We start from the raw sequence: 56970 nt of genomic DNA, 5'->3' as shown, positions 1-56970 counted from the left end.
ATTCTGGCCAGCCTCAAGAACCTGGGCCTGAGCATCGCGGTGGACGATTTCGGGACCGGCTATTCCTCGCTCAACTACCTCAAGCAGTTCCCGATCGATGTGTTGAAGATCGACCGCACCTTCGTCGACGGCCTGCCCGAAGGTGAGCAGGATGCGCAGATCGCCAGGGCGATCATCGCCATGGCCCACAGCCTGAACCTGGCGGTCATCGCCGAAGGCGTCGAGACCCATGAACAACTTGAGTTTCTGCGTGAACACGGGTGCGACGAAGTACAGGGCTACCTGTTCGGGCGACCGATGCCGGCGCATCAGTTCGAGGCGCAATTCGCCAATGAGACGTTGTTCATGTTCAATTGAGTCGCCCCTGGCCCTGCCCTCATGCTGCTGCCGAAACGCCAGCGGGGCCCGTCACGCCCGGCCCGCCACCACGCGCAGGCAACGCCAGAAACCGGACCTGAAAGTCAACTCGGATGCCCGCCCAGCCCAGCAACGGCGCGGGATGCAACATGAACCCCACTGGTCCGCGACTTGATGCCACTTCATATGCCAGCGGCGGATCAATGGGGTAGAATGCCCACCCACTTCACCCCCGATCCTTGAGGACCGCCATGTTCAGCCGTGATTTGACCATTGCCAAGTACGACGCCGAGCTCTTCGAAGCCATGCAGCAAGAAGCTCTGCGCCAGGAAGAGCATATCGAGCTGATCGCCTCGGAAAACTACACCAGCCCGGCCGTCATGGAAGCCCAGGGTTCGGTACTGACCAACAAGTACGCCGAAGGCTATCCAGGCAAGCGCTACTACGGTGGCTGCGAATACGTCGACGTCGTCGAGCAGCTGGCCATCGACCGCGCCAAGCAACTGTTCGGTGCCGACTACGCCAACGTCCAGCCGCACGCCGGCTCCCAGGCCAACGCCGCTGTCTACCTGGCCCTGCTGTCGGCCGGTGACACCATCCTGGGCATGAGCCTGGCCCATGGTGGTCACCTGACCCACGGTGCCTCCGTTAGCTCGTCGGGCAAGCTGTACAACGCCGTGCAGTACGGCATCGATGGCAACGGCCTGATCGATTACGACGAAGTCGAGCGCCTGGCGGTCGAGCACAAGCCGAAAATGATCGTCGCCGGTTTCTCGGCCTACTCGCAGGTGCTGGACTTCGCCCGCTTCCGCGCCATCGCCGACAAGGTGGGTGCCTACCTGTTCGTCGACATGGCGCACGTGGCTGGCCTGGTCGCCGCCGGTGTCTACCCTAACCCGGTTCCTTTCGCCGACGTCGTCACCACCACCACGCACAAGACCCTGCGCGGTCCGCGCGGCGGCCTGATCCTGGCTCGCAAGAACGAAGAGATCGAGAAGAAGCTCAATTCCGCTGTCTTCCCAGGCGCCCAGGGCGGCCCACTGGAGCACGTGATCGCGGCCAAGGCCATCTGCTTCAAGGAAGCCCTGCAGCCGGAGTTCAAGGCTTACCAGCAGCAAGTGGTGAAAAACGCCCAGGCCATGGCCAGCGTCTTCATCGAGCGCGGTTTCGACGTGGTTTCCGGTGGCACCGAAAACCACCTGTTCCTGCTGTCGCTGATCAAGCAGGACATCTCGGGCAAAGACGCTGACGCGGCGCTGGGCAAGGCGTTCATCACCGTCAACAAGAACTCGGTTCCTAACGACCCGCGCTCTCCGTTCGTCACCTCGGGCCTGCGTTTCGGCACCCCGGCCGTGACCACCCGCGGTTTCAAGGAAGCCGAGTGCCGTGAGCTGGCTGGCTGGATCTGCGACATCCTTGCCGACCTGAACAACGAAGCGGTGATCGACGCCGTGCGCGAGAAGGTCAAAGCCATCTGCAAGAAGCTGCCGGTCTACGGCAACTGATCGCTGATCGCCCACTGGAAAGCCCGGCCAAGTGCCGGGCTTTTTGCATCCTGCGTCTGGAACCCGTTCCGGTTAGTCCCCTCGCGCGTGTCGGCATAGCCTCCTGAGTGTATTCATGAACACTGGAGGTATACGATGAATCACAAAGCGCACTCTTTTCTCGCGACACTGCATGCAGCTGATTGCCCGTTGAACACCTTCGACAGCATGACGAACGACAATGTGGTACTGGCAAGCCCCCTGACCACGCCCGGATATGCCGTGGACGGCGCCGCTACGCTGGGTGCACTGAATTGTTCCGAAGACGATTGGCACCACGGTCAAGAACTGGGGCTGGTCAATTTCGAGAAATCCTCTGCTGTCCTACCCCTGTTGCTGTATTTCCGGCACAGTGAGGACGGCTACCGCCTCTACGTTCGCAGCGGAGCACATCTTCGTAAGGGGATTTTCGCGACAACGCATGGTCTGGTGGAAGTGAAGCGCATCGAGCAGCAAGACCCTACCGCTTGGAAAATCACCGAGGCGTCGAGCGGTAACGCGTTTGATCTGACAACCAGCGAAGGTGACCAGGTCGATATCAAACTGGAAAGCAAGGCAGGGCCGTGGGGACGTCATGCGCTCTACCCTGTTGGCGACTATTCGGTATGTCACGCCAATGCAGTTGGCCGCTCGCTCAAATTGGTCATTCAGGAGCGGAATGTAGATTGGCTCAAGCCAGCGTAGCGCTTTGAATGATGATCGTCGGCTGAAGACCGATAGATTGCCCAGCGAGTAGCTGGGCTTTTTGCGCTGCGGGTCCAATCGTCTGTACGCGTGTCATCAGGGCCACGCACCGGCTGGGCAACGCCCCGCCAGGCACAGAACCTCGTTACTGAAACTGCCTGGATTCGATACAGTAAGTCAGCAAGTCCTGGTCACTGTCGACGTTGAGCTTGCGCATCGCCGACACCTTCTGAGCGCTGACTGTCTTGTTGCTGCGCGACAGTTGCCGCGCGATATCACCTACGGTCATGCCAGTGACAAAGAGCCGGACGACTTCGAGCTCCCTGGGGGACAGCTGATTGAAGCGGGCCTCGACCTTCACTGCTTCGCGTACCACGGATGTAGGTGGCGGCAACGGGCTTCGGTACCGACGCCGCTTGCGGATGGCACTCAGCGCTTTTTCGATTTCATCATGCAGGTGGTTTTTTTGAATGACCCCTGCCACACCCAGTTCCTGAAGCCGGGAAAGAATCAACCCATTGGAAATCATGGTCAGAATGAGGACCTGGGTGTCCGGGAAGTGACGCAGAATGTACTCGATGAGCTTGAAGCCATCTCCGTAGGTACAATCCCCCGGCATATTGAAGTCGGTGATCAGGGTGCGGGGGTTGTGTAGGCGCAGTTGATCGATCAATTCCGATGAGTTGGTGGCTTGACCGACGACTTTATAGCGCCCGATGCGTTGAACGACTTCACGCACCCCCAGCAGGACGATGGGATGATCGTCAGCGATGACAACCTTGTGATGAGGCATGCAGAATTACTCCATTAGGGGACAAGGCTCATCCGGGAATCTCGTCTGACAAGCGCTGCGCGACCTTGGCAAGCCGCCTGCACAGAGCACGGACTTGCCCGCCCAGGCGTGCGTCGAGCGGCAGCTCCTGCAACATGTTTTCCAGCCGTTGACATGCGCCGTACAACGCCGTGGCATTGATGCTGGCCAGTGCACCGCTCAAGCTGTGCAACCGTTGTTCGACCAGAACCGCATCGTGCTCGATCACCCCCTTCTCCAACTGCTCAATATCGCTGGCCAACGTCTGGGCAAGCAATTGGCGCATGGGCTGGGACAGTTGAATCCAGCCTGAAAAATCATCCCTGCCCGGGTCGGGTGCAACGTGAGTGTCAACCGTTCCAGGGCAGTGGTTCATCAGTACCTGCCGAAGGGTGCCAAGGCTCAGAGGCTTGACTATCCACGCGGTCATACCCGCTTGCAGGCAGCGCTCACCTTCTTCGCGCAGTGCATTGGCGGTGATGCCGATGATAGGTGCTTCGACACCTGCCTCTCGCAGCGCCCGGGTCAGCTCGTAGCCGTTCATCCTGGGCATGTTGATGTCGGTGATGACCATGTCGAAACGCTTGGATTGCCAAAGTTGAAGTGCCTGGTGGCCATCAGCCGCGACGGTTGGGTAAGCCCCGATGGCTTCGAGCTGCTCACGCATGACCGCCTGGCTGACTGGGTTATCCTCTGCCACCAACACGCTCAATTTCAACGGCGCAGACGGCGCCTGCGAACCCTCTTTCGGCACAGGCACCAAGACCGGCGAGGAGGCCACAATGGGCAAGCGTATGAACAGGGAAAAGCTGCTCCCCAGACCGGGCTCACTGACCACGCGCATGGTACCGCCCATCGACTCACTCAAGCGTGAACAGATGGAAAGCCCGAGCCCTGCACCCCCACCTTCCTGCCCTGCGGACACCTGATAGAACGGTTTGAACAGATGCTCCAGGGCTTTTTCAGGGATACCTTTTCCGGTGTCCGTCACTTGCCATTGCAACAACACATCCTGGTCGCTTCGCTCTTGAACGATCAGGCGCAGACGTACGCGTCCGGAGGGGGTGAACTTGATCGCGTTGCCCAGCAAGTTGTGCAGGATCTGCCTGATTCGCCCGGCATCTCCTTCCACCCGTGCAGGCACTTGTGCGTCGATTTCAGCCTCAAGTTGCAGCCCTTTACTTTGCGCTGTGGCCTCGAAACTGGCATGCGCATCGTCGACCAGCTGACGCGGATCGAATGCGGCATGCTCGAAGGCCATCTGCCCAGACTCGATCTTGGTCACATCCAGAACATTACTGATCAGCTGGAACAGGACTGTCGACGAGGTTTCGATGATTTGCAGGTAATGCCTCTGGCGTTCGCTGAGTTCGGTCAGCGACAGCAGCTCAAGGTTGCCCAGCACACCATAGAGCGGGGTTCTTATCTCATGGCTCATGGTGGCCAGGAAAACGGTCTTGGCTTCATTGGCAGCCGTTGCACGCTGGTGGGCCTGATTGAGCTGCAATTGCTCGCCAACGTGGCGGGTGATGTCGTTGCAGCCGCATAGAAACACGTCTTCTCCGTCATAACGGGTAGCGACCGCCACCACCTGGACGTAACGCCCATCCACCAGCAGGCACAGTTCGCCCGGCGCCTGGTCACCGTGGTTATCACGCAGCAGTTGCAGCACCGCTGCGGTAACGCCTAGGTGTACCGCGCATTCGTTTTCCAACAACACCCGGTGATCGTGGCGCCTCACGACGCACAGCCCGACCGGCACGTTGTGTAGGATGATGCGGCTGAAGGCCTCGCTTTCTGCAAGCCGGACTTGTGCTCGTTGGGCGGGCCGAACAATGCGCGACTTGTACCAGTGATTGACCCAGAGCCCTAGCAGGATCGCAGCGATGATTGTCAACGCCAGGCCAAGCAGCGGCCATTTGGCGTAGCGCAGAAAGTCCCCGTAACTGATGGCATACAGCCCAGTCCACGCGTCTCCCGACGACGACATCATCTTGAAACGCAAGCCGCTACGGTTGAAGCTCAGGCCAAGCGGCGCCAGATCACCCTTGCTGCGCTCTCCCATCAAGACCTTGCCATCCGGAGAAATCAGGGTGAACTGGTTGTAGACCGATAACCTGAGCACACGCTCGAATTCGTCGATCTGCTCCGTATCCATTACGGCAGCCAAGACCATTGTCCGGTCGCCCGTCGTACTCGGCTTGAGGGTGTGCTCAAACCCCAACTTCAGAAGCGCCACCATGCGCAGGTTGTCGTTGTAAAGGCGTGCTGGCGCTCGCACCCAGTGGACATGCTGATCGGGTAGCAGGTCGGGTTGAGCCAGTAAGTGCACCAAGCGATCAACCACGGTCACATAATGGTGAGGCAACAGCGGCTGATGCTGACGTTGGTCGCCAGCCGCGGGGACGGCAATGCTCGCGCCGGTTCCCCGTTCGAGCACGAACAGCTGAGGCGATGCGTAGAACGAGCGGGCCCAGAACCCCCCGTAGTAGTCGGTCAGACGCAACCCCAACCCCAAGGCGCCGCGTATCTCCTGAGCCCGAAAGTCGCCGGTGTAGGCCAGGGTGAAGGGTAAGGAGAGTTCGAAGCCTTTTGCCTTGACCAGTGTCTTGCCATCGACGCTCGTCGAATCGAGCATCATGACGCCCTGCTCCACCGGCGCAGGAAGCGCGCGACCGGCTGGCATGCTGTTGGCGAGATTGCGCAAGAAGATCTCATGCTCATGGATGATTTCGATCACCCGGGCAAAATGGAGCTCCAACCGCTGCTGTTCCGATTCCAGAAGGCGCGATACTGCCCAATAACAGGTACTGGACAACAGCAGCATGAGTCCGCTGAGCAGCAAGATGGCTTTGTTCAGGCGCTGAGAGCTGCGCGCAAGTTTATCCATGCGCAGGCTGGCATTTTTCATGGTGTTGATCGTCGACATCACGTTATGAAGATGAGAGTGCTCAAACAGACACAAAATTCATGCCATATGACAGCACATTGCAGATGCTGAAACGTTTCTTCGATAACTTACCCCTCATTCGGAGAGCTGTCCGTTCAGCAATGGGAGCATGCCGTCTCGGTCCACAGCCGGGGAGATGATGAACCCCTGCACCTGATGACACTGAGCCTTGCGGACAACTTCCAGCTCATCACGCGTTTCAACGCCTTCTGCTACTGTCACAAGCCCCAGTGCGCGCCCGAGGTGGACGGCACTGGCCAAGGCAATGGCCATGTCAGGATTGCTCGCACAACCACTAACCAGAGAGCGATCAATCTTCATTTCGGTGAAGGGCGTGGATACCAGGTTGGAATAGGAACTGTACCCCTTGCCGAAATCATCCTGGGCCAGGCCGAAGCCCATCATGCGCAGCCGGCACGTCCCTGCAAAGTAATCACTGGACCGTCGGGTGGTCGACGTTTCGGTCAGCTCGAAGGTGATGGTCCTGGGGTCGGCACCTCGCTCTCGGACCGTTCGGTGCAACGTGTCGACCAGATCAGGACGGTCCAGCAGGTGTGTAGGCAGATTGATCGAGACCGGCAGCCTGTATCCTGCTGCGGCCCAGCGTGATTGAGCGGTGAGCGTTTGCTCAAGCATGTTGTACAGCAACGGCAAATCGAGCCTTGCAGATTCCAAATCGGCCAGAAATGCCCGCGGCAACAAAAGACCTTCGACCGGATGCAGCCACCTGGCCAGGGCCTCGGCACCGACGATCCTGCCGTCGAGCATGGATTTCTTGGGTTGAAACCACGCCTGGATCTCGCCCGCCTGCAGCGCACGGGTAAGCGCACTGACCGAATGGCCACCGGAACAGGATCGAGGTTGCAGATGGCCTTGATCGCAGGTGCTATCCATGTAGCGACGCAGTGCAGCGACATGATGACCCTGCACGGGCTTGCTGATCATGCCGGCCAGGCGGATACCGAGGTTTTCGGCGACCTTGCCAACGCCTGCGAGCACGCGCGCAGAGGCAGCGGTCATCAGCCCCAGCGCCGGAGGCGACGGTAGCAGGCTCATTCTCTGGATGAACTGTACCCCATCCAGTTGCGGCATCATCAGGTCAGTGACGACAAGGTGGAAGGCTTGATTGCGCAACTGCTCGATCGCCAGGTTGGCATCGGCTTGCAGCTCGACGTCGAACCCACCGACGGACCGGAACAGCTGAGCCAGGTACTGGTGTTGAAAGGGATGATCCTCGACGATCAAGACGCGGTGGATCATCAGGCCGAGCCCTTGCGATACGGCAGCAGGCACTGATAGAGCGCGTGCAGAGTGAAGGGCTTGACCAGAAACTGATCCATTCCGGCGCCCAGGCAACGCTCTGCCTCATCGAGCATGGCGTTGGCAGTTGCGCCGATGATGGGTAGGGCATGGCCCTGTTGGCGCAAGTTCTGCGCCAACTGATACCCGTTGAGTCTGGGCATGTTCACATCGGTCAGTACCAGGTCAAAGACCTCCTTCTGACACAGGGCCAGCGCTTGCTCGCCATCGTTGGCAAGGGTGACCGTGCAGCCGAGCTTCTCCAGTTGATCCCGCAGTATCAACTGGTTGATGACATTGTCCTCCGCCACCAGCACATGAATGCACAGTTTGGTTTCGATCATTGCCTGACGGGCCGTTGCGCTGTGTCGTGCCTCGATGCCCTGGGCCTGGCTCACCGCCTGGTTAAGGCACTGAAGATTGTTCAGCCCCACCTGCCAGTATTGAGCCGAAGGACGCGAAAGCGCGTGCTCATCGGCGCAGGCCAGTACCAATGGGCCAGGCCATTGCCTGATGACAGCCGAGCTGGCAGGCCCTGGACATAACTCGACCAGCACGATGCCCGGTTCATGACGGACGTCCGGCACGGCAATCACTTGCGCCCGGGCGCCCCAGCGACGTAGCCAGCCAGCGGCATGATCGGCCAGTTCGGGCACAGGTGAATAAACCATGACGCCCTGGTTGAGCAAAGGCTGGGCCCAGCTCTGGTCCTCATCGAGCGCCAATTGCCCCAGTGGCAGCGTGAACGAGAAGCTGCTGCCCAGACCCGGCTCGCTGAACACACGAATCGACCCGTTCATCAACTCGACCAGCCGCTTGCAAATGGACAGGCCAAGGCCGGTCCCTGCCACCGTGTTGGTACTGGGACCGCTCTGGAAGAACGGTTCGAACAAGTGTTGCTGGTCTTGCTCAGGGATGCCCTGCCCCGTGTCCACTACCTGCCAGCGCAGCATCATGCGATCACCTTCGACCCCAACCAGGTGAAGCCTGACCATGATTCGGCCACTGCGAGTGAACTTGACCGCGTTGCTAAGCAGATTGCCAAGGATCTGGCGCGTACGCGTCGTGTCACCCACTACCTGTTCAGGAAGCTGCGGATCCATGCAACTCAGCAACTGCAACCCTTTGGTGTGTGCGGCCCCCATATAGCCTTGCATGACGTCCTGGGTCAGCTCGACGGGTGAGAACGCACTGACCTCCAGCGCCAGCTGACCAGCCTCGATCTTGGACACATCCAGCACATCGCAGATCAGTTGCAGCAAGGTAGCCGATGAACCTTCGATGGCATTGAGGTACCCCCTTTGCTGGCTATCGAGGTGGGTGCGTGAAAGCAGTTCCAGCGTTGCCAGCATGCCGTAGAGCGGCGTGCGGATTTCATGGCTCATGGTGGCGAGAAACAGCGTTTTTGCTTCATTGGCAGCATCGGCCAGTGCCCTGGCCTGTTGCAGCGACAGCTCGGCGGTTTTTCGTTCGGTGATGTCGCTGAAGGCGCAGATCAGAACATCTTCACGTCGATAGCGGGTAGGTGCGTAACTCAGACACAGGTGACGGCCATCGGCCATTTGCAGCTCTTGTGTGCAACTGGTCTGCGCAGGCTTGCCGAACGCACGGGTAATCCAGTCCTGACAGACTCGGGTTCGCTCATCACCCATTACAAGCCACTGCTCGCTCAGCCGATTGGCCAGCACCACTGCACCGTCACTGCGGCGCAACACGCACAGCGCAACCGGGGCGGTGCGGATGACGGCACTGCTGAACGCTTCGCTCTCGACCAATGCCTCGATTCGAGCAGCTGCCGGGCGGATGAGTCGCACGTCGACCCGGCGGACCAGCCACAGCATCAACAGTGTGACGGCAACGCTGATCAGCACTGCCAGCCCGAACGGCAGAATCAGCGCCGGAATGATAGAGGCCAAGGGTGCGCTGTAGATGATCTGCCAGTCCGAATGGTCGAGCTGTTTGCGAATGGTCAGGCGGTCCGGGAGCCAATAGCCGCCCTCCCAACCGAAACCATCATCCACACGCGTTGCCATATGGCGCTGGGAAGTCAATTGCTGCTCGCGGTCCTTGCTGGCGATGATCTGGCTTGCGCTGTCGACCAGTTGGAAGTCACCAGCCTGCTCATGGCGCAACGCTGCGACCAACTGCGGGCCCTCGACTTCGAGCCCCAGCCAACCTGAAGCGCGGTCGCGCTCATCCATGGCAGTGAAAATGTAGAGCGAAGGCGGTTTATCGTCTCCAGGCTCCGCCAGCCAGATTTGCTCGTCCCCAGGTTCGCCGGTCGATCCACGCAGACGTTGCAGCACGGCGTTGGGGACCAGGGGTGGGACCTCAGGCCGGCTGTAGAGCCACTGCACCGAGGCATCCAGGGCGTGCGGCACGTAGACCAGGTTGGTCTGCTTGGCGCGTAGAAAATCCAGCATGCGTGGCGTCAGCCACAAGCTCCAGGTACCCCCGGGCTGACGGAGGAAAATGTGGACTTCCTCGCCTGGAATGTAGGTCTCGCTATCGCCCGCAGCAGCGGCGTGCTTGACCGTCGAGAGACCCAGCGATTTGAGCAGGGTCTGACGGCTGACAAAGAAATCCTGAGCGTTGAAGATGGCCTCGTTCATGTACCTGCGCCGGGACGAAATCTCCTCGTTCAGGGTCATGCGCATGTAACCGTAGGCGCCGACATAGACACCCGCTACGAGGGTGATCGCAAACAGGCGTAAGAGATTACGCGCTGCAATAGGCGTCGACAGGTTCCACTGGGCGGCAGGTAACAGGTTGGCTAGCTTCATCCAGCCAGCCTAGGGGCGGCACCGACAGACCTGAATAGGACGAATCTCAATCTGGCGAGACGGTATGTGGCCTTACGGGCTGATGGACACCGCGTGCGTGATGGGCCGCTCACCGCGCTGCGCATTACCCTCATCATCCAGCCATGAAAAGCGAAACGTCGCGTCGCTCGGCGCGGTGGCCGGTGCCGTCTGATGCTGCGTACTGAACGGTGCCAGCATGGGCGCATCCAGAATGATCGAACGCTCGCCTTCGCCGATCTGTGCGTGGGAGAGGGAGATGTAGAACGGCGTCGGATTACGCAACTGCACACGGCGACCCTGGACCCTGACAACCAGGTGCGAAGGCGCTAGCTCGGCCTTGTTCGACAGACCCTGGGGCCGGTAGATGACTTTCAGCTGAGTGCGCAGCGTGATCGTCAGACGCGTCGCGCCCTCCTCCAGCACCTCGTTTGGCCGAGGTGGAATCTCGTACACATTAAGCCAGTACAGCGACTCTCGATCCTGGGCAAGCACCTGCCCGGTCGTCACGAGGCGCACGCTTCGCTGCTGTTGGGGTTCAAGCCTGAACATCGGGGGAAGCGGCATGATCGGTGCACTTGCGGTGTCCGGGGTAACAGCCAGATCCCCATTGTCGATCCAGGTCTGGACCACGACCGGATAGGCGTTTTGATTGACCAGCGCCAGTGAGGTTTCGCGCTGGCCCTCATGCACGATGACCCTCGTGCGCTCGGCAGTGACCCCAGCGTTGGCGGGGGTGCTGATCAGCACGGCGACCAGCAGCAGCAGACGCTGCCCGCCGCTATTGAACACGTATCACCACCTGCGCTGTGGCCTCGACCCGGCCGGGCCTTACGGTAGGCATGGTGCCGGTGGAGAGTTTCTCCAGACGCGCTCGGAATGTCTCGGTGTACTGACCGATGCCATTGACGGTACCGGTCAGGTTGGCAGCGCTGCTGATCACCGGGTACCAACCCCGGCCAGCCGCGCCGCTGCCATTGGCAGAATCCTCATTGGCCAGCAAATTGATGGGCGCACCGTCGCGCAGCAACTGTATGCCTACTCCCTGCGCCACACCTGCCTGGCCATAACGGTCCGCCAGCAGGTAGGTAAGGCCGCCCTGGGCATTGACCAAACCCAGGGAAGACGACGCAGCCAGGGCACCGGATGAAACCTTGATGCCAATGGCCGTGCCGTTGGCGCTGGTGCTGTTGACGATGTTGCTCTGGCAGCGAAAGTTGATCTGAAAAGGCATTTCGCGGCGCCCGCCCGCGTTGATCTCGCTCACGCTGATCGAGGGAAACACCACATAGGGGTGACACTGGTGACGCTGCAGGTGGGGTAACGCTTGAGCGTGACCTTGTTGTACAAGCCCAACGCTCCCGGCCAGTTTCCGTACCAGCCACTCCAGTTTCCATAGTGCGTTTGACCCACTGTTGGATAGGCCAGCCCTGGCCCCTTGATGGCGATATAGGCCGCCGCCTGTGCGTAGGCGTAGAGCTGCGATGGGACGGTTTCGCTGTAGTAGTTGTAACTGGGGTCTTTCGGTGCACTGTATAGCTCCGCGCGTACGGCACTGAGGTTCTTGGCCTTGACCAACTGGAAGCCGCGAGAATCGATGTCCAGGCCAGTGAGCCTGCGCTCACGCCAAATGTGGGTGAAAGGCTCGCCGCTTTCGAGATGAAATAGCTTCAACAGCACATTCGGCCAGGCTGTCCTGTAGGCGTCTTGCAAACCAATACTTTGGCCGACGCTGTCACCCCCTTGGTACCAACCGCTGTAGAGGTCATCGCCATTGGTGGACCACATTTCGTAAACCGCATCTTGCCCCGCGCAGCGAAAAAATACGTACTCCGGATTGTAGCCAGCGGTCACACCATACTGCGTGAAGGGCACTACGGAACTCGCAATCAACGTGCCATAGGGTTGAAAGCTTGGATCACTGACGTTGATCACACTCGGTAAGCCCAATGATCCATTGCAGGTATCGCACGCCCCGGCCCAGCTGCCGGCAGTTCCCTCACCAGGCCTGATAGCAGTGTTGGCCGTGGTAGTGGCGCCCCCCACAGAGGTCACTTTATAGCAGGTCGCCCAGGCGTGCTGAACGGTTACGAACATGAAGGCTGCCAATAGCCAGGCCCTGAGCGTCATGTGGGTTCCTCGTTAGGCGTGCATATACTTTTCAGATGAATGAAGCCCTGGCTGTCATGGGCGTTGCTGCTGTTGACGTCGAAGGGCAACAGGCATGCCTGGTCAGGGCCTACGCCCCAGCGAACCTGCAGGTGCCCGCTATCAGCCTCGGCGCGTGCATACACCTGTCCTCCCTGCCCCACCATGCCAATGATGGTGCCCTGCTCATCCAGCACATCGGCGCCCAGCGCGATAGCCCCGCCGCCCGGCAAGCTGGCCTGGATCAACAAGGCATGGCCGATCAACGTCTTGAAATCCACCACCACCGCAGCACCGGCGTAGGGCGCGACCTTTCGCTCCGTTTCGATCAGCTCGGCCTGATCACCCATGCCGCTGGGGTCGAGCCCTACCGGGTTGTAGCGGTAGGGCGACAACGAAGGCACCAGCGCATAGCCATCAGCGTTCACACGAGCCCCCTGCCCGCCCCGGATGGTCGCGCCACCTGCGCCTTTGGCCCGCACCAGCGCGAAGGTGTCGCCCACATAAGGCCCCAAGGTCAGACCGCCTTCATGCAAGACAGCTGCGCCGCGAATGCCGCCATTGATTTGCCGGTAATCGGCGCTTTGCGAGTAGCCACCGTTGAAGGTGGCAACGGCGCTCTGTGCCTGGAGATTGCCAGTCCAGTTCGTCCCGCGTCCGGCGCTGTCACGATTGGCTGCGATTGCGTAGCTCATGTCGCGCTGGGTGCCCAGGGTGCCGTTGATCCCCGTCTGGAGACTGCTGCCCCGGGTATCACCTGAGCGCTGCGTCAGCATCGAGCTGATGCTCGGTGCCCGGGTCGAGTTGCCCAGGGGCATGGAGAACGTCAGCGTCAGGGTGTTGGTGCGATTGCTGGTGTCGCGCTGGTCTGCCAGGTTTGCAAAATCGGGCACGGCACTGGTTACCGTGTTCCGGTACCACGTCGTGCGCTGGCGTGAATAGGCCAGGCTGTAATTGAGTTGCCGCCAGGTGTTGGAGTAACCGAACTGCACCTGCGTATCACGGCTTTTGCCGTCGTAATAGTCGCTGCTCGAGCCAGACAGGTACAGGTTTCCGTACCCCCCTAGCCCTTGGTTGACCAGCAAGGTCAGCTGGTTACGCTGCTTGAAACTGGTCGAGTCCCAACTGTCACCGCGCTCGGAGGCCTGCCGCGCACCTAGCGCATCGGCCAGATCCCGGTACCCTTGGGTTGAGTATCGATAGCCGGCAAGGTTGAGGGTGGTGTTGGTTGGCTGGAAGGTACGGCTGTAGCTAAGCCCCATGCGCCAGCCTTGCTTGCGCTGTTGGTTTTCAACGGTGGCGCTGGAAAACGTGCTGTTGACCCCGAAGGCACCATAGGGCGTTGCCAGTACGCCACCGCCCAGCACGGCGAGGTAATCCTGCGCTACCCGAGCGCCCAGGTTGGCGGAAAGTGCATTGCTAAGGCCCCGTTGATAAGTGGCCTCGGCAAAAGCCCCTTGGTTCGCGCCCGTCTGGCGTACCTCACCGAGCGTGGTGCTGTAGCGAGAGATACCCGGACGGATGGAGTCGGGCACCGCCGCATAGGGGACAGTGAAGCGCGTGACGCTGCCGTCGGCCTCGATTACCTGCACGTCCAAGTCACCGTTGTAGGCCGTACCGTACAGATCGTCGATGACAAAGGGACCCGCCGCCACTGTGGTTTCATGCACCTTGCGGCCGTTCTGGCTGATTACCACGCGCGCGTTGCTCACCGCCGTGCCGCGCACTTGTGGGGCATATTGACGCTGAGAGTCGGGCAGCATGCGATCGTCGCTGGCCAGGCGCACGCCTCGAAAGCCGATGCTACCGAACAGGTTGCCCTCGGTAAAACTGTCACCGACCGTCAGTTCGCTCTGCCAAGGGGCAATGGCACGCTGGGCATAGGTGCGAATGCTGTTCCAGCGGCTGACCGCGGCGCCGCCGAAGCTTGAGTAGCTGTAGTTGGACTGATGCCGCAAACGCCAGAGCCCAACGTTCACCCCCGTGTTCAGGCCCAGGTAACCGTAATTGGCCGCCTCGCTTGCTGAGGCTTCGTAGCGCGAGTTGTACAGGCTTGCGTCGTAGTTGACGACGCCCATCGTACCGCCTGCGTCCCAGTCCTGCGGATCGACGTAGCCGCGCGGCTTGATGTCGAGCAATGCCTGGGGCACGGAGAGGTCCAGGCGCAAGCGGGCTGAGTCATATTGGAACGTTGACCCTGGTAGCCGCGTGCTCAGCGCCAGGCACTTGCCCGCGTCGGCGGTAGGGGTTTCAAGCTTGCGGGCGTTCATGTGTTGATGCAAAAACCGTTCGGAAAAACAAGGTTCGACAGCATCGTCTTGCAGTCGAAAACTCACTTCGCTTCGGTTCACGTAGTGCGTGTTCACGTACACATCGACCAGGTAAGTACCCGGGTCGATCTGCTGCACCCGATTGAAGCGCTCCAGGCTGCCACCGGCCAGCCCCGAGCCCAGCAACAGGCTGTCGTCGAAACGGTAGTCGCCTTCGCCGTGGGCGAGCCGGGCCATCATCCAGGCAATGCTGCCCAGCAGGACCGAGGTGCGCCGCACATTAGCGCTGCAAGGCATGAGTGATGCCCACACGTGCACCATAGTCGTTGATCAACTGCGCCGTGAGCTGCGGCGCTGTACCTGTGAGCGCTCCGGTAGCCTCTGGCGTCCAGTGCACCGAGCCGTAGGGCGGCACCATGGCAGCATGGAGTTTCACCTGTCTGTTGCCGACTGTGATCGTCGCAGCCCCGAACGAGGCATAGAAGCCCGTCGGATTATCGACGAGCACTTGCCAGCTGGCGCCGTTTTCGACCAGGCTGAAACGTAATTTTTCAGGCAACTGCTCGACCGCGCCTGCGATGCCAGCAGGCCGGTAGAACAGCTTCAGGCGATTGCGCAGGATCAGCAGCATCTGGCTTCTGTCGGCCTGTGCAGCGTTGCGCGGGGGGATCTGGAGCACGTTCAGATAGAACACCGACTCCCGGTCCTGGGGGAGCGCGGCGCCGGTATATATGAGCCTCAGGGATTGTCCGCTGCCCGGAGCCACGCGTGACACGGCCGGATTGACCATGAACGGAGCTTTGGCGGTTTCAGGTGTGGAGGCGGGGTCATCGACGTCCACCCAGGCCTGCACAACATTGGCAAAGGGGTCCTGGTTGGTGAGCTGCAGGGTTTTTTCCTTCGCATTTCCGGGATAAATGACCCGCGTCCCCGTCACTACCACGCTGGCCTGGACGAGGGTGGCGCCCGTCATGCCGAGCACGAAGGCAAGCGCAATGGCGACCAGCCTGAACCGGCCCACTGGCAAAGTTCTCATGCAGATACCTCGAAGGCCTGCCGCTCTGGATACGAGCCCCATGGCGGCAGTCGGAAAAAGTGGCGTGCGCCAATCACTCGTAACGCAGGGTGTAAGTAACGGCTCCAAGGACAGGGCCTGCCGTAACGGTGGCGGCCTCGGACACGTAACGCACGGCATAATCGTGGCTTGTGGAGGTCTGGCCGGAACTCAGGATGATTTGTCCGGCGGTGACGGCTGCACCACCTGCCAGGTCCACCGGGCTGCCGCCGGGTGCGTCGAGCAACTGCAATGCAACGCCGGTCGCGCCATTGGTGGCGGTGTTGGTCAGGTTGCCCAGCGATGTCGGGTTGGTAGCCTGGAACAGCGTGGTGAATTGCTCGTTGGCGTCGGTCGGCGCGGCGCAGCCGGTCAGGCGCAGGGTGAATTGGGTTTCCCCGGTGTTTTTGCCGATGCTGCCGTTCAGCGCACTGGCTGGCACGCTTTGCATGACAACGGTTGGCTCGGTGTTGCCATCGACGACAGCCGAGCAGGTCTGGTCGGTGACCTCGCCGCTGAACGTGATGGTGTTGGCCGCGTTTGCCAGGCCAGGCACGGCCAGGGTTGCAGCTGCAGCAAAAGCGATAGCGCGAATATTCATTACAGCGTCCTGTGGTTGTTATGTGGGCTGCGCATAGAATGCAGCCCTGGCGCTGTTGGATAACTCAGACGAGTCTTAAAACGGCCACACGCGCTCGATTGCCGCATCCCCCTGCAGCGCTGCGCCTTTTTCCAAGCAGGTACGCTCTTGACCAAAGACCAACTCGAAACCCGTCAGACACCGGTGTATTTCGCCACCGTGCTGGCAGCCATCGCCTTCGGCCTTGTAGCCGATACCACTAGCGCTGTTCTGGAAGCACTGATCACACCAGCCATCGCCGTGCTGATGTACGCCATGTTCCTGCAAATCCCCTTTCTGCACCTGCGCGCAAGCCTGGCCAATCGGCGGTTCATGACGGCCTTGCTCCTGGCCAATTTTGTGCTGGTGCCCGTCCTGGCTTGGGCGTTGACCCGTGGGCTGACAGGCCACCCGGCCTTGCTCATCGGCGCCCTGCTGGTCCTGCTGGCACCCTGCATCGACTACGTGGTGGTGTTCACGCACATGGGCAAGGGCGATGCACGGCTCATGCTGGCCGCAACACCCGTGCTGTTGCTGCTGCAACTGGTGCTTCTGCCGCTTTACCTGACGCTCATGATCGAAGACGACTATGCGATAAGCCTGACGGTCGGGCCTTTCGTGCAGGCGTTCTTGCTGATGATCGCCGTGCCATTGGCCTTGGCGGTGCTGACCAGTGCGCACGTGGCCAAAACAGAGCGGATCAGTCGCTGGAACGACGCCTGGGCGTGGATGCCCGTGCCGGCGATGGCCCTCGTGCTGTTCGTGGTGATCGCCTCGCAGATCGGCATGGTATTGCACAGGCTGGACCAATTGCTGCCGGTGGTGCCGGTGTACCTGGGCTTTGCGCTTTTGGCACCGGTCATTGGCTGGGCGACGGCAAGGTTGATGGGCTTGCCTGTACAACAAAAGCGCGCCGTGATGTTCAGTGCTTCGACGCGCAATTCGTTGGTAGTGTTGCCGTTGGCGCTCGCCTTGCCAGAGCAGATACGAACGCTGGCAGCAGCGGCGGTGATCACGCAGACATTGGTCGAGCTGATCTGCGAGTTGGTGTACGTGCGGGCGATTCCACTGATCGCCCGCACGTAGGCGGCTTCAGCTGACCACGTGCAGGTAGTGCAGGTGGCGCTCGTACTGGTCGAGGATGTCGCCGATCACATCCTCACGGCTCCAGCCCATGACGTCGTAGTCCTGCCCGCCTTCGCGCAGGTACACCTCTGCACGGAAGTACTTGCGGGCATCGCTGTTGTCATCGGCATCGCGCATGACGAAGCTTGGTGTATTGAAGGCGCGAGGGCGAACCTCGTACTTGAAGCGGCCCTCACCAGCATGGGAAAGCTCAAGCGCGATGCGGCCGTCTTCGCGCTCATCTACCGTCACCTCGTAGCCTTGTTTGCGCAGCTCCTGTGCCACTTCCTCGCACGCGGGCTTGACCACTTCCCCGATAAAGCGGGTGACATGGGCCCTGCGCGGCATCATCGCGATGTTGCGCAACCTACGCTGCCAGCCGCCGTGGTTTTGACGGCCCTGCCGCTGGCCCGGCAACGCCTGAGTTCGCAGACCACGCCGTGTGGCGTCCAGCCCCAGTGCCTTGAACAGCCCCCAGATGGAAAACAGCAGGATGATCGCGAACGGCAAGGCGCTGGCGATGGTGGCAGCCTGCAAGGCCTTCAAACCGTTGGCCAACAGCAGGGCAATGGCCACTGCACCCATGCTGACCGACCAGAACACACGTTGCCAGAGCGGCGAATGTCCCCTGCCGGACGAAGCCAGCATGTCCACCACCAAGGCGCCCGAGTCGGCTGACGTGACGAAGAACACGACGACCATCAGCACGGCCAGCATCGAAATGGCCGTAGACCAGGGGAAGTGCTCGAGAAATGCGAACAAGGCCAACGAGCTGTCCTGGTCGACCACCGTGGCCAAGTCTTTGATACCGCCGTGCAGAATCATGTGAATGGCCGAATCGCCAAATACGGTCATCCACAGCAAGGTAAAGCCTGCCGGTACGAACAACACGCCACAGACGAACTCGCGAATGGTGCGGCCACGGGAGATACGTGCAATGAACAACCCGACGAAGGGCGACCAGGAGAGCCACCAGCCCCAGTAGAGCAAGGTCCAGCCACCAATCCAGTCAGTGGGTTCATAAGCGAACAGGTTGAACGTCTTGTTGACGATATCGGACAGGTACGCACCTGTGTTTTGCACATAGGCCTGGAGCAGGAAGACCGTAGGCCCGACTGCCAGGACGAAGAGCATCAGCACTACAGCAAGGCCCAGGTTGAGCTCCGAAAGGATCCGGATGCCCTTGTCCAGGCCGCTGGCCACCGACAGCGTGGCCAGCGCACAGGTGACGGCGATCAGGATGACCTGGATCGTGGTGCTGATGGGGAGGCCGAACAGCTGGTGCAGGCCGCTGTTGATCTGCAGCACACCGTAACCGAGTGAGGTCGCCACGCCAAAGACGGTGCCCAGGATGGCGAAGATATCTACCGCATGACCAATGGGCCCGTAGATACGTTCCCCGATCAGGGGGTACAGCGCCGAGCGCAGCGTAAGCGGTAACCCGTTGCGAAAACTGAAGTAGGCCAGGATCAGCGCCACGATGGCGTAGATCGCCCAGGCATGCAGGCCCCAGTGGAAGAACGTGATGTTCATCGCTTCGCGGGCCGCAGCCACCGTATTGGGGTCACCCACAGGCGGGTTGATGAAGTGCATCACAGGTTCGGCCACGCCGAAGAACATCAGGCCGATGCCCATGCCCGCCGAGAACAGCATGGCGAACCAGCTCTTGTTGGGGTAATCGGGCTCGCTGTGGTCCGGGCCCAGCTTGATATCGCCGTAGCGGCTGACGGCCAGGAAGACGACGCTGATCAGCACCAGCGCGACGGTAAGAATGTAGAACCAGGCCGCATTGGTGACGATCCATTGCTGAACATGCTCGAAGACGCTTTGGGCATGCTCCTGGAAAAGCGTGGCGTATAAAACCAGTAACAGCACCAGTACCGCACTGGTGAAAAAGACAGGTGGGTTGATGGTGCTCCTGCGTTGTTGTTCTTCAGGCATAGGCATTGCTCCTTCTGACGTTCAGCGCTGCGCTCCATGGTTGGGCAGTCAGAACACGACTGCCCGTGGCGCATGATGAATGGAAGATGCTGAAACCTTACCGTCAGTTCCAGCGTTTCCCAAACTTAAACGCTTCGTTTGCCTTGCAGATGCTCTGGAACCCGTCAGCCGAGGCTTAATTTGAGCTCGGCAATGTGCTCGGGGCCAATGCCGCAGCAGCCACCTACCAGGCTGGCGCCGCGTGCGCGCCAGTCCTTGGCCCAGGCCAGGTAGCCCGGTGGGTCCAGGTCTTCGCGCAGTTCGTCCAGCCCGTCGTTGGCGGTGGCTTCCTTGGGCTGGGGCGGGAAGGCATTGGCATAGGCACCGATGGCGACTTCTCCACCCTGCTGATCGATGACCGAACGGGCGACATCGATGGCCGCGCCGATCACTTCTGGCTGGCTGCAGTTGAACAGCACCGCTGCCGCGCCGAGCTCGATCACCGCTTGCACCGCCTCGGCCACCGGCTCACCGGAGCGCAGGCGCGGCACCGTATCGACGTCTTCGTCCTGCAAGGTGAAGGACACCCAGAACGGGCGGCCGTCTTCGGGCAGGTGGGCACGTATGGCGCGCACTTCAGCGATCGCGCTCTGGGTTTCGGCAAGCCACAGGTCAACGTGTGGCGCCAGGCCCTCTAGCAGCGGCCGCAGGACTTCCTCGACGCGCTCAGGCTGGAACAGGTCGGGACGATAGGACCCGAACAACGGCGGCAGCGAACCGGCCACCCTCACCGGGTGCGGGCCGGTGTCGGCCGCGTGGCGGGCCAGTTGACCGGCGACATTGGCCAACTGCCGGCCCTCTTCGGCAAAGCGCGCTTCACCAATGTGGAAGGGGACGACCGCATAGCTGTTACTGGTGATGACCTGGGCACCTGCGGCAATGAACGCCGCGTGCACCCCCACCACCGCTTCCGGGGCCTCGGTCAACGCCAGTGCAGACCACTCTGGCTGGCGGAACGGCGCACCGCTGCGCTGCAGTTCGCGGCCCATGCCACCGTCGAGAATCACCATCGCTCGCTCTTTCATATAACTACTCTGAAGGTGCTTATGAATAAAATTCATTATGTGGGTTGGATATATAACTATTTAATACCCTAATACTCATTTGGCCAACACTTCAGGTATGAACATGCGTTTTTCCACATTGCTCGGTGCAGGCCTTGCGCTGCTTGCGACCGCCACTCAGGCTTTTGCCGGCGCCACGCTGGAGCGGGTCGAATCACGCAAGGAACTGGTCAATGTGCTGATGGAGAGCTATCCCCCGTTCTCGTTCCTCAATGACCAGAACCAGCTCGACGGCTTTGACGTGGATGTTGCCAAGGCGGTGGCGGATAAACTGGGCGTGAAGCTGCGCCTGGAGACCCCTTCCTGGGATGTAATCGCCGCCGGTCGCTGGAGTGGGCGCTACGACATCTGCATCTGCTCGATGACCCCCAGCAAGGCCCGCGCCCAGGTGTTCGACTTCCCGGTGGAGTACTACGCCTCCCCGGCCGCCATCGTGGTCAATGCCAAGGATGAGCGCATCCACGGTGCAAAGGACCTGAACGGGCGCAAGGTCGGCCTGACCAGCGCGTCGAGCTATGAAAGCTACCTGAACAAGAACCTGGTCATCGAGGGTGACGAAGAACGCGCCCTCGACTACCCCTTCGATTTCGTGCAGATCGCCCCGTATGACACCGACAATGTGGCGTTCCAGGACCTTGGGCTGGGCGCGGGCGTGCGCCTGGATGCGATCCTGACCAACCTTGTCACGGCCAAGCCGCGCCTGGACCAGGACAAACGCTTCAAGCTCGCCGGTGCGCCGCTGTATGAAGAACCCAACTCGGTCGCCATCGAGAAGGGCGACCCGGAGTGGGATGCCAAAGTTCGCCAGGTGTTCGCCGAACTCAAGGCGGACGGCACCCTGAGCAAGCTCTCGCAGAAGTGGATCGGCGCCGATATCAGCAAATGAGCACCTTTACGCCCTCCCCCAAGCCCGTGGCCAATACCACGGGCACACGCCTGCTGGGTTTTCGCACACGGTTGATGCTCACCTGGCTGGTGATGTTCGCCCTGTTCGTCGGGTTCTTCCTGAGCTTCGACCTCAAGTTCTCGATCATCCTGGAGAAGTTTCCTAACCTGGCCGGTTTCAAACTGGGACCCAATGGTTTTCTGCAGGGCGCAGCGCTGACGCTGTTCCTGTGCATGTGCTCGATGGTGGCGTCGGTGGCGCTGGGCTTTGCCGCCGCGCTGGCACGCTTGTCCGGCAGCGCGGTGCTGGTGGGTGTTGCCAGTTTCTACACGTCTTTTTTCCGTGGTACACCGCTGCTGATCCAGATTCTGCTCATTTACCTGGGGTTGCCCCAGATAGGCCTGGTGCCCGGCGCGATCAGTGCCGGTATCATCGCCCTGTCGCTGAACTACGGCGCCTATCTCAGTGAGATCTTTCGCGCAGGCATTTTGGGTGTTGCCCAAGGCCAACGCGAAGCGGCGCTGGCGCTGGGCATGCGCCCGCCGCAGATTTTTTGCCACATCGTACTGCCGCAGGCCATGCGGGTGATCATCCCGCCAACCGCCAACCAGTTCATCTCCATGCTCAAGGATTCGTCGTTGATCTCGGTGATGGGGGTGTGGGAAATCATGTTCCTGGCCCAGTCCTACGGACGGTCGAGCTACCGCTACCTGGAAATGCTGACCACCGCTGCCGTGATCTACTGGGTGCTGTCGATCGCGCTGGAGCTGGTGCAGGCGCGCCTTGAGCGGCACTACGGCAAAGCCTATCAGCGCTGAGGGTACGTAGCGCCTGCCCCGCCACTGCGCAGGGGCGGGCGTAGCAATCAATCGCCAGTCAGGCGCCGATGGGGCTAACGTCCCGCCTCTGCCACCAGTTTCGAGGAAAACTGGCCCACGGCAGTGACCACCTCCTGCGCACCTGATTGTATTTCCGTGATCACGGTACCTGCCTGCTGGGCCAGGCTCAGGCCCAGCTCAGCCTGCTTCCTGCTCTCGCCCATGCTGTGTACTGCCTCCTCCACCAAGGCGTTATTCTTCTGCACCACCTCGACGATTTCCTGGGTCGCGGCACTGGTTCGGCCGGCCAACTTGCGCACCTCGTCCGCCACCACGGCAAAGCCCCGCCCTTGGTCACCTGCACGCGCAGCTTCGATGGCCGCGTTCAGGGCCAACAAGTTGGTCTGTTGGGCGATGCCGCCGATGGTCGACACGATGGACGTGATCAGGTGCGACTGATGCCCCAGCGCCTCGACGCCGCTGGATACGTTCGAGACCTGCTCGACGATGCGGTTCATGGTTTCTACCGTGTCCCTGACCGCCTCAGCGCCGCGCTGGGCGGAGCTGTCGGTCTTCATGGAGATCTCGTAGGCAACGTCCGCCGCTGAGCTGACCTGTTTCTCGCTTTCGACCTGAGCGGTGATATCCACCGCAAATTTCACGACCTTGTACAGCCGCCCCCGGGTATCGCGCACGGGGTTGTAGGAAGCTTCGAGCCACAGCTCGCGGCCGCCCTTGTCGAACCGCTGAAAACGTTCGGCGACGAAGCGACCATCGTTGAGGCTGGCCCACAGTCGCTGATAGTCCGGCGACTTCGTGTAGGCCGGATCGCAGAAAATGCTGTGGTGCTTGCCGACGATTTCCGGGAGCGTGTAGTTCACCGTATTCAGGAAGTTCTGGTTGGCGGTGAGTATGGTGCCGTCCAGCCCGAACTCGATCACCGCCGTGGAGCGGGAAAGCGCCTTGATCAACTCGTCGTTTTCCCGGGCCTTGTCGATGGCAGCGGTGACCTCGGTGCCGTAAGCCGTCATGTGGGTCACCTCGCCGCTGGGGGTCTTGACCGGGCACCACGCCGCGCGCATCCAGACCAGGCGCCCATCGGCCGCGATGTAGCGGTAGTCGTCGCTCACCCCAGTGCCCTGGCTCATCGCGGTCTGAAAATCCTCGTAGCATGGCAAGTCCCTTACATAGTCAGGCGTGAGCGTGCCCATCGATGTACCGACAAGCTTCGAAGCGTCGATACCCACGAAGCTGGAAAACCGCGGATTGACGGCCGTGATCAGCAGGTCACGGTCCACGGTGATTTCAAGCATCTCGTCGGACCTGCTCTGCTGCGCGGCCCTGAGCCCATGAAGCTCCCGTTTGAGTGCCTCGACCTCATCCCTAAGCGCTTTGTTGAACATGGCGATCCTCGTCATTGCGGATGACAACTGTTGGGAATGAACAGGCGCTGTCAGGCAGCGCCCACCGAGTGCTGCTTCACACAACGTCAGGCTTGCCGCGGCTGACACAACCATGTCGCCAGGTCATCTGCCGAGAGGGGCCTTGCGTAATAATAGCCTTGCCCTTGATCACAGCCCCATCCCCGTAGCACATGATGGTGCAGGTCCGTCTCCACGCCCTCGGCCACTACCGTCAGGCGCAGGTCACGCAGCAGGCTGACCAACCCGCGCACGATGTGCCAGTCGTTACCGCCTGGCTGCAGTTCGGCCAGCAGAGAGCGATCGAGCTTCACGCTGGTGGCGGGGATTTTGCGCAGGTAGATCCAGTTACTGTAGCCGCTGCCAAAATCGTCGATGCCAATCGAGATACCCAGGGCGCGGAAGCGCTGGAGCTGTTCCTGGACGGCATCGAAATCGGCCACCAGGGCGCTTTCGGTGAACTCAAGCTCCAGCAGGCTCGGGTGGACCTGGTGTCGGGCCAGCGCTCGGGTCACATCTTCGTACAACTGGCCATCACCCAGGTCGAGGGCCGAGATGTTCAGCGAGACCTGCAACACCACGTTGCTGGCCTGCCACTGGGCGATCTGACGACATACCTGCTCCACGACCCAGCGCGTGATGCCGCGGATGGAAGCGGTGGTTTCTGCCAGCGGAATGAACTCGGCCGGGCTGATCACGCCCAGTTGCGGGTGCGTCCAGCGCAAGAGCGCTTCGACCGCCACGCAGCGGTTGCTGCCAAGGTCGATCCTGGGCTGGTAGGCCAGGCTCAACTGGTCCGGTGCCAGCAGTGCGGCTTCCAGGGCGTTGAGTATGGCGGTGTTGCGACGCAGGTTCGCGTCCACCACCGGGTCGTACGCCAACCAGCGTTGCTCGCTCTTACGAGCGGTGTCGGTCATGCTGGCCATCAGCCGCAGGATGTCCGACGAGGCGCTGGCGTCCACACCCAGCGTCAGGACGCTGATGCCAACATCCGGCGTAACCGGTATGTGACCGCTGCGCAGCGGCCCACTGAGCGAAGCCACCAGCGTCTGAAGCCAACCGGCGAGAAAGCGGGTATCGCACGCATCGATGACCGTCATGAAGCCCAGGGTGCTGGCCCGATAAAGGCGGCAACCGGGCACAAGTGCCGTGAGCAGCACTTCTTTGACTGCCAGCATGAAATCGGTAAAGAACTCGATGCCCAGCGCCTTGAACAGCCGGTCCATACCCGCAGCCGACACCGGCTCGATGAAAACAGCCACCTGCCCGGCCGTCACGGCACCTTCCTTGAAGTCCGTCTCGAAGCGCCGCCGATTGGGCAGCCCGGTCATCGGATCGTAGAAGTTCTGCCGGTGGATCGATTGCAGCCGGGCCACCACCACGTTGGCGGCGTTGGTCAGCAGGTTACGGTCGCGCTCCGACAAGGCTTCGCGCGTGGCATGGTCGATGATGCACAGCCCACCCAGGCTGACGCCTGGCCGAACGATCAGCGGCGCGCCGGCGTAATAGCGAATGTGGGGGGCCGATTGCACAAGGGGATTATCCACCGTGCGGGGATCCTGCAGCGTGTCGCAGATCTCCAGCAGCGTTTCCTGGCGCAGGCCGTGGGCGCAGATGGACATTTCGCGCGGCGTGCGGTCGTCGGCCATGCCGATCTTGGCCTTGAATACCTGGTAATCGCGGTCGACGATGCTGACCAGCGCGGTCGGGACGTCGAAGTGCGCACAGAGCATGTTGACGACGCCGTTGAGCACCGGATCCTCTCCATTTGCCAGGTCCGATGTAAGGCGGTCCACTTCAACCAGGCGCAAGCGCTCGTCTCGAAGGGTCGTCAAGTTGTCCATGAAAACTCCGGTCGCGGTAACAGCAAATTCTAGCCCATAAGGCACATTGCCAGCTTAGCTGTGATCGGTTTCTCTCGACAATTGAGCGCCCCCACCGGTGGTCGGCCAAAAAATCTATTGGACGCCTGCGGTCAGCTAGCCTAAAAGGCTGTCAGCCGCGCTTGGCACGGCAGATTGCATAGATGATGCTCAGCCTGTTACGGAGTCAGCCTTGGCCTGGTTCAAAGAAAGGATTACCGCCATCCTGCAACGCCTGCGACGTGCCAAGCCGAGCACGGCCAGCCGCTACGTGGGCGCCGCGTTGATCATCGCTGCGTGCTCCCTGGCGCGCGCGCAGATGTCGCCTGCCGCGCTCCCGTACCTGTTTTTCATTCCTGGCCTGATGCTGATCGGGTTCTGGTTCGGCGCAGGCCCGTCACTGCTGGGCTGCATCATGGCGGTGCTGATCGCCCAGTATTTCTTCATCGGACCGCTGGGTTTCGATGCGGACTGGACCACATGGGCCAACAGCCTGAGTTTTGGCGTGGTGACCTTCGCCATGGCAGTGGTGTGTGCTTCGCTCAGGCGTAACCTGAGCGCCGTGGAACGGCTCAATGAAACGCTCGAGCAGCAAGTGCAACACCGAACGGGTGAGCGCGACAGCCTGTGGAACGTGTCCCCCGACCTGATCTGCACGTTGTCCGAAAACGGTCAGGTGCTGTCGGTGAACCCGGCATGGCAGGTAGAAACGGGCTTCACTGAAGAGCAACTCAAGGCTGGGACGTTCTACAGTTTCATCTCCCCCGCGCAATTGGCGAACGCGTTACGTGAGCTCAACCACAAGCCCATCGTCGAGCTCGACACCCAGAGCGTGCGCAGCGATGGCCAACCCTTGCTGCTCAACTGGCGCATAGCCAGGTTCGAGGGCCGTTACTTCGCCGTGGCGCGGGACGTCACCCAGTACCGCGAGCGGCAGCAGGCGTTCGAGCAGGTCAGCCAGCAACTGCAGCAAAGCCAGAAGATGGAAGCGCTCGGCCAGCTCACCGGCGGCCTGGCCCATGACTTCAACAACCTGCTGACCGTGATCACCGGCACTCAGGACATGATCGAACAACGCCTGGCGCAAGGCCGGCACGACGAGCTGGGTCGTTACCTGTCGTTGGCCAGAACTGCCACTCGCAAAGCCAGCACCCTCACCCACCGCCTGCTGACCTTCGCCAGACGACAACCGCTGGCCAGCGCCACGGTCGATGTGGTGCTGCTGGTGGACGACATGAAAGAGCTGCTGGCCAGAACCCTTACACCCAAGATCGAGTTTCAGCTCAGCCCGCATCCGTCGCCAGCCTTGTGCTATTGCGATCCCCATCAACTGGAAAATGCGCTGCTGAACCTGTGCATCAACGCACGTGACGCCATGCCCCAAGGGGGCCGCTTGCAGGTGCGGGTCAGCAAGGTGACGAGCGGCACGGCTGAGTTGGAGCAGCTTGGGCTACGCGCTGGCGAATACATTCAGGTGAGCGTCACCGATACGGGTCTGGGGATGCCGGCCAGCATTGCCGAGCGGGCCTTCGAACCGTTCTTCACCACCAAGCCGCTGGGGTCGGGCACGGGTCTGGGGCTGTCGATGGTCAGGGACTTCGCTCGCCAGGCGGGCGGCACCGCAGTGATCGAGTCGGTGATGGGCAGCGGCACCACAGTCAGCCTGCTGCTGCCCGTCCACCTTGAGTCCGTTTCGTCCAGTGTCACAGCGATCACGCACGCCACCCTGGCGGCCCGCACCGACCACCGCGGCAGTGCACTGGTGATCGAAGACGAGGGCGCGATCCGGGAGCTGGTCGGCGAAGCCTTGCAGGAGCTGGGTTTCGACGTAATCGAAGTCACTCATCCTGCCGATGCGCTGCACCTGATCGAACAGTGCCAGGACCTGCAGCTTGTGGTAACCGACCTGGTCCTGCCCGGCGGCTTGACGGGAGACAACATCGCCCAAGGGGTGCAGGCGCTCGTGCCAGCGGTGCGGGTGCTGTTCATTTCTGGGTTGATCGAGGCGCCGGCCAGCCTTGCCGAGCAGCAGCCGCATACGCGCTTGCTGCCCAAGCCCTTCACGCTCGGCCAGTTCAAGGCGTGTGTCGAAGGGATGCTCGCTGACCCGCAGGATGCGCCCCCATTGCGGGACCAGGCCACACGACGCTAGCGCCATGGTCGACGCGCGCTACATGCCAGGGGACGGCGAATCGAGCGATGCCAGAAACTGACGCGTCTGCCGGTTGGAGCGCAGGTGCACTACCTGACACCCGGGAGGCGCCGTCGCCATCAGGTGCTTGATCTTGTCCTGTGAAGAATGCCGCGTGGACCAGATGAACCGGATGAAGCCAGGCAAGTTGCGTAGCGACTCGGGGCATTCATCTGGCAAGTCCGGACGTGTGCGGCCCAACTGGGTCAAGGTCCTGACCAGGACACGCCACAGTCGGACCGTCAGGGAACGGTCAATCCAGATAAACAGGTCGGCCCTGGCAAGACGGTTCTCCCAGGTTGCCGAATGCCCGCCCTCGAATATCCACCGCTCGCGCGCCTCCACTTCATGGCACAGGCGGGTCTTTTCGTCCCGACTGCGCTCGACCCAGCCGGGTAGCCAGTGAATGGTGTCGATATGCACGACCGGCAAGCCGGTTCGCTCGCCCAGCTGGCGAGCAAGCGTACTTTTGCCGGCGCCTGGCTGACCAACGATCATGACGCGTTTCATTGGGGGCTCCTTTTCAGCCCGCCATTTTGAACGTCAGGTCAGTGTTGTAAAGCCGCGTTGCGCTGGCAGGCAATGGATGGAACGGTTCAGAGCCGGGACGCACCGTCGAGTGCATGCAGGCCAACGCCAGCACATGCTGAATACGGGTAAGCCATCCGGCTCCTGATGGAGCTCGGATGGCTTGAAGCGCCCACGGCGCGGCATGCTACCCCGCCGAGCACTAGGCCCAGCGCTTTGCCAGGGTACGGTGCGTACCTCCCACGGAACTGAACCGGTGCGCTGCGACGGGGCGCAGTATGATCAAAACTTGTGCTGTGGAGAACGCGAGCGAGGATAGGCCGTGAGCGGTGGTTGATCCTTCGACGCTTGGGAATGATGGGTAGGTATCTGCCATATCCCTTACTCACGTTATCATCCCATATGACTTCTTCCCCATGTTCTGGAGGTAAGTATGGAACAAGGTGCCGTTTTTTTGAGTAATCGTAGCCAAGCTATAAGACTGCCCAAAGCTGCAGCATTTTCGGAAGACGTCAAGCGCGTTGACGTCGTCGCGATTGGGCGCACACGCATCATCACACCTGCCGGGGAAGCATGGGATAGCTGGTTCAACGACTTAGCCCCTACAGAAGATTTCATGGCAGAGCGTGATCAGTCGGCTGATCAAGAGCGCGAGCGTTTTTGATGCTCAGCCTTCAAGCGGCATCATGACCAGATGTGCATAAGCACCGTCACCTTGATGGAGTTGATCTATGGTGCTGAGAAATCCTCGAATCCCGAGCGTAATCTAGCAGCGGTTGAAGACCTGGCAGCGCGCTTGGAAGTTCTTACATATGATAGAAACGCTGCCGCCCACACTGGACAGCTCCGTGCTGAATTGGCACGTTTGGGCACGCCTATTGGCCCTTTCGATCAAATGATCGCTGGTCACGCTCGCTCACAAGGTCTGATTATTGTCACTAATAACCGTCGTGAGTTTGAGCGAGTACCTGGACTGCGGAGCGAAGACTGGGTTATCCGATAATGATCGATGACCGTGGCAAGGATCTCATGGGGCAGTGATGCTGAATCCGACCACACTTGTCAGCGCAGCGCCGTGTTGCTAGTGTCGGGCAATGATCATCTACCATTCGACCACCGCAACCACCACCACGACCGCCCATGGCGGAGCGTGCGAGGTGTCGTGAGCAGATAGCGAACAGACTTCAAAGGCCCGCCAGCGATGGACAGGGCCTTTTTTGTGCCCTTGCCTCAATGGCCTCATGCAAGGAAACGCACGAATGTACGCGCTATTGATTCTGGATGTTCAAGTTGGGTTGGTGCATGGCCAGGAAAAGCCCTGGCGTTGCGAAGCATTGTTGGCAACCGTCAACGAACTGATGGACAAGGCGCGCAATGCTGGCGCGCCGATCTTTCTCGCCCGTCATGTAGGCCCCGCTGGCTCGCCGATTGCGCCTGACAGTGTGTTGACGCAACCTGCGCCGGAACTGAGGCTTGCGGGTGGCGAGGTGGTGTTCGAGAAGCACCGGCCCAATGCGTTTACACGGACGGCGCTCGCTGAGGATTTGCGGGCACTCGGGGTGACTGGGGTGGTGATTGGCGGTATGAAGACTCAGTACTGTGTGGACAGTACCTGCAGGGCTGCTCGGGATCTCGGGTTCGAAGCGGTGCTGGTTGCGGATGGACACAGTTGTACGGATACAGCGCAGATGCGGGCTGAGCAGATTGTTGCGCATCATAATGCGACGCTTGAGGGGGCGTTTTGTGAGGTGGTGTTAGGACGAGATTGGACTTTCAAGTGATTGGTACGGTGATGCCTGCTTAGGCGGAGGTTAAAAATCGCATTGCGCGAGAGCGACGACCGCCGTGGCATCAACGTTCATGCCTTGATGAATGCGTAGGTCACCCACATCCAAGCGAAGCCGAAGGCCGTCAGCCACGAGGATATTTGTAGAGCCAACTTAATTTTTGCAGGAAAGTTTTCGAATTCTTCAATGTCCAGATGCCCCCTGCGCATGTGTATGCCAGGCCAAATGAGTATTCCACAAAGAAATGTTATCAGCAGCCACCGAGCGCGAAAGCGCCGCGTGCCCAAAAACAGTTTCATCTGTTCCAGACCGGGATGACTTTGAATAGCCGAGGTTGCAACAGTGAAATTTCGTGTACACGCGATGAATGCACTGATTGCACAACCGGCCAACCCGATCACGAACGGACACGCCAGCATTATCCACTTCAGCCACACGGGCCAATTCTCGAACTCAGTCATAATGTGATTCGTAGATCAGCTCGCCCACTTGCTCACCGCCCTGCGCACCGGCGATGCTCCCAGCTAAAGACCCTCCCCCGACCAGCGCAATGCCACACACCGGAGCTCCGAGACCCGCGGTCCCCGCAGAGAACACCCCACATACAGCGAGCGCAGTGATCCCAGCAATCTTGCCACCCGCGGTGCCTCCCACTAGCCCCCCAGTGAAAGCTCCTGCCTCAGACAAACGAATTTTTTTGCAGGCCTTTGTTTCCCCTGCACGGCAGGCCTCCTGGACTTTCAGATAGGACGATGTCCCACCTAAGCCAATTCCGACATACCCCCCATACCTGAGGTACTTACTAAGTTTTGCCACTTTGTCCAAGTATGTGGCATACCCAGGAATATGCCCTGGCCCACCGGCTTTCGACCAATGATGCACAAGGCTCTTGGTGGAAATATTCAAGCTTTTCTTGAGCTTCTCGTAAGCCCCTAGATTCAGATGTTTATTAAGAAAAGTCGCCTTCAGCTGACCATTTAGCTGCTCCAATAACAGTCGTCGCTCGGCGAAAAACGATGGGCTATTCAGATGGCCATGGCGCAGAAATTCTTGCTGATGCAAACGCTCGATATTGCCAAGTGTGCTGCGAAGCTGCCGGAGGCCGTGATCCATCATGTCCTTGCCCACACCCATGGCGAGACTGGCGTCACTAAGCAGTCCGGCAATTTCAGCCTGATGCTCCATCATGAAATCTGACTCGGCAAAATCGAGTACAGCCAAGGAACGTCGCGCGTGCTAAGCGGCTGCCATGAGTTGGCCCTCCTCCTGGGTGCAGGCATAACCGTTAGCCGGATCGCCGATGACGAAGATTTCCCCTGCCTTGAACCCCTGCTCGAAAGTCGGGTTCAGGCGTTGAAGGTACGAAATGGGTAAGGTCGAATCATGGGTAGCCAGCTCCAACAGAATCTGTGGGAACGACATGCTCCGGGGCACCACATAGAATCCCGGCTGCATTTGCCCAGGCAATCCGCCAACCCTGGCGGGCGAGGCCCCTGCTAAAGCGCTAGAGCTCCCAGGGCCAGCGGGCTCGACGCTAATGCGTACGGCAACCGGTAGCCGCGGCGGGGGCATTTCCCCTAAAGGCGCCACCACCCGGTTGCTACCCTCTGGGCAACCGCAATCAACTAACGCCCCATCCATCGCGACTGGCTGGCCATCCGAGATGAAGTGCCAAACCCCTTCGACGACCTTTCCTTCCAGCCCGCACAGTGGACGAGGTGTGGTGGGATCCCCCAGCCTCAGGACTATTCGCCCCTTGTCGAGGTAATCTTCCCCGGTGGCGATGCAATTGCACCTGTGGTGGTCATATCACCATCTATTGCTTGGCCAAGCCCATCCAGACTGACGCGCATTTAGAGTCCCTTGCGAATTGTAGGATCGAGAGAACCTAACAGCTAAGAAGGGGCAAATGAGGCCTCAAGCAGCTAACGAGACGATTCCTACGAGTAACGCGGATTTAGGACTAGGGCACGACTTGGCGGTTTGGGAGCTACGCACAGCAGAAAAACCCGCATGAGGCGGGCTCCTATTGATACCAGCTAGCGAGACATCGCTATAGGTCAAGTGATACTGGGGCGGAAACAGAAGAACGGTTGTTGGACGTGAGCGCCCAGTTTTCGCGGGGCTGGCATCTTGCAGCGATCAGCGTGCCCTCCTTGCCGCTGGGTTTGAAATACCGCAGCCGCCAAGTCTTCAAGCCACTGGGCGCGACTCACAGGTAGATACGCCCGTCGTCGAACAGTTTGTATGCACGATCACGCGGTTTGGCCGTACAGCACTTTAGGTCGCTGAGCGGAATGGCTAGGCGTGGCATAGGGGTACGTTCTCCATTCAGGAAAGACGCTGTACCCCAAAAATACCCCCGTTTATTGGGGATTTTGTTGGTTCCCGACGGAGGGTCGTGGGAACGAACAACCGGCCAGAAGGCCGGTTTAGAGGGCTTCCGAAGCATTCAGCGGAATGCAGTGGAGCTGGATGTGGTGCCGGAGACAGGAATCGAACCTGCGACCTTCGCGTTACGAGTGCGCTGCTCTACCGACTGAGCTACACCGGCGTGTAGCGCAACGTACCACTGCTGCACCTGTTACGCAAACCCCTGTTTCCACTCGTTTATTCCGCCACCATTACGGCGCGGCGCAGCCTTTGGGTGCGAGGTCGGTTTCGATGTCGGTGGTGCAGGCCCAACCGGTCGCTGAACGGGTCAGGGTCAGGGCCTTGCCCAACACGGTTGCGGGGGCGTCGACCAGGGTGCAGACGATACGGCCGCTGGCATCTGTGGCCTTGCCGGTGGCGGTGATCGCGCAGTGGGCGGTGCTGGGCTGGCCGCCGAGGCTGGCGACGTCGGTGACGTCGCGGCCTTCGTTCAGGCGCAGGTCCATCGCGGTTTTCAGGGCGCTGATTTCCAGCAGGCCGGCGGCGGCCTTGGAGCGGGCTTGGTGGTTGGTGTACATCGGTAAGGCGATGGTCGCCAGAATGCCGATGATCGCGACGACGATCATCAGTTCGATCAGGGTGATGCCGCGTTGCCCTTTCATGAACAATTTCCTTTTCGATACGCAGACTCAGTGAGGTCAGGCTTGCCTCGACCGGCAGCGGCGCAGTAGGCCTGAACAGACACCTTTTGTCACCCCTGCCCGCTTGGGCTTTGCCCTCGCTGCACTACTCTAGTGACCATCGGAAAGGCGCGCCTTTCCAGGGACGGGGCAAGCTGTTTCCAGGCTTGTCGCAGGGACGAAAAGGACATGTGAATGACGTCATCTACGCATCTCTACACCTGGCAGGGGACGGACGCCAGCGGCGCGCACGTCAGCGGCAAGACCACGGGGCGCAGCCCGGCCTATGTACAGGCTGCGCTGATTCGCCAGGGCATCACGGTGGCGCGGGTACGGCCGGCAGGTGGGCTGGTACTGAGCTGGCCGCGTTGGCAGGCCAGGCCGGACACTGCGGGCTTCAGTCGGCAGTTGGCGACCTTGCTGCGAGCGGGGGTGCCTTTGTTGCAGGCGTTCGAAGTGATGAGCCGTAGCGGCTCCCCCGAGGGGCAGGTGGCGGTGCTGCTGGCGCTGAAAAAAGACCTGGGCGCAGGGTTGGGGCTGGCGGATGCCTTGCAGCGCCATCCTCACTGGTTCGATAGGTTGTACTGCAACCTGGTGCGGGTAGGTGAGCAGTCGGGGACGCTGGATCGGCAGCTCGAACAGTTGGCGTGCATGCTGGAGCAGCGGCGCACCCTTGAGAAGAAAGTCCGAAAGGCGATGGCCTATCCCATTCTGCTGTTCCTTACAGGGTTGGGAGTTTCGACCATCCTGTTGCTGGAAGTGATTCCGCAGTTCGAGTCGATGTTCGCTGGCATGGGTACGGCATTGCCCGCCCTCACCCAGTGGGTGATAGACCTGTCTGCGGGGTTCGGGCAGGTGGCGCCCTGGATGGCGCTTGTGGGGGTGCTGCTGGGCGTCGGTGGGCGCCAGCGGTATCGCCAGCATGCACCAACACGCCTATGGTGCGCACAGCAACTGCTGAGAATGCCGGTGTTCGGGGCGCTATTGGGGCAGGCCGCGCTGGCACGGTTCGCCCGCAGCCTGGCGACCAGTTATGCGGCTGGGGTACCGTTGCTGGACGCGCTGGGCACAGTGGCCAGCGCGTGCGGTAGTGAGCTTCACGAGCAGGCGGTGATGCGGTTGCGGCAGGCAATGGAAAACGGTCGGGCGCTCAATCAGGCGATGGCCGAGGAACGCGTGTTTCCTCCCTTGCTGGTGCAAATGACGGCGATCGGCGAGGCCAGCGGGACCTTGGACCAGATGTTGGACAAGGCTGCGAGCCACTATGAGGACCAGGTCAGCCAGGCTTTGGACCAGCTGGCCAGTCTGCTGGAGCCGGCCATCGTGCTGGTGATGGGGGTGCTGGTCGGTGGACTGGTGGTGGCGATGTATCTGCCGATTTTCCAACTGGGTAGCCTGATCTGATATGACGGTATGGACACTGCAGGGCATGGAACCTGCGCACTTCATCGCCTGGGCCGCGCTGCTCGGTCTGCTGGCAGGCAGCTTCATCAATGTCGTGGCGTATCGTTTGCCGATCATGCTCAAGCGGCAATGGCGACGCACTGCGCAAGAGGTGCTGAAGTTACCTTTGAGTACGTCTGCGCGGTTCGATCTATGGTTGCCCGGCTCGCATTGCCCTCTGTGCAAGCACGTCATCCGTGCGTGGCAGAACATCCCTGTGCTCAGTTACCTGGCACTCAATGGCCGTTGCCGGGGGTGCAAGGGCCAAATCAGCATGCGCTATCCGTTGGTCGAGGTGGCCTGTACGGTGTTGTCGGTGGCGATTGCCTGGCGCTTCGGCCCGTCGGAGCAAGCGCTCTACGCGCTGCTGCTGACCTGGTGCCTGCTGACGCTGAGTCTGATCGATGCGGATCACCAGCTGTTGCCCGACGTACTGGTGCTGCCGGCAGTGTGGCTGGGGCTGATCGTCAATGCTGGCGATGGGTTCGCGCCACTTGGCGATGCGCTATGGGGTGCCGTGCTGGGTTATCTGAGCCTGTGGGCCGTCTACTGGACATTCAAGCTGCTGACCGGCAAGGAAGGCCTTGGGTACGGTGACTTCAAGTTGATGGCGCTCATCGGTGCCTGGGGTGGCTGGCAGGCATTGCCGCTAACCCTTTTGCTGTCCTCGGTGGCAGGCGCATTCATAGGGCTGTGCCTGATCGCGTTGCGTCGGCATGCCATGGGGGCGGCAATGCCCTTTGGGCCTTATCTGGCCATTGCAGGGTGGATTGCCGTGCTCTGGGATGATGAAATATCCCCCTCCTACATGCAACTGCTTGGATCCCAATGACCACAGCGGCCACAACACCCTGGATTCTGGGCCTTACCGGCGGCATCGGCAGCGGCAAGAGCGCCGCAGCCGAGCGCTTTGTCGAGCTTGGCGTGCACCTGGTCGATGCCGACCAGGCGGCGCGCTGGGTGGTCGAGCCCGGACGCCCGGCTCTGGCGAGCATCGTCGAGCACTTCGGCCCTGCCGTGCTGCAGGCCGATGGGCAGCTTGACCGTGCCGCGCTGCGCCAGTTGATCTTCACCGACCCGGCGCAGCGCAAATGGCTGGAGCAATTGCTGCACCCGCTGATCGGCCAGGAGATTTTCAGTTACCTGGCCAAAGGGCAATCGCCCTATGCGGTGTATGTCTCGCCCCTGCTGATCGAGTCGGGGCAGTATCGAAAAACTCAGCGCGTACTGGTCATCGACGTACCGCAAACACTGCAGGTAGCACGCACCCTTGCCCGCGACCACACCAGCGCCGAACAGGTGCAGGCCATTCTTCAGGCCCAGCTGCCGCGTGAAGAACGCCTGCACCATGCCGATGACGTGGTGGTCAATGACGGCGACCTGGGCCATTTGCATGCGCAGATCGACCGATTGCACAACTTTTACCTGACTTTACGAGGAGGCCAGCCATGAGCCAGCCATTGACCGTCGATTGCCCGACCTGCGGCGCACCTGTGGAATGGAACGATAAGAACACCTTCCGGCCGTTCTGCTCCGACCGTTGCAAACTGATCGACCTGGGCGCCTGGGCGTCCGAGGAGCACAAGATTCCCGGGGCCGAGGACTCGGAAGACGAATTGTATTCGGGGGATCTAGAGCCTCGTCACTGATTCTTTGGAGAAACACACCCCGTAGACGCTGTGCAGGGGGGCATGGCTTTCAGTCACCCCCTTCTTTCCAGGGAGCCTGCAGGTATCGAGTGCGGTTGAACGTCTCCAGCCATTCAGGGCAAAAGACCACCAGTGCGCTGATCACGGTTCCGTTGATGAACGCTTCGGGAAACATCATCAGCCACAGGTAGCCCACAAAATCACTTAGCCACTCTGGCATGGCGAACAGGCCATCGAGCCAGAGCAGCCCCAGCGCGGCGGTGAGGCACACGGCCACCGTCAGTGCCGCCGGGAAAAACCCTGAGCAAAAGATGTACACGAAAAGATTTCGCGGCTGCGCTCGTTCCACCGCGATGGCACAGGCTTCGGTGACCAGGACCGGCAGGCCGACCAGCAGCAGACCGTTGACCCCTAACCCAGCCAACTCCTGACGCCCGAGCAGTAGCAGGCCCAGCTGCGCCATAAAGCCACCCAGTACCGCCAGCGGCCAGTCCAGCAGCAGGGTGACGGCGGTCATGCCGATGAAGTGGTAGGACACGCCCGTGTCGAAATCGCGCCGAACCAACCACAGCGCGAACAACCCAACCACAGTGCCGAACAGCAAGTGCTGGCGCCGCCGGTCCGTGACCAGCTCGACCCAGCGGGCTTGACTGGCGGCCCACGCGAGCAGTGGCACGTAGCCTAGCCAGCCAACGGTCAGCGTTGTTGCCGACAGCACCTGCGCGCTGATCATGTAGGAATAACCTCAATGAATGCATGGATAAATGCGAGTCTACACGGATTGCCATCAGCGTGCTTTTGGCCCAAAGGGCAGGTAATTCATTGATTCAAGGCGCGATCAACTCCTGATCGTCATCAAATTACAGCTAAGCTTGCTTCATGGATGACTCCGATTACCTGCGCCTGCTTACCATCCAGGCCGAACAAGCCAACGCCTTCTTGTCCAATGCCCGCAAATGGGAGCGCGAGCGTTGGGTCTGCCAGCGCCTGCTCCAAGGCTTGAATATCGCCTATCGCAACGACGACTTCACGCCCGCCGGCCAGGAGCCGCCTGACGTACTGTTCCGCGATGCGGCCTTCGAGGTGTTCTTCGTGCTGGACGAGGGTCGCCGACTTAACGATGAATGGCGAGAAGAGCTGCAACGCAGGCGCAGCGCCTTTTCACTGGCGCAACTGGTGCGACGCGAAGCACGCCCTCGCCGCATCAGTGCGACCGAGTTGCTGGGCAGGCTGGCGCCCACCCTACGCAAGAAAGCGCACAACTACCGTGAACGCGGGTTAGACCTGAACGAGCTGGACATCATTGCCTTCGCCAGTCTCAAACGCGAGGTGCTGGACCTCAACACCCACTTCCCGCCGCCCACCGAGTACTTGCGCCAGGGCTGGCGCTCACTGTCGCTGGTCGGGCCAACCTTTGCCCGGGTGTTGTTCGCCCACCCAGATGCGCCGGATTTCCTACGCGGTAACCTGGGGCGCAGCATCGTCTTCGATGTGGGGATCAGTCTTTGATCCTATGCAGTGATCGCTTGCGATGACGTACACTCGGCGGCGCCGATAGAAAGGATTATCATTTGTCACAGCCGCGTGCGCGAGCGCTGTAGCGTTTGCCGATGCGCGAACGTCTATGCCTAGAGGCCCAGCATGACCCATCGCCTGAACCCTGCGTGTCAGCCAGTGTCGATGATGACCTGCAAGCCCTTGGGACGCTGTGTCGAGTACCTCGCTACCCCCGTCGTCTTGGGTCAGGCACCTGTTGAGTGGACCGGAGCTATGAGCTGCCTTGCGCTCGCCCTCCCCTCATGCCCCGTGCGACTGGCCCGTTGGGCCAAGAATTCCGTAAACCTTATGAGATATTCCCATGACTCATCGCATCGTGATTGTCGGCGGCGGCGCCGGCGGCCTGGAACTGGCGACCCGCCTGGGCAAGACCCTGGGCAAGCGCAAGCAAGCTGACATCACCCTGGTGGACACCAACCTCACCCATATCTGGAAACCGCTGCTGCACGAAGTGGCCGCCGGCTCGTTGAACTCCTCCGAAGACGAACTGAACTACGTAGCGCAAGCCAAGTGGAACCACTTCAACTTCCAACTGGGGCGCATGAGTGGCCTGGAGCGTGAGAGCAAGCGGATCCAGCTGGCTGCCACGCTGGATGAAGATGGTCGCGAGTTGCTGCCCGCGCGCACCCTTGCCTACGACACCCTGGTCATCGCCGTCGGTTCCAACACCAACGACTTTGGCACCTTGGGTGCGGCGCAGCATTGCCTGTTCCTGGACACGCGCAAACAGGCAGAGCGCTTTCATCAGCAACTGCTTAACCATTACCTGCGCGCCCATGCAGGCGATGTGGCCAGCGAAAAGATCAGCGTGGCCATCGTCGGTGCGGGTGCCACGGGCGTGGAGCTGGCTGCCGAGCTGCACCACGCGGCGCATGAGCTGGCGGCCTACGGCCTGGATCGCATCCAACCCAAGGACATGCACATCACCCTGATCGAGGCGGGCCCACGCGTGCTGCCGGCACTGCCTGAGCGCATCAGCGTGCCCGTGCATCAGACCCTTGAGAAGCTTGGGGTGAAAGTAATGACCAACGCGGCTGTCAGCGAAGTGACGGCCGAAGGTCTCAAGACCAAGGACGGCGAAGTGATCCAGGCCAGCCTGAAGGTCTGGGCAGCGGGCATCCGGGCGCCGGGCTTCTTGAAGGAGATCGATGGCCTGGAGACCAACCGCATCAACCAACTGGTCGTGCGTTCCACCCTGCAAACCACCCGTGATGACGATATTTTCGCCTTCGGTGACTGCGCCGCCTGCCCGCAGCCAGACAGCGATCGCAACGTGCCGCCCCGGGCGCAGGCAGCTCACCAGCAGGCTTCAATGCTGGCACAGAGCATCAAGGCACGCCTGGAGAACAAGCCGCTGCCGACCTACCAGTACAAGGATTATGGCTCGCTGGTGTCGCTCTCGCGATTCTCGGCAGTGGGTAACCTGATGGGTAACTTGATGGGCAATGTGAAGCTCGAAGGCTGGCTGGCAAGGATGTTCTACGTGTCGCTGTATCGCATGCACCAGATGGCGTTGTACGGATTCTTCCGCACGGCCCTGATGATGCTGGGCAGCAAGATTGGCCGCGGCACCGAACCAAGGCTGAAGTTGCACTGACCTGGCTGCTGACCGGGTGCGTTCGCAGGCGCCCGGCTAGCTTCGCGTTCGTACGATTTCCTCGGCTGCCAGACGGCCGAGGTGGGGCGCAAGCACGATCCCAGGGTGTGCCACCAAGGTATACAACCCCTCGACACCAGGAAGGTAACCCATCACAGGCTTGCCTTCCGGGGTCATCGGTCGGTGCCCGATACTGACCGCGCGCAGCGAAAGCGCCGTGGCGCCGATGAACATCTGCCGGATGGCCTTGGTCGTAAGCTCGACCAAGGCTGGCAACCCTGCCTCACCCTCGGCGGGCGCTTCTTCGGCGCAGGCCACGCCCCCTTCCAATGCCGGGCGTAACTCCAAACCATTACCGTAGACCAGGTGTCGCACTACACCGGCAGGCGCCGCGAAGCGCATCAGTACGGCAGGCCGGGTAAGCAAGGGCAAGGGCAGACCGACACCCGCTGCAAGGCCGATAGCGGCACCGGCATTGGCCAGCACCACGGTATCGGCGGCGTAGGTTTGCGCTGCGCACCTGGCGGCCGTCACGCGTCCGTTGTGCGTGTCTATGCCATCGACCCGCCGGCCGTAGAGAATCTCTGCCCCGGCCTGCTCAGCGCCGCTCAACAGCATCTTCGCCAAGGCAACGGGCTCCACGGCAAAATCGTCCGGCGCCCACGCCGCCAGGGCCGGTGGCGTGATCATGCAAGGCTCAAGGGCGCTTATCTGCTGGGCATTCAGGGGTTGAAGGTTTACGCCGGCAGAACGTTGCTGATTGATGAGGGCGGACGTTTGTGCATCGTTTTCCAACCACACCATGGCGCCACGGGCGGCAATCGGCAAAGGCCCGAGGTCAAGCGCCAGCCGTTTGAAATCGGCAATAGCCTGCAACGTGGAGGAAAATGCCGCCGGGTTGTCCGATGCACTGGCGCTGGCGGTGCCTACCCAGCCATATGACCAACGGGTAACGCCACTGGCGGCGCGAGACCCTTGCTCCAGAACAGTGACCCGGGCACCGAGCCTTGCAAGGTGCCACGCAATGGAAGCACCCATGATGCCTCCACCCACGACCACGACACTTGATGTGTTGGCTCCCATGCCAATAGGTCCCCAGACTGCCAAAGACACAGGGCAGAATAGCGGATTTGCGGGAAAACACAGGGCTTTGAAAAACCGAGACAAAAGAAAAAGGGCATCTCATTCGAGATGCCCTTCTTACATGGTGGGTCGTGTAGGATTCGAACCTACGACCAATTGGTTAAAAGCCAACTGCTCTACCAACTGAGCTAACGACCCGGAAAATGGTCGGGGTGAGGGGATTCGAACTCCTGACATCCTGCTCCCAAAGCAGGCGCGCTACCGGACTGCGCTACACCCCGAGATTGGCTCCGCGACCTGGACTCGAACCAGGGACCCAATGATTAACAGTCATTTGCTCTACCGACTGAGCTATCGCGGAACTGAACTTCGGTACAACCTTACATCTTCGAAGCTTGTGTTAACTTCGGTCTCTTTGGCTATCCGCTTTCGCGTTATCGCTGCTGAGGCCGGCTATTCTACATTCTTCGTTTTGCTTGTCAACCACTTTTTTTCATTCAACTTACTGATTTCTAAGTTGTTTTGCGGTCACCGGTGTTGCTGGTGATTCGCTTAGTGCCTGACAACGCGGCGTATATTAGGGCCACTCGATTGATCATGCAAGCATAAATTTCAAAAATTTCAGCGAGTTATCTTGGATGAGTGCAAAGGCCCGGATTTACGGGGGTTAGCTGGTCTCCTTGAAGACAGCATAGAGGTTGTTGGGGCCGCGTTGCGTCCCATCACGGCCGGTCCGGCGCCCCGGCAAGGGCGCGCGTACATTGACCGCGCGGGGCCTGCCTGGCCCATTGGCCGCGAGACGGCCCCAACAATCCTATGCGACCAACATCACGCAAACACGATCTCGTCGCCTTCCACTGTGGCAGTGATGGCCGTACCTGGCACGAACTTGCCCGACAGGATCAACTGCGCCAGCGGGTTTTCGATCCAGCGCTGAATCGCACGCTTGAGCGGCCGCGCGCCATACACCGGGTCGTAACCGACTGCGATCAGCTTGTCCAGGGCCTGCGGGCTCAAGCTCAGCGAAAGCTCACGCTCCATCAGGCGGCTGCGCAGCCGTCCCAGCTGGATCTCGGTAATGCCGGCAATCTGCTCGCGGCCCAGCGGTTCGAACACCACCACTTCGTCGATCCGGTTGATGAACTCGGGACGGAAGTGCGCGCCTACCGCATCCATCACAGCGGCACGTTGCGCCTCGCGGTCGCCCACCAACTCCTGAATCTGCGCCGAGCCCAGGTTGGACGTCATCACGATGACCGTATTGCGGAAGTCCACGGTGCGGCCATGGCTGTCGGTCAGGCGTCCGTCTTCCAGCACCTGCAACAGCACATTGAAGACGTCGGGGTGAGCCTTCTCCACCTCATCGAGAAGCACCACCGAATACGGCTTGCGGCGCACGGCCTCGGTCAGGTAACCGCCCTCCTCGTACCCCACATAGCCTGGCGGTGCACCGATCAGCCGCGCCACGGAGTGTTTCTCCATGAACTCGGACATGTCGATCCGCACCATGGCTTCCTCGGTGTCGAACAGGAATTCGGCCAGCGCCTTGCACAGCTCCGTCTTGCCCACGCCGGTCGGGCCGAGGAACATGAACGAGCCGCTGGGCCGGTTGGGGTCGGACAGACCTGCCCGGGACCGGCGCACCGCATTGGCCACGGCAGTAACGGCCTCGCTCTGGCCAATGACGCGCTGGTGCAGCAGCGCTTCCATTTTCAGCAGCTTCTCGCGCTCGCCCTCCAGCATCTTGGACACTGGGATGCCCGTCCACTTGGAAACCACTTCGGCAATTTCTTCCTCGGTGACCTTGTTGCGCAGCAACTGGTTATCGGTCTTGCCGTGCTGGTCGACCATCTGCAGGCTGCGTTCCAGGTCCGGGATAACCCCGTACTGCAGCTCAGCCATGCGGCTCAGGTCGCCTTTGCGGCGGGCGGCCTCGAGCTCCTGGCGCGCTTGTTCGATCTTCTGCTGAATCTGGGCCGAACCCTGGACTTCAGCTTTTTCCGACGCCCAAATCTCTTCGAGGTCGGAATATTCACGCTCCAGGCGCTCGATTTCCTCGGTCAGTTTCTCCAGGCGCTTCTTGGCAGCCTCATCCTCTTCTTTCTTGAGTGCCTGGGACTCGACCTTCAGCTGAATCAGACGGCGGTCAAGACGGTCGAGCACCTCCGGCTTGGAGTCGATTTCCATCCGAATACGGCTGGCTGCCTCGTCGATCAGGTCGATGGCCTTGTCGGGCAACTGACGATCGGTGATGTAGCGGTGGCTGAGCTTGGCCGCCGCGATGATAGCGCCGTCGGTGATGGCCACCTTGTGGTGGACTTCATAACGTTCTTTCAAGCCACGCAGAATGGCGATGGTGTCCTCTTCGCTAGGCTCCTCCACCAGTACCTTCTGGAAGCGACGTTCCAGGGCCGCATCCTTCTCGATGAACTGGCGGTATTCGTTCAAGGTGGTGGCGCCTACGCAGTGCAGTTCACCACGGGCCAGGGCAGGCTTGAGCATGTTGCCTGCGTCCATGGCACCCTCGCCTTTACCGGCGCCGACCATGGTGTGCAATTCGTCGATGAACAGGATCACCTGCCCTTCTTGCTTAGACAGTTCGTTGAGCAGGCCTTTGAGGCGCTCCTCGAATTCACCCCGGTACTTGGCGCCGGCAATAAGGGCCCCCATGTCCAGGGCGAGCAGGCGCTTGCCTTTCAAGCCATCTGGCACTTCGCCGTTGATGATGCGCTGGGCGAGGCCCTCGGCAATGGCGGTCTTGCCCACGCCAGGCTCACCGATCAGCACGGGGTTGTTCTTGGTACGGCGTTGCAGCACCTGGACGGTGCGGCGGATTTCGTCGTCACGGCCGATCACAGGGTCAAGCTTGCCTTCTTCGGCACGCTTGGTCAGGTCGACGGTGTACTTGTCCAGCGCCTGGCGTGATTCCTCGGCGTTGGCATCGTTTACGGCCGCGCCACCGCGCAGGTTATTGATGGCGTTTTCAAGGGCTTTCTTGCTCACGCCCTGGCTGAGCAGCAACTTGCCCAGCTTGCTGTTCTCATCCATGGCCGCCAGCACTACCAACTCGCTGGAAATGAACTGGTCACCCTTTTGCTGGGCCAGGCGGTCTGCCTGGTTGAGCAGGCGCGCCAGATCCTGCGACATGTTCACGTCGCCCGTTGGGTTCTGGATTTTAGGCAGTTGGTCGAGCTCCTTGACCATGGCCTGACGCAGGCTATTGATGTCGAAGCCGACCTGCATCAGCAGTGGCTTGATGGAGCCACCCTGCTGTTCGAGCAGGGCCTGCAGCAAGTGGACAGGCTCGATGGCAGGGTGGTCCATGCCAACGGCCAGGGATTGCGCATCGGATATTGCAAGCTGGAGCTTGCTGGTCAAACGGTCTATTCGCATGATGTACCTTCCTGTAAAGGGCAGGCCGGAGCGATGGACAGCGCCTGTTTATGAAGAAACCTGCCTGAGATGTCTTATAGATAAGGCTGATTCTGGAAGATTCAAGCGTAGCGCGGTTGACGGAGGTCAAGCTGCTGGATTTGCACAGGTGTAATGGCAGGTACAGCCTATTGCGCGCTAGCGCGGCGCCAGCCACACCAAAGAAGCGAAACGCCCGCCTTGCGGGGTACGCCGATAGGAGAAGAACCGCTCGTCGCTCACCGTGCACAAGCCGCCACCGTAAACAGCCGTGACCCCACGGGCTGCCAGGCGAATACGGGCCAGGGCGTAGATATCGGCCATCAGCTTGCCGGGTCGTTCGCCGTCGACGAATGCCCGTGCGGCCTCAGGGTGCACCGCAGTAAAAGCATCGCGCACCTCCAGGCCCACTTCGAATGCCTGCGGCCCAATGGCCGGGCCCAACCACACCAGCACCTGAGCCGGTGGTACGTTCAGACGATCCAGGGTGGCTTCGAGCACACCGCCGGCAAGCCCGCGCCAGCCTGCATGAGCGGCCGCCACTTGCGTACCTGCCTGGTCACAAAACAATACAGGCAGGCAATCGGCGGTCATTACCGTACAGGCGATGCCTGGCCGGTTGGTCCAGCTGGCATCGGCTTCGACCACGCGGGAAGGGTCTGCATCGGCGACGGCCAGACCGTGCACCTGCTTGAGCCAGGCGGGCTGGATGTCGAACTCGCCGCTTAGGCGCAGGCGGTTCTGGGCAACGGCCGCAGGGTCGTCCCCCACATGGTCACCCAGATTGAAAGTATCGAAAGGCGGCAGGCTGACGCCGCCCTGGCGGGTGGTGACGCAGGCGCGAACCGAGGCTGGCGCAGGCCAGTCCGGCGTCAGCAGCGACTGCGTCAAGCCACTCATCCGATGAAGCTCTCGCGATCCTGATTGAGCAGCGACAGCAGCCAGACGAAATCGTCGGGCAGTGGCGATTCCCACTCCATGCGCTCGCCCGTCGCCGGGTGCACCAGTGCCAGGAAGCGTGCGTGCAGGGCCTGCCGCGGGAAGGTCTTGACCGCCTCGACCATGGTCGGGCTTGCCGCAGGCGGGATGCGGAAACGCCCGCCGTAGGTCTGGTCACCAACCAGGGGGAAGCCGACGTGGGCCATGTGCACGCGGATCTGGTGGGTACGCCCGGTTTCGAGCTTGACCCGCACGTGGGTGTGCGAGCGGAAGCGCTTGAGCACACGGTAGTGGCTGACCGCTGGCTTGCCGCCGTCGGTGACGGCCATGCGCTGGCGCATGCCGCCGTGACGACCGATGGGGGCGTCGATCTTGCCACCGGCGGTGACCACGCCCACCACGATGCATTCGTAGATACGGCTGACCGACCGCTTCTGCAGCTGGTCGACCAAGTGGGTTTGCGCCTGCAAGGTCTTGGCCACGACCATCAGGCCAGTGGTGTCCTTGTCCAGGCGGTGGACGATGCCGGCACGTGGCACGTTGATGATGTCGGGCACGTGGTGCAGCAAGGCGTTGAGCAAGGTACCGCTGGCATGGCCGGCAGCCGGGTGCACCACCAGGCCCGCAGGCTTGTTGATGACCAGGATCTGGTCGTCTTCATAGACGATGTCCAGCGCGATGTCCTCGGCCTCCCATTCGCCCTGGGCCTCCTGCTCGGCTTCCAGGGCCAGCACGGCACCGCCATGCACGGTGTCACGCGGGCGCAGGACAGCCCCGTCGACCGTCAGACGGCCATCTTTGATCCATGCCGTCAGCCGCGAGCGCGAATACTCGTCGAACAATTGGGCGGCGACCTGGTCGAGGCGTTGACCGCCCAGTTCGGACGGGACCTCTGCGCTAAGTTGAATGATCTCGGACATGCTCGATTCAGTGGGCGCACAGCCTTTGGTTTCAGCTGCGAGCTTGTGGTTAAATACGGCTTCTTTTGTCCCGGGGTTGGCCGGGGCGCTCATCATAACAGGACGGCCCCGCCCAAGACAGCGGCCGTCAAAGGGACGCAAGCCGCCATGCAAGTGAAACACCTGCTGCTGATCGCCATCCTCGGGCTCACCGCGGCCTGTTCCTCTAATAAGGAAGTCATCGACGAGAACCTCAGCGAGGCCGAGCTGTATCAACAGGCCCAGGCTGACCTGGACAATTCCAGCTACACCAGCGCCGTGAACAAGCTCAAGGCCCTGGAGTCGCGTTACCCGTTCGGCCGCTATGCCGACCAGGCGCAGCTGGAGCTGATCTACGCCAACTACAAGAACGCGGAGCCGGAGGCTGCCAAGTCTGCCGCCGAGCGCTTCATCCGCCTGCACCCGCAGCACCCGAACGTCGACTACGCGTACTACCTCAAGGGTCTGACCTCCTTCGACCAGGACCGTGGCCTGCTGGCGCGCTTCCTGCCGCTGGACATGACCAAGCGCGACCCGGGCGCGGCCCGCGACTCGTACAACGAGTTCGCGCAGCTCACCAGCCGCTTCCCCAACAGCCGTTACGCCCCGGACGCCAAGCAGCGCATGATCTACCTGCGCAACCTGCTGGCCTCCTATGAAATCCACGTGGCCGACTACTACCTCAGCCGTCAGGCATACGTGGCTGCCGCCAACCGTGGCCGCTACGTGGTCGAGAACTTCCAGGAAACGCCCTCGGTTGGCGACGGCCTGGCGGTGATGGTCGAGGCGTACCAGAAGATGCACCTGGACGACCTGGCTGCCACCAGCCTGGAAACCCTGAAGCTCAACTACCCGGACCACCCGAGCCTGGCCGATGGCGAGTTCCAGCCCAAGCAGACCGAATCTGACGGTCGCGGCTGGCTGTCCAAGGCCACGCTGGGCCTGATCGAAACCGACACCCCGCTGCCACCGGGTCAGACCCGCGCCAACCAGGACGTGATCAAGCAGTTCCAGGATGCGCGTGATGAAATGCCCAAGGAGCTGTTGCCCAAGGATGAAAACGGCGACCCGATCGAGCCACCAGGGCCGAAGGAAGCCGACAGCAACCGCTCCTGGTTCAGCTACATGACCTTCGGTCTGTTCGACTGATTCAGCCGTTGCATGAAAGGGAGGTCTGGGACCTCCCTTTTTTTATGCCTGCGCCCTAGACTGTCATCCTCTTTCATTCGACAAGCTGAACACCATGGTTCGCCTACTTTTCTGGATCGTCCTGATCGCCGCCGCGTTCTGGCTGTGGCGCAAATTCAAACTCAGCCAGCAACCGCGCCAAGAGGCCAAGCTCGACGCGCCGCTGAAAATGGTTCGCTGCGCGCATTGTGGCGTGCACCTGCCCACCGACCAGGCATTGGCGCAGGGCAACACCTGGTATTGCAGCCAGGCACACTTGCAGCAGGGGCCTGGCCGACAGGGCTGATCGGGCGGTTAGCCAAGGCGCCCCTGCGGGGCGTAGGGTGCCGGATCGATGATAGGCTCGGCGCCATTGAGCAAATCGGCCAGCAGTTGGCACGAGGCTGGCGCCAGCACCAGCCCGTTTCGATAATGGCCGCAATTCAGCCATAGCCCCTCGAACTCGGGCACCGGCCCGATAAACGGAACGCCTTCAGGCGAACCTGGCCGTAGCCCGGCCCAATGGGCAACCACATGCGCGCCTTCCAGGCCGGGCAGCAGATCCACTGCCGATGCCTTGAGGCTTGCCAGCGCCTCATCGGTGGGTGTTTTGTCGTAGCCGGCATGCTCCAGCGTACTGCCCACCAGAATGTGACCATCCCGGCGCGGAATTGCATAACGACCTTTGGCAAGCACCATGCTTGGCAGAAAGTCTTCAGCGCATTTGAACAGGATCATCTGCCCTTTCACCGGCTCGACCGGAAGCTCAAGGCCCAAGTAGCGCAGCAGTTCGCCGCTCCAGGCACCGGCGCTGAGTACGACTTCGTCGGCCGCCAGCTCGCCTTCAGCGGTGCTCACCCCAATGATACGACCGCCCTGCTGCACGAACCCCGTGATCTGGCAGTGCTCCCGCACACTCACATTGGGCAATGCCAGCAACGCCGCCTTCAGCGATTTGACCAGGCGCGGGTTGCGCACATTGGCCACGCCCTCCATGTAGAGGGCTCGCTCAAAGCCTGGCCCGAGCACAGGGACTGCGTCGTACACCGCCGAAATGTCCACGGCGCTCAACGGCCGCTGCTGACGGTCCGCCCATGCCAAGGCCTGGGCTTGATCATCCAGGTCAAGCCAGTACAGCCCGGTGGTATGCACTTCAGGGTCCAGGCCCGTGCTGGCGAACAAGCGCTCACCCAGCTGTGGATAAAAGTCCTGCGACCAATGCGCCAGGGCGGTCACTGCCGGGCTGTAGCGCCAGGGGTACAGGGGCGAGACGATACCGCCCCCGGCCCAGGAGGACTCGCGACCTACCTCGCCTTGGTCGCATATCACTACCTGGTCGACGCTCGCCGCCAGGTTGAATGCCGTCAGCAGGCCAATGACCCCGCCACCGACCACCACTACTTGCTTGCTCATCTGTCGATTCAACACCTGAAGAAAAAAACCGCGATGCACCGGGCACCTGTGACCGTTCAGCCTCCCCAGCAGCGCGCGCTGTCGATGGCGCCGTGGTTGCGTCCTACCCCAGCTTGATCAAGCTCGAAATCGCCACAGCGGTCTTCGGCCATCAGCCCTTTTGGCAAACGTCGGGCGCGCAGGGTGAAGGTCTGGTCTTCGCGCAGCGCTTGCAGGCTGTAGTAGCGGTTGCCCGAAGGCAGGCTCGGGTCGCCTTCGGCATACTGGCCAGTAACCAAGCGATGGCGTTCCAGGCGCAATGCAGCATCCTGCAACAGGGCGACCACCTCGTGGCGCGCTGCCTGCCGCAGGTGGTCGTTGTAACGGGGGTAGGCAATGGCTGCCAGAATGCCGGTGACGGCCAGCACAATCAACAGCTCGATCAGGCTGATGCCTTGCTGCATGTCAGTCTCCTCTGAATCTTTGTCGCCACGTCATGCGTACAAGCGCACTACCATCGCTGGCATACACCGCTTCCACCACCTGCCGGGGATGACTTAGCTGGCTGACCGCGGTTACCCGGAACACTGTCACTGATCGCCCGGCCGGGACACCCACGGCGCGTTGCGTGGTGCCCAGGTTCTGCACCTGAAAAAAGCCTTCTGGCCCGGCTTCCCAGACCCCGGCCAGGCGATGCGGCTGCTCAGGCGGCGGGCACACTTCACATGGCGGTGGCCGTACCTGCATGATCGACTGCTTGCCAACGTCCAATGTGGCTTCGGCCTGCTCGAAGGCCAGCTGCCCTTCTTTGAACAGGCCCACCATTTGCGTCTCAACGGCGGCCGCACGTAGCGCCGAGGTGGTCAGCACACCCAGCAAGAGGCTCAGCACCAATGCCAACAGCAGCACCACCCCACGTTCTCGTGTCATGGCTCGCCCCCGTTGCGGCGGGCCACACTGACAACGTACTGCTGCTCCAGCGCCAACACGGGATCGAACAGATCCAAGTGCAGGTCGATGCGCTGGCCATCGGCCGCAGCCACCACGTGCAGACGGCGCACATGCTCAAGCAGGGGCTGGGTGCTGCTGCCACGGGTGAAGTACAGGGTAGCGCCCCTGACGGCGTAACGATGTCGGGTGATGGGGATGGCCATCAGCGGCGCGGCGGCTTGGACATGCCCTCGATGTACCTTGGCGTACCCCACGCAGTCAGTGAGCAGGGTCCATTGAGGCTTCAGCGGATGGCCAGGAAGGTCGGCCACCACCACCTCAAGGTTTGAGCCCTCCACTTCCAGAGGTCGGCTAAATGCGGTAAAGGTGTCGCCGTCTGGCAGATCCGCGGGCTCCAACCGCAGGCAGCCGAACATGCCAGCCATGCGGATGTCCTGGGCCATGCGCAACAAGGCCAGCCGTGCATCTTCCTGCATGCGCAGCGCTGCCCCTTGCAGCTGCCACGCTCGGTGGGCAGAGGTGAACAACTGGCTGGCGCCGGCCAACAGCATCAACCCGAGTGCCAGCGCCAGTAGCAGCTCGAGCAATCCGACCCCTTTTTGCCAGGGCCTCATGGCAGCGCCTGCTCATGTGCACTGGCAGATGCCAGCACCGCCTGCACCTGCTGCCGAGCGTCTTGCGAGGCCTGCAAAGCCTGCATGTGCAGCGCTGCTGCGGCAAACATTCCCACCGCAATCACCACCATGGCCAACAGCGTTTCCAGGAGCGTCATGCCCCGTTGCGTTACCTGCATCCCTGCAGCTCCTGCGACTTTTCATGCATTGTCGATGTACGCCTGCCACTGGAAGGGTGACCCAGCGTGCGTGAAGCTAAAGCCAAGCACGACCAAGGAGAAATGCACGGTGAAGCAACAGGGAGTAACACTGATACAAACGGTGTCGGCATTGGCGGTGCTCGCTGTCCTGACGCAGCTGGGGGCGCCTGCCTACGTCAAGCTCAGCGATGACGTGCACCGCGCTGCCGTCACGCGAGACTTGTCGCAAACGCTGCGGAGCGCGCGTGGGCGCGCCATGCTGCTGGGTGAGGCCGTGCGGGTGCAAGCGCTGGACGAAGCATGGGGCAATGGATGGCGAGTGACGCTGGAGCAGGATTCGCGGGTGCTGCATGAACACCGCCTGCGTCGGCCTCTGCAGATCGCCGCGAACCTAGGTACGACGATGACGTTCACGGCCATGGGCCTGCCAGTGAACCCCGCCGGCAACTGGCTGGCGGCGACTTTCGAAGTATGCGCGCGGTCGGCTGGCACCAGCCAGCATCAAGTGGTGATGGCGTCCAGCGGCAGAGTCAGGGTATCGAATGAAACTCGCGACACCCGAGGGTGCGCAGGTGCAGGGGCCTGAGCGTTCGCGGCTAACCGCTCAGGCCCGCGCAGGCGATCAGATCAACGAGCGCACACGCAGCTCTTTGGGCATCGAGAAGGTGACGTTCTCTTCACGCCCGTCCAGCTCCTCGGCGCCCGTAGCGCCCCAGGCCTTGAGCTGTTCGATGACGCCGCGCACCAGCACTTCCGGCGCGGACGCGCCTGCGGTGATGCCGATGCGGCCAACCTGGTCGAACCAGGCCCGCTGCAGGTCTTCAGCGCCGTCGATCAGATGGGCTGGGGTACCCATTCGCTCGGCAAGCTCACGCAGGCGGTTGGAGTTGGAGCTGTTAGGGCTGCCGACCACCAGGACCACATCACACTCGTCGGCCAGTTGCTTAACGGCATCCTGGCGGTTTTGCGTGGCGTAGCAGATGTCGTCCTTGCGCGGCCCGCCGATGTTCGGAAAGCGCGCACGCAGCGCGTCGATCACGCGGCTGGTGTCGTCCATCGACAAGGTGGTCTGGGTCACGAATGCCAAGTGGTCAGGGTCTCTCACCTGCAGATTGGCTACGTCGTCCTCGTCTTCTACCAGGTAGATGGCCCCGCCGTTGCTAGCGTCATACTGCCCCATGGTGCCTTCGACTTCCGGGTGGCCGGCATGGCCAATCAGGATGCACTCACGGCCATCGCGGCTGTACTTGGCCACCTCGATGTGCACCTTGGTGACCAATGGGCAGGTGGCATCGAATACCTTCAGGCCACGCCCACCGGCTTCCTGACGCACGGCCTGGGAAACCCCATGGGCGCTGAAGATGACGATGACATCGTCAGGCACCTGGTCCAGCTCCTCGACGAAAATGGCGCCACGGCTGCGCAGGTCCTCGACGACGAACTTGTTGTGTACCACTTCGTGGCGCACATAGATGGGCGGGCCGAACACTTCCAGCGCGCGGTTGACGATTTCGATCGCCCGGTCGACCCCCGCGCAGAAGCCGCGCGGGTTGGCGAGTTTGATTTGCATGATCGGCTCCAGGCCTACAGGGCCTTCACCTCGAGGATCTCCACCTCGAAGGTCAGGGTCTTGCCAGCCAGTGGGTGATTGAAGTCGATGGTCACCTGATCGTCGTCGAAGGCCTTCACCACGCCCGGTAGCTCGGCGTTGGCGGCGTCCTTGAAGATGATCAGCAAGCCATCGGACAGCTCCATGCCTTCGAACTGAGACCTTGGCATAACCTGCACATTCTGTGGGTTAGGCTGGCCGAAGGCGTTCTCCGGGGCCACCTCCACGGTGCGTTTGTCGCCAGCCTTGAAACCGAACAGCGCGGCCTCGAAGCCCGGCAGCAGGTTGCCGTCGCCCACCTTGAAGGTGGCAGGCGCCTTGTCGAAGGTGCTGTCGACCGTGTCACCGTTTTCCAGGCGCAGGGCGAAATGCAGGGTAACTTCGGTGTTCTGGCCGATACGAATGTCAGTCATGGACCGGCTCCTCGGATTTCTTGCTCTTGAACATGTCCAGCGCCAACATGATTGCGCCGACGGTAATGGCGCTGTCGGCCACGTTGAAGGCCGGGAAGTAGTGGCGGTTCTGCCAGTGCACCAGGATGAAATCGACCACATGGCCCAGCACGATACGGTCGTAGAGGTTGCCGATGGCCCCGCCCAGCACCAGGGCCAGCGCTACGGCCAGCCAGGTTTCATGACGGCCGAGGCGCTTGAGCCACACCACCAGCACTGCACTGACCACCACGGCGATCAGGGCGAACAACCAACGCTGCCAGCCGGCGCCATCGGCCAGAAAACTGAACGCAGCGCCGGTGTTGTAGGCCAGGGTCCAGCTGAAGTAGTCGGGGATGACGACAATTTGCTGGTACATGGTCAGGGCGTTGTTGAAGTACAGCTTGGTGGCCTGGTCGACGACCAGGACCAGCAAGCTCAGCCACAGCCATACGAGGCGCCCGAAGCGCCCCGCTGCAAGGTTAGGCATAGTGGCGCACCTCGCCGGAGCCGGTCAGGTTTTCCACACAGCGACCGCAGATTTCCGGATGCTCCGGATGGCTGCCGACGTCTGCACGGAAGTGCCAGCAACGGCCGCACTTGGTGTAGCCGGACTTGACCACTTTCAACTTGAGGCCTTCGACCTCGGTCGCCACCGCTTCGGCAGGCGCCTGCGCGAACGGCACCACGCTGGCAGCCGAGGTGATGAGCACGAAACGCAACTCATCGCCCAGCTTGTTCAGATCGGCGCTCAGGCCCTCGTCCGCGTACAAGGTGACTTCGGCCTGCAGGTTGCCGCCGATGACCTTGGCGGTACGCTGGTTTTCCAGTTCCTTGTTGACCGAAGCCTTGACCGCCATGACGCGGTCCCAATAGGCGCGATCGAGTTCGGTGCCTTCCGGCAGCTCACTCAGGCCTTCATACCAGCCATTGAGCATGACCGACTCGTTACGCTCACCCGGCAGGTACTGCCAGATTTCGTCGGCGGTAAAAGCCAGGATCGGCGCGATCCAGCGCACCAGCGCCTCGCTGATGTGGTACAGCGCGGTCTGGCAGGAACGGCGGGCGACGCTGTTGGCGCCCGTGGTGTACTGGCGATCCTTGATGATGTCGAGGTAGAAACCACCCAGCTCCTGCACACAGAAGTTGTGCACCTTCGAGTAGACGTTCCAGAAGCGGTACTCGCCGTAGTGCTCTTCCAGCTCGCGTTGCAGCAACAGGGTGCGATCCACCGCCCAACGGTCCAGGGCCAGCATGTCCTGCGGCGCGAGCAGGTCGCGTGCCGGGTCGAAGCCGGTCAGGTTGGAGAGCAGGAAGCGTGCGGTGTTGCGAATACGCCGGTAGGCATCGGCGCTGCGCTGCAGGATCTGCTCGGACACTGCCATTTCACCGGAGTAGTCGGTAGCCGCGACCCACAGGCGCAGGATGTCGGCACCCAGGGTGTTGTTGACCTTCTCCGGCTCGATGGTGTTGCCCAGCGACTTGGACATCTTGCGGCCGTTCTCGTCCACGGTGAAGCCGTGGGTCAGCAGCTCGCGGTATGGCGCGTGGCCGTCGATGGCGCAGCCGGTCAACAGCGACGAGTGGAACCAGCCGCGGTGTTGGTCGGAACCTTCCAGGTACAGGTCGGCGCGGGGGCCGGTGGCATGGCCGATGTCGTGGGAGCCGCGCAGTACATGCCAGTGCGTGGTGCCGGAGTCGAACCATACGTCCAGGGTGTCAGCGATCTTGTCGTACTGCTCGGCTTCGGCGCCGAGCAGCTCGGCGGCGTCCAGCTTGAACCAGGCCTCGATGCCCTGTTGCTCGACGCGCTTGGCGACCTCTTCCATCAGCTCGACGGTCCGAGGGTGCAGCTCGCCCGTCTGCTTGTTCAGGAAGAACGGGATAGGCACGCCCCAGTTACGCTGGCGCGAGATGCACCAGTCAGGCCGGTTTGCGATCATCGAGTGCAAGCGTGCCTGGCCCCACGCCGGGACGAACTTGGTGTCCTCGATGGCCTTCAGGGCACGCTCGCGCAGCGGTTCGCCGTCGCGTGGCTGCTTGTCCATGCCGACGAACCACTGTGCGGTGGCACGGTAGATCAGCGGCGACTTGTGACGCCAGCAGTGCATGTAACTGTGGCTGATGGTTTCGGTGTGCATCAGCGCACCGACTTCGCCCAGCTTCTCGACGATGGCCGGGTTGGCCTTCCAGATGAACTGCCCGCCGAAGAACGGCAGCGATTCGACGTACACGCCGTTGCTCTGCACGGGCGTGAGGATTTCATCGTTGACCATGCCGTAGCGCTTGCAGGTCACGAAGTCGTCTTCACCGTAGGCCGGCGCAGAATGCACCACGCCAGTGCCTGCGCCCAGTTCGACGTACTCGGCCAGGTAAACCGGCGAAAGGCGGTCGTAGAACGGGTGACGGAAGTTGACCAGCTCAAGGGCCGAGCCTGGGGCGGTGGCAATCACCGAACCTTCCAGTTCGTAGCGCTTGAGGCAGGATTCGACCAGCTCTTCGGCCAGGACCAGCAGGCGCTCGCCGATGTCGACCAGGGCGTACTGGAACTCGGGGTGAACGTTCAGCGCCTGGTTGGCAGGGATGGTCCACGGGGTGGTGGTCCAGATCACGATGGCGGCCGGTTTTTCGAGTGCCGCCAGGCCGAAGGCTGCGGCCAGCTTGGCGTCATCGGCGACAGGGAACGCCACGTCGATGGTCTGCGACTTCTTGTCGGCGTATTCGACTTCCGCCTCGGCCAGTGCCGAGCCGCAATCGAAGCACCAGTTCACCGGCTTGAGGCCCTTGAACACGTACCCCTGCTTGACCATCTCGGCCAGGGCGCGGATTTCACCAGCCTCGTTGGCGAAGTTCATGGTCTTGTAGGGGTTGTCCCAGTCGCCCAGCACGCCCAGGCGAATGAACTCGGTCTTCTGCCCTTCGATCTGCTCGGCAGCGTACTCGCGGCACAGCTCGCGGGTACGGTCGGCGGTCAGGTGCTTGCCGTGGGTGACTTCGACCTTGTGTTCGATCGGCAGCCCATGGCAGTCCCAACCCGGCACGTACGGCGCATCGAAGCCGGCCAGGGTCTTGGAGCGGACGATCATGTCCTTGAGGATCTTGTTCAGCGCATGACCGATGTGGATCTTGCCATTGGCGTAGGGCGGGCCGTCGTGCAGGACGAACTTGGGACGATCCTTGCCAATCTCGCGCAGCTTCTGGTACAGGCCAATGCTGTCCCAGCGCTGCAGAATCTGCGGTTCGCGCTGAGGCAGGCCGGCCTTCATGGGGAAGGCGGTGTCCGGAAGGTTTAGCGTGGCTTTGTAGTCGGTCATTTCAGGCTCTTGGTTAGCGGTTGAGCGTGCCAATGTGCACGTGCGGCGGCGATATCCGCATCGATCGCCGACTTCAGCGCCTCCAGGGAGGCGAATCGCTGCTCTTCACGCAGCTTGTGGTGGAACACCACCGTCAGACGGCGACCATAAAGGTCACCGGCATAGTCCAGCAGATGGATCTCCAGGTGCGGGCGCCCGTCACCGGCAACGGTAGGACGCACGCCAATGTTGCCGACACCCGCCCAGGCCTTGCCGTCGATCTCGATGCTGGCCAGGTAGACACCGGCCAACGGTACGCGGCGACGCTTGAGCTGGATGTTGGCAGTGGGTGTGCCGAGCTGGCGGGCCAGCTTCTGGCCATGCAATACGCGGCCGGTGATGCTGTACGGGCGGCCCAGCAGATGCTCGGCCAGCTCGAAATTGCCTTGCGCCAGCGCCTTGCGTACTTCGGTGCTGCTGACCCGTAGGCCGTCCTGGATCACGGTGTTGGCGGCTTCTACGGTAAAACCATACTGCGCGCCGGCCTGGACCAGGAAGGCGAAATCGCCTTTGCGATCACAGCCAAAGCGGAAGTCGTCACCCACTTCGAGATGCTGCACGCCCAGGCCATCGACCAGGATGGTCCTGACGAAGTCATCGGCGTCGAGCTCACCCAGGCGCTGGTTGAAGGCCAGGCACAATACGCGGTCGATGCCTTCGCCGGCCAGCAACGCGATCTTGTCCCGCAGCCGGGCCAGGCGGGCCGGCGCGGTATCGGGCGTGAAGTACTCGCGCGGTTGCGGTTCGAAGATTACCACGCAGGTCGGCAGGCCCAGGGCCTGGCCTCGCTCGCGCAGGCGCGCCAGGATTGCCTGGTGGCCGCGGTGAACCCCGTCGAAGTTGCCAATGGTGGCGACACACCCCCGGTGCTCGGGGCGCAGGTTGTGAAGACCTCGAACCAGCTGCATAACGCGCTTCTTGCTCATAAAGTGGCCGATTATAACCACACCCGGGCGCCGGTGACAGGCAGCAGCGCCCAAGGGCGGCGTGGATTGCGAAAAACCGACGCCTGACGCGCCCGCAGCCTTAGTGCAAGGCTTTGCGGGCGAACTGCCGAGGTCGGAAACCGCACAGGTACAGGCAACCAAAGTAGGTGACGACGGCTGCCATGATCAGCGCCATCAGCCGCATCAGTCGTTCAAGCATGTTTCCCTCGACCCAGGCCGGCAGGTAGTGCATGCCAGCCAGCAGGACACCGGACATCAGGCCTGCCGCCAACACCAGCTTGAGCAGAAACATGGCCCAACCTGGTTGCGGTTGGAATAGCTGCTGGGTGCGCAGCTTCCAGAACAGCAAGCCGGCATTGAGGCAGGCGCCAAGGCTGATGGCCAGGGCCAGTCCGGCATGCGCCAGCGGGCCGATGAGCACCAGGTTGAACAGCTGC

The 56970-nt window shown here is 61.3% G+C and carries 48 protein-coding genes, 4 tRNA genes and 6 pseudogenes (2 of these 58 running past the window's edge); 19 read left to right on the top strand and 39 right to left on the bottom strand.

What is annotated here, in order from left to right; translation table 11 throughout:
- From FH041_RS20850 to FH041_RS20840, 3 genes are all read left to right on the top strand, one after another.
- A protein-coding gene (locus FH041_RS20850) for a bifunctional diguanylate cyclase/phosphodiesterase (protein WP_081783994.1) crosses the window boundary here: on the top strand, window positions 1-357 show its end. Its footprint begins 3513 nt before the window's first position; only the last 357 of its 3870 coding nucleotides appear in the window; the start codon falls outside the window, past its left edge; its stop codon occupies window positions 355-357.
- 251 nt (window positions 358-608) lie between these two features.
- A complete protein-coding gene (gene glyA, locus FH041_RS20845; RefSeq protein WP_023533265.1) occupies window positions 609-1862 on the top strand; it encodes a serine hydroxymethyltransferase in 1254 nt (417 codons plus the stop codon).
- A gap of 135 nt (window positions 1863-1997) precedes the next feature.
- On the top strand, window positions 1998-2585 hold the full coding sequence (locus FH041_RS20840) for a hypothetical protein (RefSeq protein WP_028688083.1): 588 nt from the start codon (window positions 1998-2000) through the stop codon (window positions 2583-2585).
- A gap of 145 nt (window positions 2586-2730) precedes the next feature.
- Here FH041_RS20840 and FH041_RS20835 read toward each other — a convergent pair whose 3' ends face one another.
- The 9 genes and pseudogenes from FH041_RS20835 to FH041_RS20795 all read right to left on the bottom strand — a co-directional run bounded on the left by FH041_RS20835 (window position 2731) and on the right by FH041_RS20795 (window position 16519).
- On the bottom strand, window positions 2731-3378 hold the full coding sequence (locus tag FH041_RS20835) for a response regulator (protein WP_027915484.1): 648 nt from the start codon (window positions 3376-3378) through the stop codon (window positions 2731-2733).
- A 28-nt stretch (window positions 3379-3406) separates the two neighbouring features.
- Window positions 3407-6307, bottom strand: coding sequence for an ATP-binding protein (locus tag FH041_RS20830; RefSeq protein WP_088523249.1), 2901 nt, complete (start codon window positions 6305-6307; stop codon window positions 3407-3409).
- 114 nt (window positions 6308-6421) lie between these two features.
- Entirely contained in the window at window positions 6422-7609 is a 1188-nt protein-coding gene (locus tag FH041_RS20825; RefSeq protein ID WP_110606940.1) for an EAL domain-containing protein, read from the bottom strand.
- The gene (locus tag FH041_RS20820; RefSeq protein WP_140175012.1) at window positions 7606-10428 is read right to left on the bottom strand and encodes an ATP-binding protein; all 2823 of its coding nucleotides are present in this window, start codon (window positions 10426-10428) and stop codon (window positions 7606-7608) included. Before FH041_RS20820 ends, FH041_RS20825 begins: the two co-directional genes overlap by 4 nt.
- Before the next feature lie 72 nt (window positions 10429-10500).
- On the bottom strand, window positions 10501-11238 hold the full coding sequence (locus tag FH041_RS20815) for a molecular chaperone (protein ID WP_053103839.1): 738 nt from the start codon (window positions 11236-11238) through the stop codon (window positions 10501-10503).
- Window positions 11228-12576: pseudogene (locus FH041_RS20810) on the bottom strand (fimbrial protein). Before FH041_RS20810 ends, FH041_RS20815 begins: the two are co-directional and overlap by 11 nt.
- Entirely contained in the window at window positions 12573-15161 is a 2589-nt protein-coding gene (locus FH041_RS20805; protein ID WP_049695416.1) for a fimbria/pilus outer membrane usher protein, read from the bottom strand. Before FH041_RS20805 ends, FH041_RS20810 begins: the two are co-directional and overlap by 4 nt.
- A complete protein-coding gene (locus FH041_RS20800) occupies window positions 15145-15900 on the bottom strand; it encodes a molecular chaperone (protein ID WP_053103838.1) in 756 nt (251 codons plus the stop codon). The genes FH041_RS20805 and FH041_RS20800 overlap by 17 nt, the downstream gene beginning before the upstream one ends.
- A gap of 73 nt (window positions 15901-15973) precedes the next feature.
- Window positions 15974-16519, bottom strand: coding sequence for a fimbrial protein (locus FH041_RS20795; protein ID WP_028688076.1), 546 nt, complete (start codon window positions 16517-16519; stop codon window positions 15974-15976).
- Between the two features lie 147 nt (window positions 16520-16666).
- On the opposite strand from FH041_RS20795, the gene FH041_RS20790 reads away from it, so the two are divergent.
- Window positions 16667-17623 carry an arsenic resistance protein gene (locus FH041_RS20790; protein WP_140175010.1) on the top strand — a complete coding sequence of 319 codons (957 nt, stop codon included), beginning with the start codon at window positions 16667-16669 and terminating at the stop codon, window positions 17621-17623.
- A 6-nt stretch (window positions 17624-17629) separates the two neighbouring features.
- Here the strand turns inward: FH041_RS20790 and betT are convergent, their stop codons facing one another.
- Together betT and FH041_RS20780 are read right to left on the bottom strand one after the other, a co-directional pair.
- Complete coding sequence (gene betT / locus FH041_RS20785) at window positions 17630-19603, bottom strand: choline BCCT transporter BetT (protein ID WP_104926540.1); 1974 nt, start codon at window positions 19601-19603, stop codon at window positions 17630-17632.
- A gap of 164 nt (window positions 19604-19767) precedes the next feature.
- Window positions 19768-20652 carry a homocysteine S-methyltransferase family protein gene (locus FH041_RS20780; protein WP_027915495.1) on the bottom strand — a complete coding sequence of 295 codons (885 nt, stop codon included), beginning with the start codon at window positions 20650-20652 and terminating at the stop codon, window positions 19768-19770.
- 118 nt (window positions 20653-20770) lie between these two features.
- On the opposite strand from FH041_RS20780, the gene FH041_RS20775 reads away from it, so the two are divergent.
- Together FH041_RS20775 and FH041_RS20770 are read left to right on the top strand one after the other, a co-directional pair.
- Window positions 20771-21592, top strand: a complete 822-nt coding sequence (locus tag FH041_RS20775; RefSeq protein ID WP_140175008.1) for an ABC transporter substrate-binding protein — start codon at window positions 20771-20773, stop codon at window positions 21590-21592.
- Entirely contained in the window at window positions 21589-22410 is an 822-nt protein-coding gene (locus FH041_RS20770; protein ID WP_140175006.1) for an amino acid ABC transporter permease, read from the top strand. Before FH041_RS20775 ends, FH041_RS20770 begins: the two co-directional genes overlap by 4 nt.
- A 74-nt stretch (window positions 22411-22484) precedes the next feature.
- Here FH041_RS20770 and FH041_RS23335 read toward each other — a convergent pair.
- The 3 genes and pseudogenes from FH041_RS23335 to FH041_RS20760 form a co-directional block, all read right to left on the bottom strand.
- Window positions 22485-22934 (bottom strand): annotated as a pseudogene (locus tag FH041_RS23335) (methyl-accepting chemotaxis protein); the annotation flags it as partial.
- A 150-nt stretch (window positions 22935-23084) separates the two neighbouring features.
- A pseudogene (locus tag FH041_RS23330) lies at window positions 23085-23723 on the bottom strand (PAS domain-containing protein); the annotation flags it as partial.
- A gap of 176 nt (window positions 23724-23899) precedes the next feature.
- Entirely contained in the window at window positions 23900-25675 is a 1776-nt protein-coding gene (locus FH041_RS20760) for a sensor domain-containing phosphodiesterase (protein WP_049695412.1), read from the bottom strand.
- A 211-nt stretch (window positions 25676-25886) separates the two neighbouring features.
- Between FH041_RS20760 and FH041_RS20755 the strand changes: the two genes are divergently transcribed.
- Window positions 25887-27845, top strand: coding sequence for an ATP-binding protein (locus tag FH041_RS20755; RefSeq protein WP_049695411.1), 1959 nt, complete (start codon window positions 25887-25889; stop codon window positions 27843-27845).
- 18 nt (window positions 27846-27863) lie between these two features.
- Here the strand turns inward: FH041_RS20755 and FH041_RS20750 are convergent, their stop codons facing one another.
- Window positions 27864-28394: an ATPase AAA gene (locus tag FH041_RS20750; protein ID WP_028688070.1), complete on the bottom strand. Its 531-nt coding sequence runs from the start codon at window positions 28392-28394 to the stop codon at window positions 27864-27866.
- Between the two features lie 451 nt (window positions 28395-28845).
- On the opposite strand from FH041_RS20750, the gene vapB reads away from it, so the two are divergent.
- The 3 genes and pseudogenes from vapB (at window position 28846) to FH041_RS20735 (ending at window position 30193) form a co-directional block, all read left to right on the top strand.
- Window positions 28846-29076 (top strand): type II toxin-antitoxin system VapB family antitoxin, encoded by a 231-nt coding sequence (gene vapB / locus FH041_RS20745; protein WP_049695410.1) that lies wholly within the window; start codon window positions 28846-28848, stop codon window positions 29074-29076.
- A gap of 6 nt (window positions 29077-29082) precedes the next feature.
- A pseudogene (vapC, locus tag FH041_RS20740) lies at window positions 29083-29415 on the top strand (tRNA(fMet)-specific endonuclease VapC); the annotation flags it as partial.
- A 256-nt stretch (window positions 29416-29671) separates the two neighbouring features.
- Complete coding sequence (locus tag FH041_RS20735; RefSeq protein WP_049695409.1) at window positions 29672-30193, top strand: cysteine hydrolase family protein; 522 nt, start codon at window positions 29672-29674, stop codon at window positions 30191-30193.
- A gap of 77 nt (window positions 30194-30270) precedes the next feature.
- Here FH041_RS20735 and FH041_RS20730 read toward each other — a convergent pair whose 3' ends face one another.
- From FH041_RS20730 to FH041_RS20710, 5 genes and pseudogenes are all read right to left on the bottom strand, one after another.
- Window positions 30271-30660, bottom strand: coding sequence for a hypothetical protein (locus FH041_RS20730; protein ID WP_049695408.1), 390 nt, complete (start codon window positions 30658-30660; stop codon window positions 30271-30273).
- Window positions 30653-32052: pseudogene (locus FH041_RS23140) on the bottom strand (PAAR domain-containing protein). The gene FH041_RS20730 and the pseudogene FH041_RS23140 overlap by 8 nt, the downstream one beginning before the upstream one ends.
- Window positions 32053-32339: 287 nt before the next feature.
- Window positions 32340-32513, bottom strand: a pseudogene (locus FH041_RS23065) (integrase arm-type DNA-binding domain-containing protein); the annotation flags it as partial.
- A 164-nt stretch (window positions 32514-32677) separates the two neighbouring features.
- Window positions 32678-32753: transfer RNA gene (locus tag FH041_RS20715), tRNA-Thr, on the bottom strand.
- Window positions 32754-32823: 70 nt separating this feature from the next.
- Complete coding sequence (locus FH041_RS20710) at window positions 32824-33234, bottom strand: pilin (protein WP_027915709.1); 411 nt, start codon at window positions 33232-33234, stop codon at window positions 32824-32826.
- A gap of 213 nt (window positions 33235-33447) precedes the next feature.
- On the opposite strand from FH041_RS20710, the gene FH041_RS20705 reads away from it, so the two are divergent.
- Genes FH041_RS20705 through yacG form a run of 4 tightly spaced genes read left to right on the top strand, consistent with a single transcriptional unit; the run spans window position 33448 to window position 36344 of the window.
- Window positions 33448-34656, top strand: a complete 1209-nt coding sequence (locus FH041_RS20705; RefSeq protein ID WP_049695407.1) for a type II secretion system F family protein — start codon at window positions 33448-33450, stop codon at window positions 34654-34656.
- 1 nt (window position 34657) lies between these two features.
- Complete coding sequence (locus FH041_RS20700) at window positions 34658-35527, top strand: A24 family peptidase (RefSeq protein ID WP_049695406.1); 870 nt, start codon at window positions 34658-34660, stop codon at window positions 35525-35527.
- Window positions 35524-36147 carry a dephospho-CoA kinase gene (gene coaE / locus FH041_RS20695; RefSeq protein ID WP_027915706.1) on the top strand — a complete coding sequence of 208 codons (624 nt, stop codon included), beginning with the start codon at window positions 35524-35526 and terminating at the stop codon, window positions 36145-36147. The genes FH041_RS20700 and coaE overlap by 4 nt, the downstream gene beginning before the upstream one ends.
- Complete coding sequence (gene yacG / locus FH041_RS20690) at window positions 36144-36344, top strand: DNA gyrase inhibitor YacG (RefSeq protein WP_027915705.1); 201 nt, start codon at window positions 36144-36146, stop codon at window positions 36342-36344. The genes coaE and yacG overlap by 4 nt, the downstream gene beginning before the upstream one ends.
- A 49-nt stretch (window positions 36345-36393) precedes the next feature.
- Here yacG and FH041_RS20685 read toward each other — a convergent pair whose 3' ends face one another.
- Window positions 36394-37077 (bottom strand): energy-coupling factor ABC transporter permease, encoded by a 684-nt coding sequence (locus FH041_RS20685; protein ID WP_027915704.1) that lies wholly within the window; start codon window positions 37075-37077, stop codon window positions 36394-36396.
- Between the two features lie 146 nt (window positions 37078-37223).
- Between FH041_RS20685 and FH041_RS20680 the strand changes: the two genes are divergently transcribed.
- On the top strand, window positions 37224-37853 hold the full coding sequence (locus FH041_RS20680; RefSeq protein WP_023533234.1) for a DUF1780 domain-containing protein: 630 nt from the start codon (window positions 37224-37226) through the stop codon (window positions 37851-37853).
- Window positions 37854-38202: 349 nt separating this feature from the next.
- On the top strand, window positions 38203-39498 hold the full coding sequence (locus FH041_RS20675) for an NAD(P)/FAD-dependent oxidoreductase (protein ID WP_049695405.1): 1296 nt from the start codon (window positions 38203-38205) through the stop codon (window positions 39496-39498).
- A gap of 36 nt (window positions 39499-39534) precedes the next feature.
- On the opposite strand, the gene FH041_RS20670 is transcribed toward FH041_RS20675, so the two are convergent.
- The 7 genes from FH041_RS20670 to rluD form a co-directional block, all read right to left on the bottom strand.
- A complete protein-coding gene (locus FH041_RS20670; RefSeq protein ID WP_049695404.1) occupies window positions 39535-40536 on the bottom strand; it encodes an FAD-binding oxidoreductase in 1002 nt (333 codons plus the stop codon).
- A gap of 167 nt (window positions 40537-40703) precedes the next feature.
- Window positions 40704-40779: transfer RNA gene (locus FH041_RS20665), tRNA-Lys, on the bottom strand.
- Window positions 40780-40785: 6 nt separating this feature from the next.
- A tRNA-Pro gene (locus FH041_RS20660) sits at window positions 40786-40862 on the bottom strand.
- Between the two features lie 4 nt (window positions 40863-40866).
- Window positions 40867-40942: transfer RNA gene (locus tag FH041_RS20655), tRNA-Asn, on the bottom strand.
- A gap of 467 nt (window positions 40943-41409) precedes the next feature.
- Window positions 41410-43974, bottom strand: coding sequence for an ATP-dependent chaperone ClpB (gene clpB / locus FH041_RS20650; protein ID WP_023533276.1), 2565 nt, complete (start codon window positions 43972-43974; stop codon window positions 41410-41412).
- A gap of 177 nt (window positions 43975-44151) precedes the next feature.
- Window positions 44152-44892 (bottom strand): peptidoglycan editing factor PgeF, encoded by a 741-nt coding sequence (gene pgeF, locus FH041_RS20640; protein ID WP_027915701.1) that lies wholly within the window; start codon window positions 44890-44892, stop codon window positions 44152-44154.
- Complete coding sequence (rluD, locus tag FH041_RS20635) at window positions 44889-45851, bottom strand: 23S rRNA pseudouridine(1911/1915/1917) synthase RluD (RefSeq protein ID WP_023533229.1); 963 nt, start codon at window positions 45849-45851, stop codon at window positions 44889-44891. The genes pgeF and rluD overlap by 4 nt, the downstream gene beginning before the upstream one ends.
- 147 nt (window positions 45852-45998) lie before the next feature.
- On the opposite strand from rluD, the gene FH041_RS20630 reads away from it, so the two are divergent.
- Both FH041_RS20630 and FH041_RS20625 read left to right on the top strand, forming a co-directional pair.
- The gene (locus FH041_RS20630; protein WP_027915700.1) at window positions 45999-47018 is read left to right on the top strand and encodes an outer membrane protein assembly factor BamD; all 1020 of its coding nucleotides are present in this window, start codon (window positions 45999-46001) and stop codon (window positions 47016-47018) included.
- A gap of 94 nt (window positions 47019-47112) precedes the next feature.
- Window positions 47113-47343, top strand: a complete 231-nt coding sequence (locus FH041_RS20625; RefSeq protein ID WP_023533255.1) for a PP0621 family protein — start codon at window positions 47113-47115, stop codon at window positions 47341-47343.
- An 8-nt stretch (window positions 47344-47351) separates the two neighbouring features.
- Here FH041_RS20625 and thiO read toward each other — a convergent pair whose 3' ends face one another.
- From thiO to FH041_RS20600, 5 genes are read right to left on the bottom strand one after another with little or no spacing between them, the layout of a single operon-like run.
- Complete coding sequence (gene thiO / locus FH041_RS20620; protein ID WP_049695403.1) at window positions 47352-48449, bottom strand: glycine oxidase ThiO; 1098 nt, start codon at window positions 48447-48449, stop codon at window positions 47352-47354.
- A 56-nt stretch (window positions 48450-48505) separates the two neighbouring features.
- The gene (locus FH041_RS20615; RefSeq protein WP_027915698.1) at window positions 48506-48892 is read right to left on the bottom strand and encodes a type IV pilin protein; all 387 of its coding nucleotides are present in this window, start codon (window positions 48890-48892) and stop codon (window positions 48506-48508) included.
- 1 nt (window position 48893) lies between these two features.
- Window positions 48894-49358, bottom strand: a complete 465-nt coding sequence (locus FH041_RS20610; RefSeq protein ID WP_027915697.1) for a hypothetical protein — start codon at window positions 49356-49358, stop codon at window positions 48894-48896.
- The gene (locus tag FH041_RS20605) at window positions 49355-49993 is read right to left on the bottom strand and encodes a PilW family protein (protein ID WP_027915696.1); all 639 of its coding nucleotides are present in this window, start codon (window positions 49991-49993) and stop codon (window positions 49355-49357) included. The genes FH041_RS20610 and FH041_RS20605 overlap by 4 nt, the downstream gene beginning before the upstream one ends.
- Window positions 49990-50172: a prepilin-type N-terminal cleavage/methylation domain-containing protein gene (locus FH041_RS20600; RefSeq protein ID WP_027915695.1), complete on the bottom strand. Its 183-nt coding sequence runs from the start codon at window positions 50170-50172 to the stop codon at window positions 49990-49992. Before FH041_RS20600 ends, FH041_RS20605 begins: the two co-directional genes overlap by 4 nt.
- Window positions 50173-50281: 109 nt before the next feature.
- On the opposite strand from FH041_RS20600, the gene FH041_RS20595 reads away from it, so the two are divergent.
- On the top strand, window positions 50282-50779 hold the full coding sequence (locus FH041_RS20595) for a GspH/FimT family pseudopilin (protein WP_028688061.1): 498 nt from the start codon (window positions 50282-50284) through the stop codon (window positions 50777-50779).
- A 36-nt stretch (window positions 50780-50815) separates the two neighbouring features.
- On the opposite strand, the gene ispH is transcribed toward FH041_RS20595, so the two are convergent.
- The 6 genes from ispH to murJ all read right to left on the bottom strand — a co-directional run.
- A complete protein-coding gene (gene ispH / locus FH041_RS20590; RefSeq protein WP_027915693.1) occupies window positions 50816-51763 on the bottom strand; it encodes a 4-hydroxy-3-methylbut-2-enyl diphosphate reductase in 948 nt (315 codons plus the stop codon).
- Window positions 51764-51777: 14 nt separating this feature from the next.
- On the bottom strand, window positions 51778-52215 hold the full coding sequence (gene fkpB, locus FH041_RS20585; RefSeq protein ID WP_027915692.1) for an FKBP-type peptidyl-prolyl cis-trans isomerase: 438 nt from the start codon (window positions 52213-52215) through the stop codon (window positions 51778-51780).
- Entirely contained in the window at window positions 52208-52723 is a 516-nt protein-coding gene (gene lspA / locus FH041_RS20580; RefSeq protein ID WP_027915691.1) for a signal peptidase II, read from the bottom strand. The genes fkpB and lspA overlap by 8 nt, the downstream gene beginning before the upstream one ends.
- Window positions 52716-55547 (bottom strand): isoleucine--tRNA ligase, encoded by a 2832-nt coding sequence (ileS, locus tag FH041_RS20575; protein ID WP_028688060.1) that lies wholly within the window; start codon window positions 55545-55547, stop codon window positions 52716-52718. Before ileS ends, lspA begins: the two co-directional genes overlap by 8 nt.
- On the bottom strand, window positions 55544-56494 hold the full coding sequence (ribF, locus tag FH041_RS20570; protein ID WP_027915689.1) for a bifunctional riboflavin kinase/FAD synthetase: 951 nt from the start codon (window positions 56492-56494) through the stop codon (window positions 55544-55546). The genes ileS and ribF overlap by 4 nt, the downstream gene beginning before the upstream one ends.
- A gap of 118 nt (window positions 56495-56612) precedes the next feature.
- Window positions 56613-56970, bottom strand: the end of a protein-coding gene (gene murJ, locus FH041_RS20565; RefSeq protein ID WP_027915688.1) for a murein biosynthesis integral membrane protein MurJ. 1181 nt of this gene lie beyond the right edge of the window; only the last 358 of its 1539 coding nucleotides appear in the window; its start codon lies off the right edge, out of view — the gene reads right to left on this strand; it ends in the stop codon at window positions 56613-56615.

The organism is Pseudomonas sp. SWI7 (genome assembly GCF_006351945.1).
In the GTDB taxonomy this organism is placed as follows: domain Bacteria; phylum Pseudomonadota; class Gammaproteobacteria; order Pseudomonadales; family Pseudomonadaceae; genus Aquipseudomonas; species Aquipseudomonas fulva.
This window is presented reverse-complemented; position numbering and strand designations above follow the sequence as displayed.

Excerpts from the sequence above, each read along its gene's own strand:
- glyA (WP_023533265.1), top strand. The coding sequence starts at position 609 with ATGTTCAGCCGTGATTTGACCATTGCCAAGTACGACGCCGAGCTCTTC.
- FH041_RS20840 (WP_028688083.1), top strand. The coding sequence starts at position 1,998 with ATGAATCACAAAGCGCACTCTTTTCTCGCGACACTGCATGCAGCTGAT.
- FH041_RS20835 (WP_027915484.1), bottom strand. The coding sequence starts at position 3,378 with ATGCCTCATCACAAGGTTGTCATCGCTGACGATCATCCCATCGTCCTG.
- FH041_RS20830 (WP_088523249.1), bottom strand. The coding sequence starts at position 6,307 with ATGAAAAATGCCAGCCTGCGCATGGATAAACTTGCGCGCAGCTCTCAG.
- FH041_RS20820 (WP_140175012.1), bottom strand. The coding sequence starts at position 10,428 with ATGAAGCTAGCCAACCTGTTACCTGCCGCCCAGTGGAACCTGTCGACG.
- FH041_RS20805 (WP_049695416.1), bottom strand. The coding sequence starts at position 15,161 with ATGCCTTGCAGCGCTAATGTGCGGCGCACCTCGGTCCTGCTGGGCAGC.
- FH041_RS20800 (WP_053103838.1), bottom strand. The coding sequence starts at position 15,900 with ATGAGAACTTTGCCAGTGGGCCGGTTCAGGCTGGTCGCCATTGCGCTT.
- FH041_RS20795 (WP_028688076.1), bottom strand. The coding sequence starts at position 16,519 with ATGAATATTCGCGCTATCGCTTTTGCTGCAGCTGCAACCCTGGCCGTG.
- betT (WP_104926540.1), bottom strand. The coding sequence starts at position 19,603 with ATGCCTGAAGAACAACAACGCAGGAGCACCATCAACCCACCTGTCTTT.
- FH041_RS20780 (WP_027915495.1), bottom strand. The coding sequence starts at position 20,652 with ATGGTGATTCTCGACGGTGGCATGGGCCGCGAACTGCAGCGCAGCGGT.
- FH041_RS20775 (WP_140175008.1), top strand. The coding sequence starts at position 20,771 with ATGCGTTTTTCCACATTGCTCGGTGCAGGCCTTGCGCTGCTTGCGACC.
- FH041_RS20770 (WP_140175006.1), top strand. The coding sequence starts at position 21,589 with ATGAGCACCTTTACGCCCTCCCCCAAGCCCGTGGCCAATACCACGGGC.
- FH041_RS20760 (WP_049695412.1), bottom strand. The coding sequence starts at position 25,675 with ATGGACAACTTGACGACCCTTCGAGACGAGCGCTTGCGCCTGGTTGAA.
- FH041_RS20750 (WP_028688070.1), bottom strand. The coding sequence starts at position 28,394 with ATGAAACGCGTCATGATCGTTGGTCAGCCAGGCGCCGGCAAAAGTACG.
- vapB (WP_049695410.1), top strand. The coding sequence starts at position 28,846 with ATGGAACAAGGTGCCGTTTTTTTGAGTAATCGTAGCCAAGCTATAAGA.
- FH041_RS20735 (WP_049695409.1), top strand. The coding sequence starts at position 29,672 with ATGTACGCGCTATTGATTCTGGATGTTCAAGTTGGGTTGGTGCATGGC.
- FH041_RS20730 (WP_049695408.1), bottom strand. The coding sequence starts at position 30,660 with ATGACTGAGTTCGAGAATTGGCCCGTGTGGCTGAAGTGGATAATGCTG.
- FH041_RS20710 (WP_027915709.1), bottom strand. The coding sequence starts at position 33,234 with ATGAAAGGGCAACGCGGCATCACCCTGATCGAACTGATGATCGTCGTC.
- FH041_RS20705 (WP_049695407.1), top strand. The coding sequence starts at position 33,448 with ATGACGTCATCTACGCATCTCTACACCTGGCAGGGGACGGACGCCAGC.
- FH041_RS20700 (WP_049695406.1), top strand. The coding sequence starts at position 34,658 with ATGACGGTATGGACACTGCAGGGCATGGAACCTGCGCACTTCATCGCC.
- coaE (WP_027915706.1), top strand. The coding sequence starts at position 35,524 with ATGACCACAGCGGCCACAACACCCTGGATTCTGGGCCTTACCGGCGGC.
- yacG (WP_027915705.1), top strand. The coding sequence starts at position 36,144 with ATGAGCCAGCCATTGACCGTCGATTGCCCGACCTGCGGCGCACCTGTG.
- FH041_RS20685 (WP_027915704.1), bottom strand. The coding sequence starts at position 37,077 with ATGATCAGCGCGCAGGTGCTGTCGGCAACAACGCTGACCGTTGGCTGG.
- FH041_RS20680 (WP_023533234.1), top strand. The coding sequence starts at position 37,224 with ATGGATGACTCCGATTACCTGCGCCTGCTTACCATCCAGGCCGAACAA.
- FH041_RS20675 (WP_049695405.1), top strand. The coding sequence starts at position 38,203 with ATGACTCATCGCATCGTGATTGTCGGCGGCGGCGCCGGCGGCCTGGAA.
- FH041_RS20670 (WP_049695404.1), bottom strand. The coding sequence starts at position 40,536 with ATGGGTGCTTCCATTGCGTGGCACCTTGCAAGGCTCGGTGCCCGGGTC.
- clpB (WP_023533276.1), bottom strand. The coding sequence starts at position 43,974 with ATGCGAATAGACCGTTTGACCAGCAAGCTCCAGCTTGCAATATCCGAT.
- pgeF (WP_027915701.1), bottom strand. The coding sequence starts at position 44,892 with ATGAGTGGCTTGACGCAGTCGCTGCTGACGCCGGACTGGCCTGCGCCA.
- rluD (WP_023533229.1), bottom strand. The coding sequence starts at position 45,851 with ATGTCCGAGATCATTCAACTTAGCGCAGAGGTCCCGTCCGAACTGGGC.
- FH041_RS20630 (WP_027915700.1), top strand. The coding sequence starts at position 45,999 with ATGCAAGTGAAACACCTGCTGCTGATCGCCATCCTCGGGCTCACCGCG.
- FH041_RS20625 (WP_023533255.1), top strand. The coding sequence starts at position 47,113 with ATGGTTCGCCTACTTTTCTGGATCGTCCTGATCGCCGCCGCGTTCTGG.
- thiO (WP_049695403.1), bottom strand. The coding sequence starts at position 48,449 with ATGAGCAAGCAAGTAGTGGTGGTCGGTGGCGGGGTCATTGGCCTGCTG.
- FH041_RS20615 (WP_027915698.1), bottom strand. The coding sequence starts at position 48,892 with ATGCAGCAAGGCATCAGCCTGATCGAGCTGTTGATTGTGCTGGCCGTC.
- FH041_RS20610 (WP_027915697.1), bottom strand. The coding sequence starts at position 49,358 with ATGACACGAGAACGTGGGGTGGTGCTGCTGTTGGCATTGGTGCTGAGC.
- FH041_RS20605 (WP_027915696.1), bottom strand. The coding sequence starts at position 49,993 with ATGAGGCCCTGGCAAAAAGGGGTCGGATTGCTCGAGCTGCTACTGGCG.
- FH041_RS20600 (WP_027915695.1), bottom strand. The coding sequence starts at position 50,172 with ATGCAGGTAACGCAACGGGGCATGACGCTCCTGGAAACGCTGTTGGCC.
- ispH (WP_027915693.1), bottom strand. The coding sequence starts at position 51,763 with ATGCAAATCAAACTCGCCAACCCGCGCGGCTTCTGCGCGGGGGTCGAC.
- fkpB (WP_027915692.1), bottom strand. The coding sequence starts at position 52,215 with ATGACTGACATTCGTATCGGCCAGAACACCGAAGTTACCCTGCATTTC.
- lspA (WP_027915691.1), bottom strand. The coding sequence starts at position 52,723 with ATGCCTAACCTTGCAGCGGGGCGCTTCGGGCGCCTCGTATGGCTGTGG.
- ileS (WP_028688060.1), bottom strand. The coding sequence starts at position 55,547 with ATGACCGACTACAAAGCCACGCTAAACCTTCCGGACACCGCCTTCCCC.
- ribF (WP_027915689.1), bottom strand. The coding sequence starts at position 56,494 with ATGCAGCTGGTTCGAGGTCTTCACAACCTGCGCCCCGAGCACCGGGGG.